Source organism: Enterococcus sp. DIV0712 (assembly GCF_050554855.1).
GTDB lineage: Bacteria > Bacillota > Bacilli > Lactobacillales > Enterococcaceae > Enterococcus > Enterococcus faecalis.
Map to the genome: position 1 here is coordinate 618,281 of NZ_CP187333.1, position 57,671 is coordinate 675,951.

A 57,671-nucleotide genomic window follows, 5' to 3' on the forward strand; every position below is an offset into this window, starting at 1 on the left:
AAAGAGAAGCAATTAAGCAGCAACTGTCTGAAAGCCTAGGAAAACAACATGAAAATATCCAACAGCTGATTCAACTGTTTACGCAAATACAAGAAGCCACAGGTAACACTGATTTACAAGACACAATAAATAGATTGAATACGATTGATGGTATTGTAGTTAGATTAAAAACTGATGTTGATAACATTGATGTGAATGCGGTAACTGATGCAGATTTAAATGCTATTCAAGCAGAAGCTCAACAAGTAGAAGCAACCGTCAATAGTATTAACCCTGATGCAATTGAAAACACAGTAAAAACGATTTTAGACAAATTAATTGCTACCATCCAAAACGCTCAAGGTCAACTAAACAAAGCGCAACAAATTGACTTTGAAGGATTATTGAGCTCAACAAGTCAAACGGTCACTAATGCGATTTCTTTATTAGAAAAATATCAAGCCGAAATGCCGGCAATTAAACAAGAAATTCATGATGCGAATACGATGTTGAATGGCAATATGGAAACCATTGTCAATGGCATTAATCGTGGTGCTGATTTGTATAAAAACGATTTACCAGTCATTCAAGACAAAGTCAGCAAAGCGGCAGCCTTTATGCAAAATGACTATCCAGGTATCCGAAAAGATTTAACGAATACCTTGAAAACAGTCAATGAGAAAATGCCAGATGTTGAAGCGGCCTTGGACAAAGCCAACGAGCTGATTATTAATGATTGGCCAAATATCAAAACAGGATTACACAAAGCAGCGAATGCAATCCGTAAAGGTGAAAAAGAAGTTGATTTAGGTGAAATTCTTAAATTACTAAAATTAGATGCCAATAAAGAAAGTGACTTCTTTACACAACCAGTTGAAGTCAAAGAACATGCTGTTTATCCGATTGCTAATAATGGTTCGGCAAGTACGCCATTCTATACAGCTTTGTGTTTATGGGTTGGCGCTGTGTTATTCTCAAGTGTTGCGACAACAGATGTTTATCTTGAAGGAAAAGATAAAAAACGCTTTTCTAAACGGGAACAATTTTCAGCACGGATGTTTACCTTCATTGTCATGGGGATTGGTCAAGCGCTGATTGTAACGCTAGGTAATTACTTTGCGTTAGGCGTAGATGTCCGTAATCCAGCGTATAGTGTCTGGTTTGCCGTATTGATTGCCATTACGTTTATGATAATGGTTTATGTGCTCGTTGCTCTCTTTGGCAATGTAGGGAAAGGAATTGCGATAATAATCTTGGTACTATCCATCTCTGGTGGGGGCGGGAACTACCCAATTCAAGTCTCAGGTAAATTCTTCCAAATGATTAATCCGTTCTTGCCGTTTACGCATGCCGTGAACTTGCTAAGGGAATCAGCAGGAGGCATTTACTGGCCAAATGCTTGGTTTGCAATTTGGATTATGGTGGGGATTTCAGTCGTCTTTAGTATTGGCGGTGCAATTCTTTATCCACATCTGGAACACAGATCGAAAAAATTTGCGGCTTTAGCACAAAAGAGCCATTTATTCCATTAAAAAACAAAAAGCTGAAAACGTCTCTAGCGTTTTCGGCTTTTTGTTTTTTTTTATTTTCAAGGCAACCCTAACAAAGAAGTTTTGGGGGCTCTTGCTTTTGACTTTTTGGCAATGCTAAATAATAAAATCTCCCTCAGAAAGTGAGGTTTTTTGTGTACAAATGTATAAAAAGGTTTTATAGTATTTTTTTAAGAAATAAAAAGTGGGTAGGGGTTGTAAAATGATTCAAGCATTGCTTCAACGATATGAGAAAAAAATTGAACGTCGTAAATTGGAAAAACGAACAGCATTCGGTGCTTTTGCCGGGCGGATTGGGCTTGTTTCTAATTTATTTTTATTCGTTAGTAAATTTATGATTGGCTTGCTTTCAGGTAGTGTTTCAATCATGGCAGATGCCATTAATAGCTTGTCCGATACTATTTCTTCAGTTTTAACATTAGTCGGTTTTTATATTGCTGGTAAGCCAGCGGATAAAGAACATCCCTATGGCCATGAACGTTTTGAATATATTAGTGGAATGCTTGTATCATTAGTGATTACGTTTATTGGGTTTGAGTTTCTAACGACCTCCGTTGATCGTATCCTGCATCCAGAATCAATCAAGGTGACACCCATTTTATTTGCTGTTTTAGCTTTGTCAATTGGGATTAAAATTTGGCAAGGGCTGTTTTACAAAAAAGTATCAGCAAAAATTGATTCTCAAGCATTAGTTGCTTCTGCTAAGGACAGCTTCAATGATGTTTATACTACATTAGCTGTTTTGGTTTCTGCATTTATTGAAGGCGTCACTGGTTTGCGAATTGATGGATATATTGGTTTTTTAATTGCTGCATATATTATTTATAGTGGCTTGCAGTTAATTCGCGAATTTATTAATGAGTTGATGGGTATGCGTCCGAGCCAAACAGAAATTGATGAAATGAAAAATGTCTTATCAAAAATGGAAACAATTGTAGGGTATCACGATTTACTGATTCATAATTATGGTCCTAGCCAAACGTTTGCGTCTGTTCACATTGAAATTGATGATCGCTGGGATTTAAATAAAGCCCATCAGACAATCGATGCGATTGAAGCGAAGTTTAAAGAAGAATTAGATGTTAATCTTGTTTGTCATATTGATCCAGTGAATTTGTATGACCCAACACAACAATTTGTTCATCAAACAATCAAAAAGATTATTCGTTCTTTTGATGCGTCTTTAAAAGTCCATGATATCCGCTTAGTTACCCATGGCGAAGAGCCAAAGATTTTGTTCGACTTGGTTTTGCCTACAGAATCAAAATTATCTGAATTTGAACTGGGTGTGGAAATTCAACGGCAAGTTTATGAAAAAATTGGTCGTTATAAAGTGGAAATTACCTTCGATCATACGTACTTGTTACAATAAAAGGGAATAATTAACTAAGTTTTTAAGCGAGAGCCAAAAGGTCAAATAGACTTTTAGCTCTCGCTTTTTTGTTTAGAGAATGCAAATCCTTTTGTTATCTGGATTCTCTTGATAAGATAAAGGAAGCGGGGAACTGTAAATGAGTGTCTGATTAAAAAAAGATGGTGATTTTTTTATCTTTTTCAGTAACAAAAATCAATTGACTTTTCATTGTGAGAAGCGTAGCATATGGATTTGTTTGATAAAAAATAATGAAAAAAGTGAGCGGGTCACTCTAGAGAAAAGGAGTAGAAAAAAATGGCGGATTTAAAACGACTGTTCATTGGGAAACCATTGAAATCAGCCGAAAATGATGAACATAAATTAAGCAGATTTGCAGCGCTTGCGTTGTTATCTTCTGATGCACTTTCATCCATTGCGTATGGTACAGAACAAATAGTGGTGGTTCTGGTTACTTTGTCGGCGGCTGCGATTTGGTATTCATTGCCAATTGCTGCATTTGTTATTATTTTACTTATTTCTTTAACATTGTCGTACCGACAAATTATTCATGCGTATCCGCATGGCGGCGGCGCATACGTTGTTAGTAGTGAAAACCTCGGCAGAAATGCAGGTTTATTGGCTGGTGGTTCGTTGTTAGTCGATTATATGCTAACAGTAGCCGTTTCAGTTTCAGCGGGTGCAGAGGCGATTATATCGGCGATTCCAGCGTTATATGGTCATCAAGTAGCAATTTCTATTGGGATTGTGATATTGATTACCTTAATGAACTTGAGGGGCCTGAGAGAATCAGCTTCGTTCTTAATGTTGCCAGTGTATAGTTTTATCGCAATTATTACCTTACTGATTGTTGTTGGGCTATTTAAAATTGTGACTGGCGCACAGCCATTGAATGCGACAGCTTTACCAGGAGCCGTGGTTCCAGGAATTTCTATTGCCTTAGTTTTACGGGCTTTTTCATCTGGTTCTTCTTCCTTAACAGGGGTTGAAGCAATCAGTAATGCAGTGCCATTCTTTAAGAAACCACGAGCAAAAAATGCTGCTGGGACGTTAGCGTTAATGGCAACGATTTTAGGGTTCTTCTTCGTGGGGATTACGTTTATTAACTATTGGTATGGGATTGTGCCCAAAGAAGAAGTGACAGTTCTTTCACAAATTGGGAAAGCGGTCTTTGGTCAAAATATTTTATATTATTTATTACAGTTTGCGACAGCCTTAATTTTAGCGGTTGCCGCTAACACAGGATTCTCAGCCTTTCCAGTTTTGGCTTATAACTTAGCCAAAGATAAGTTTATGCCACATATGTATATGGATCGTGGCGACCGTTTAGGCTATTCAAATGGTATTTTAACTTTAGCTGCTGGTTCCATTGTTTTATTATTGATTTTCCAAGGTTCCACAGAACGTTTAATCCCATTGTATTCAATTGGTGTGTTTATTCCGTTTGCTTTGTCTCAATCGGGGATGGTTGTAAAATGGCGAAAAGAAACTAAAAATTGGTTGCCAAAATCAATTGCTAACATTGTCGGCGCCTTTATCTCTTTCGCGATTATCGCCATTTTGTTTATTTATCGATTAGGGGACATCTGGCCATTCTTTATTATTATGCCGGTGTTGATTTATGCATTTTATCGGGTCAACACTCACTATAAAAATGTGGCGGAACAGCTACGTTTAGAAGATGGGGCACAGTTGCATGAGTTTGATGGGAATACAGTTATTGTTCTAGTAGGGAACGTAACCAAGGCAAATGTCGGCGCCTTGAATTATGCGCGTTCCATTGGCGATTATGTCGTTGCCATGCATGTCTCAATGGATGAAAATGTTGAGAAGGAAAAAGAAATTCAGGAAGAGTTTAAAAAACACTTCCCGGACGTTCGTCTATCAATTGTCCATTCTTCGTATCGTTCACTGCAAAATCCTATCTTACGTTATGTTGATTTGGTTAGTAAAAATGCCACGAAGCATAACTACAGTACAACGGTTTTAGTACCACAATTTGTACCGAATAAACGTTGGCAAAATATTTTGCATAACCAAACAAGTTTACGCTTGCGGATTCGTTTAGCGTGGCGGGAAAATATTATTGTGGCTACCTATAGTTATCACTTGAAAAAATAAATAAAAGTCTGCTATCTTTTGATGGCAGATTTTTTTATTGACGTAATTGTTTTTGATAAATTCTAGCGCAAGACTGCTCTTCGGTGGTTACCATTGTCAAAAATTCCCAGTCATATCTTTCATAAAAAGTAGTATGGTCTGTGAGCAAATAAAGCTTTTTAAATCCAGAATTAGCAAGAAAATCACCAACTGTTGTTAAAAGAATTCCTGCTAAGCCTTGGTGACGAAATGTTGGTTCGACATACAATGCACAAAGGTTTGGCGTAAGGTCTGCACGATTGTGGAAGTCATTATCAATTACGCCCACGCCTGCAACGATGTCCTGCTGTTTATTCAAGCAGACCCACCAATGTGGTACGTGGTTTTCGCTAGTTAGCATTTCCTGCATACTTCCTTGATACGCTTCAGCGGGGATTTGCCACTTTTGGCTAAACCATTGAGCAGCTGACGGAATTAAGTGTGGTTGTTGGTTTAAATCGATAATAGTATAGTTAGACATTATTAATCTCCTAGATAAAAGAACAGATCCCATTGAAAAGAAACAATGTTGGATCTGCTCTGCATTTTTTATTAATTGGAATGTTTGCTAGCTGGGTCTAAACGACGTTCAATAATCCCTAGAACCCAATCTGTGATAATCGCCATAAAGGCCGTTGGTAAGGCACCGACTAAAATGATAGAAGCACCATCTGTGGCATTGGTTCCACGAATAATAATATCCCCTAAACCACCAGCACCAACGAAAGCACCAATCGCAGTAATCCCGATTGCGACGACTAACGCATTTCGAATACCTGCCATGATTACTGAAACAGATAAAGGTAACTCGACCATATAAAGAAGTTGTACTTTTGTCATACCCATTCCTTTACCAACATCTAAAATATTGCGATCCACTTGAATCATGCCAGTGTACGTATTCTTGATAATTGGTAGGAGAGAATAAAGGAAGACCGTTACAACCACCGTGTTGACGCCTAAGCCCATTCCCAACATTAAAATCGAAAGCATTGCCAAAGCTGGTACTGTTTGGATAATGTTCGCTAAACGGATAATCCAGTTGGCTAAGCTATGTTTACGTGAAATCATAATCCCGATAGGAATCCCGACAATTGCAGCAAAGATTACGCCATAAATCGAAATTAAAAAGTGACGTAAAAATTGTTGAAAGACGTAGCCGCCATTTTGTTGGAAATAGTAGATAAATTGTTGGAATAAATTCATATTATTCATCTGTTACTCCCCCTCAAAATAGTTATTTTCTTTTAAGAAACGTTCGGCTACGACCGCAGGTTCAATTAAATCATTATCTGCTTGATAGTTCAATTCTTGCATTTTTTTGGTAGAAATTTTACCATCTAAGCGATTTAATACATCTTTGATTTCCGGCGTTTCTTTTAATAATTTGTCACTAACCACAGGAGCGGCATCATAAGGCGGGAAGAAGCGCTTGTCATCTTTTAACATGACTAAATCGTAACTACCAATCCGGCCGTCTGTTGAGTAACCTAAGATAACGTCCATTTTTCCAGCGTTGACTGCATCGTACACCAAGCCAATTTGCATTGGTAAAATAGATTTAAATTGGAAGTTGTATTCCTTTTTAAAGCCTTCATAACCGTCGCCTTCACGTGTGATCCACGCAGTATCGACACCAGCAACTAATTTGTCTGCGACTTTCCCTAAATCACTGACTGTTTTTAAATTGTATTTCTCAGCCGTTTCTTTTGTAACTAAGAATACATAAGTATTTTCAAATCCATATGAAGGGAACCAAGTTTGTTGATAACGTTTTTCAAATTCTGATTGAACTAGGTTAAACGCTTTTTTAGGGTCTTTTTCCGCTGGTAAGCCCAGCGTAGTAGTCACGTCAGTACCAGTATAACGAGCTGCAGAAATTGAGGCATCTCCGTTTAACATTGCTTGGTGATTGATGGTAGTAGTGGCTAAGTTGTTAATCACATTTGTTTTTTTATCTGTGTAATGCTCAACCATATCCGCTACAATGCTCCCTAAAATCTGCGCTTCTGAAGTAATCCCACCTGTAATGGCGACAGTGTTATCATCAGAAGTTGAAGCGAGACCAGGTAAAGAACAACCTGCCAATAAAAGTAAACTGCTTAAGAAGAGTAAGCTTAACTTGAGTTTCTTTTTCATCATTATTCGCCCTCCCTTAAAGCTTTTGGCGTTAAACGATTTTCTAATAATCCAAGAAGAACATCTGCTAAAAGCGCTAAAATAGTTACCGGAATAGTCCCGCCAAAGATTAATTCTGGCTGATAGTTATTTAATCCACTGAAAATCATATCACCAAGACCACCTGCACCAATATAAGAAGCCAGTGTAGCCCAAGCAATGACATAGACAGCAGCTAAACGAATGCCGGCCATAATTGTTGGCATGGCAATGGGTAATTCAACACTAAAAATAGACTGTAAATTGGTCATGCCCATGCCTTTAGCAACATCTCGGTAATTTTCATCGACATTTTTCATTCCGATATACGTGTTTCTTAAAATAGGTAGAAGGGAATAGATGAATAGCGCGATAATAGCGGGTGTTTTGCCGACACCAAAAATTGGAATCATCAAAGCTAATAAAGCCAACGAAGGAACCGTTTGTAAGGCACTTGTTAAACCAATGACAATATTGGCTACTTTGGGCAAACGTGTTAACCAAACGCCAACGGGCACAGCGATAGCGACCCCTAATAAAAGTGCAAAGAATGAAATATAAATATGTTCAATACTTTTTGAAATCATTTCTGATCCATATTCTTGAAAGAAGCTACTCATTGCTTACGCCTCCTCTTTATCAGTTTCGGACTCGCTTTGTTTTGCTTCTACAGCTTCACTAATCGTTGTTTCATCGCCCCAGATAACATCATAAACAATGTCAACAAGGGAAGCACGTGTTAAGATGCCCACCACTCGTTTTTGTTCATCAACGACTGGCACATATTTTAAGCCGCGTTTTAAGATTCTTTGTAAAGCATCACGTAAAAGAGCGGTTTTTTGAACAAAGAAGACATCTTTATTCAAGATATCACCAACACTAGAAGCTTTGCCACGTTGCTGATCTAATGTTTCAACATCGATAAAGCCTTTAAGCACATGGGAATTATCAACAACTAATAAGGTATCAACCCGTTTTTCACGCATCAATTTAATCGCTTCTTGTAAAGATTTTTCCGGCGTGATAGTAATAGCTGAATTTAACATGACTTCATCAACAGTGGTGAAATCAGGTTTGGCTTGTAATAAGCGATCTTCTCCGATGAGTTCTTCTACAAATTCATTGGCTGGATGACGTAAAATATTATCTGGTGTGTCAAATTGAATTACTTTGCCTTCGCTCATAATGGCAATTTTATTTGCTAATTTCAACGCTTCATCCATATCATGGGTAACAAAGACAATAGTTTTTCCTAAACGTTCTTGCAAATCTTTCACTAAATCTTGTAATGAATCACGGGTGATAGGATCTAAAGCACCAAAAGGTTCATCCATTAGAATAATATCTTGATTGGCAGCTAAAGCCCGCACAACGCCGATTCTTTGTTGTTGTCCCCCAGAAAGTTCATTGGGATAGCGGTCCAACATTTCTCGTGGTAACTCAACCAAATCAATCATTTTTTCGGCTATCTTATTGCGTTCTTCCACAGGTACTTTTAATAATTTAGGCACTAAAACGATATTTTCACGAATGGTCATGTGAGGCATCAAGCCGATATTTTGAATGACATAGCCAATTTGGCGACGTAGCTCTACAGGATTGATTTTTTGAATATCTTGGCCATCAATTAAAATTTTTCCTTTTGAAGGGTCGGTCATGCGGTTAAGCATCCGCATTGATGTTGTTTTTCCACTACCACTTGTTCCGATGAAGCAGATAAATTCACCTTTATCGAAAGACAAATTAATGTCATCAACGGCGACTTTTCCGCCTTTATAAAATTTTGATACATGCTGAAATTCTATCAACTTACTCACCTCAACTAAATATTTTGAAAATGTATCTTATTACTAGTATGCTATAAAAATGCGATTTCGACAAATGTAATCTATTTTTAATGGGAAAAAGAAGGCGGTAAAATTTTTTTAATTCGTTCTAAAAAAAAGAAAAGATAACTATTGTTTAGTAAAAGTTATCTGAACGAAACAAGATGTTAAAAAGAGTATTCTGAGAAGGGGGAAAAGCCGCTATAACAAAGAAAAGTGTCCTTTATAGCAAGTTGACGGGAGCTGAGTTTTTCATTAGAATGGAAAGAGAACAAGGGAATAAAATAAAAAAAGGCGCTTCATGATTTAGCGGCAACTAAATCACGAAGCCTTGAATAGTCACCTGTGCAAGTGGACCATCAAGTTGCCCGTTCAATCAATGGAAACCATTGATCACTTTTATTTTACTGAATTTTTGAAAAAATTACCAGTTTTTTTAAGAAGTAAGAAGTGGAAGAACGAAGGATGCTTTTTATGGAATGTGCAATGACGTTCAGAAAAATCTGAAGGTCATTTTTTATTCTCTTGTTCAAACATTCAAACATAGGGGAAGAGAGACGGACGTAATTTTGTCACCGATTATTACGTCCGTCTTCCGTTGTTTTCTAAAGTGTTGGTTACATGTCTTTGTAGAGGTTGGCTTCAATTGCAGTCCGTTTTGGTTCTAAAAAAGGCGGTAAAGCCAACGTTTCCCCTAAATGTTCCAGAGGCTCATCCAATGTAAAGCCAGGAGTCAAAGTAGCAAATTCAACCCGATTCCCGCCTGGTTCACGAATGTATAAACTTTTAAAATATCCACGACTTACATACATTTCAATTTCCCAGCCTTGTGCTAAAGCGCGCGTGTGTAGTTCTTGTAATGCTTCATCATCAGCCACAGAAAAAGCAATATGATCCATACTGCCACGCCCCATTCGACTTGTTTTATCCGACGTTGTTTGATGAACAGAAAAGCTTTCCGTCTCACTTAAAATAATCGTATTGCCAACTGCTTGCCAACCAAGAAATGTTTCAAAAAAGGCCAAGGTTTTTTCAGAATCTGGTACATGAAATTCAGTAGAGGCCAAACCGATAATTTGAACCGCTGCTGGAATGTCGTTAGAAACAACGAGTGTTTCTTTTAATGGATTTTCAGGAACTTCTGTCAGGATAATATGCGTATCATCTGGATCACTGAAATGTAGGCTCTTTTCTTTTTTGTTAAATGGAATTTTGTTTTCTGTTAAACGTTGTTCCCAAAAGGAAAGGCTGTTTTGGGGAATTTTTAAGCCAATCGTGGCTAAATAATTTTTTTCTTCATAGCGGTTGCCTAATAAGGGCACGATAAAAAAAGTTACTAAGCTTCCCGGCGTGCCTTGATAATCGCCATAAAAATAATGAGGCATGCGATTGTTGTCTTGATTGACGGTATTTTTGACAAAGCGTAAGCCTAACAATTTTGTATAGAATGATTGGTTTTCTTGACCATGACGCGCTAATAGTGAAACATGATGAAATTGAGCATGCATTTTGAGTTCCTCCTCTAAATAACTATGTATACTTACTTAAAGTAAGTATAGTGCTTCTGACATTTTTTGACAACTATTTAGTTTGATTTAGAAGGCTGACATAGCCAGAAACAAGAAAAAGTGTTAGAATAACCAAGATAAAAACTAGTAGAAAGAGTGACGGAAATGCTAAGTACAGAAGATTTTGATTTTGATTTACCAGAAGAATTAATTGCTCAAACCCCACTAAAAGATCGCGCTAGTTCACGATTATTAGTTGTAAATAAAGAAACAGGGGACATGGAGGATAAACATTTCCATGATATCCTTGATGAATTACAGCCTGGGGATGCATTAGTCATGAATAATACACGGGTACTGCCGGCCCGTTTATATGGAGAAAAACCTGAAACAGGCGGTCATTTGGAAGTTTTACTTTTAACAAATACAGAAGGCGATACATGGGAAACCTTGATTAAACCCGCGAAACGTGCAAAAGTCGGCACGGAAATTCAATTTGGCGATGGTCGCCTAAAAGCGGTGGTTAAAGAAGAGTTGGAACATGGTGGTCGAATCATTGAATTTAAATATGATGGTATTTTCTTAGAAATTTTAGAATCGTTAGGAGAAATGCCATTGCCGCCATATATCAAAGAACGTCTAGATGACCCAGATCGTTATCAAACGGTTTATGCTGAAGAAAATGGTTCAGCTGCAGCACCAACAGCGGGTTTGCATTTTACAAAAGAACTATTAGAAGAGATCAAAGCAAAAGGTGTTCATCTCGTTTATTTAACTTTACATGTCGGTTTAGGAACATTCCGTCCCGTGAGCGTTGATAATATAGAAGAACATCATATGCATAGCGAATTCTATCGTTTAACTGAAGAAGCGGCTAAGCAATTAAATGAAGTGCGCCAAGCAGGCGGTCGGATTGTTGCGGTTGGAACAACTTCTATTCGTACGTTGGAAACAATTGGCACAAAATTTAATGGTGAAATCCAGGCTGACAGTGGTTGGACCGATATTTTTATCACACCAGGGTATCAATTTAAAGTCGTAGAGGCTTTTTCAACGAACTTCCATTTACCAAAATCTACGTTAGTGATGCTTGTGAGTGCCTTTGCAGGAAAAGACTTAACATTGGCTGCTTACCAACATGCAATTGAGGAAAAATATCGTTTCTTTAGTTTTGGCGATGCAATGTTTATTAAATAAGCGACACTTTGTGAGCAGAATACTTGGGATTGAAACAAAAATATATTATGATAAACACGTGATTTTTGGAATCACAGTAAAGGTGTGCTTTATTTTTTCTTCCCCTGTAAATAATAAAGTTAGAAACCAAAACGCTACTAGGACAAAAATGCTTAGTAGACAATCTTAGAATAAAAAGAACGGCGCAACCACGGTTGCGCCGTTCTTTTTTTATGTAAGCAAAGATTAATTATTGAAACAACAATACGAAGAAGTGCTTTCTTCGTATTGCCGGTACTAAGTTGTACCTCGGCAACTCCAAGTACAATCAGAAAAATTGTCTTGTTAAGTACAGCTTATACTGTTTAGGCTTCTTGTTCTACATCGTCATTCAGTGTTTCTTTGAAGGTGAACACATCATCAATGGTTACGCCAAAGACGTTCGCGATGTCATGCGCAAGAAGTAATGAAGGATTGTACTTGTTTCGTTCCAGTTGAATAATTGTTTGTCGAGAGACACCGACTCGATTGGCCAAATCTTGCTGGGTCATACGAGCCATAGCACGATAAACATGAATTGAACTTTCAAACGAAGATTTTTTCTTTTTTCGCATAGCATTCCCTCCTTTAAAAGAAGATAAAATAGAATGTGCACCTTGAATATAACACATATGATTATTTGATACAAATATATTTTATTGCCTAAAAGAAAAAACCGAGCTTAAATTTAAGCTCGGCCTTGTTAACGGGAAGACATCAATTGGTTGAATAAGTGTTTACATTTCGCGATACATGTAAAGCAAAAGGTGAACGTGATGTGGTGAAACTAAAACCTTGTTTTCATACAGTTTCGACGCTTGGATGGTGGATAACTTGCGTTAGGTGATAACAGATAGGGTAAATGCTTTATAGAAACTCCATCCTTCTATAACCTTTCCCTATTTTCCGATACGAGTTATCACTAACAATTACTCTACACGTATTGTTTACAGGTGAATCTTGCAATTCTAACAACTTTGAGTTTACCGATTTTTATCTACTGAGAAAATCTTCAACCAATTGATTAGCATGTCCTCCTTACACTTAAAGAATAGCACTTTTTGAAAGCGTTTGCAAGTTATAACACTTATTAATAAGATTAAATATAATATTTTTCTGGTTATTTTATAACATGTAAAATAAATAATCGTGCGAACCAAATAACATTGTATTTTTTTGTTGTTTTGTTTTGAATATATAGAAATAAACTATTTTTTTATCAGACAAAATGAAAAAAATGTCCATTGCTTTTTGGCTGAATTCGTTTCTTTTTTCATAAAATTCCCATAATCAAATAGAAACATTGCTGTAGCAACAACGAAAATACCAGTTTTTTCTGGACATATGAGAGAACGCTAAGCCAAAGATGAAAAAAGTTGCGTGTTCAAAAAAAATCATGTTATATTTAATAGAGACACTATTATATAGGAAGAAAAAATTAGAGGGGGAATAGGATGGAAGCTTACAAGCAATCTGTCGATACTGTCACAAAAGAAGTTTCAGTCAATACTGAAACTGGTTTAACACAACAAGAGGCCCAACAACGGCTGAAAGAAAATGGCCGCAATCAATTTGAAGAGGCTAAGAAGGATTCTGTGTTAAAGAAATTTATTCACAGTTTATCTGATTTTACAACGATTATTTTATTAGTTGCTGCGGCAATTTCGTTTTATACAGCAATCGTAACAGAACATGGCGAATATTTTGAAGGAATCTTAATTATTGCAATTGTGATTATCAATGCTGTTTTGGCCATTGTTCAAGAAGGAAATGCTGAAAAATCTCTGGCGGCTTTACAAGACATGAACAAGCAAAGTAGTGCAGTCTTACGAGATGGCAAGGTAATCGAAGTCGATGCTGAAGAACTAGTAGTAGGAGATGTTCTAGTTCTTGAAGCTGGTTCAATGATTACAGCCGATGCACGACTTATTCAAGCTTCTCAAATGCGCGTAGAAGAGTCAGCACTAACAGGTGAAAGTGAACCTGTTGAAAAAGATCCTACATACGTGGGGCATGACGATGATGGCTTAGGAGATCAAATAAATATGATTTTCAAAGGCTGTACCGTTGTGAATGGCCGCGGACGAGCAGTAGTAACTGCAACAGGAATGAATACAGAAATGGGTAAAATTGCTGGGTTACTGAATAACAGCGATCAACAAAAAACACCATTACAAAAACGCTTGAATCAATTAGGCAAACGTATTAGTTTGTTAGCCTTAGGGGCTGCAGCAATTGTTTTCATTATTGGTGAACTGCAAGGAGAACCGCTTCTTGAAATGTTTATGACAGCCGTTTCCTTAGCGGTGGCAGCTGTACCAGAAACACTAACCGTGATTGTAACGTTAACCTTAGCATATGGTGTTCAAAAAATGGCTAAGAAACATGCGATTATTCGTCGATTGCCAGCAGTAGAAACGCTAGGAACTGCGAATGTTATCTGTTCTGATAAGACAGGAACACTGACACAAAATAAAATGCGTGTCCGCCGAGTATGGCATCGTGGTGATGAAGTAACGGATACGGAAGATGCCATGACCGATGAAGCCATGGAAGTATTGAAAATGGCTGCTTTATGTACAGATGTCATTGTGGAAAAAGAAGGCGATGAACTAACTGTTACAGGGAATCCGACAGAAGCGGCAATTGTTCGTGCTGTCGAAGAAAATTATCATACTAAAGAAGAACTTGAAGAAAAATATCCTCGTATTGGTGAAATTCCCTTTGATTCAGAACGAAAAATGATGACTACGGTCCATCAATGGGGGAAAAAGTACATCTCAATTACTAAAGGAGCCTTTGATGTGTTACTACCTCGTTTTGGTTTCGGAGATGTCGATCAAGCGGCTATTGTTAATGATCGTTTCGGAAAACGAGCGTTACGAGTTATTGCTGTCGGTTATGCCGTATATGATGAACCACCCAAGGAAATTACATCAGAGGCTTTAGAAAAAAATCTTCGCTTGTTAGGCTTAATTGGCATGATTGATCCACCACGTCCAGAAAGTAAGGGCGCCATTGCTCGTGCGAAAAAAGCTGGAATTAAAACAGTCATGATTACTGGTGATCACGTGGTAACAGCCAGTGCAATTGCTAAAGAATTAGGAATTTTAAAAGATAAAAGTGAAGCCTTATCTGGTTCAGAACTGAAAAAAATGAGTGATGAAGAATTAGATAAACGGGTTAAAGATTTATCCGTTTATGCGCGTGTAACCCCTGAAGATAAAATTCGAATTGTTCAATCATGGCAACGTTCTGGCGCTGTTGTAGCAATGACCGGAGATGGCGTGAATGATGCGCCAGCCTTGAAAGCTAGTGATGTCGGTTGCGCAATGGGGATTACTGGAACAGATGTGGCCCAAGGCGCTTCAGATATGATTTTGACGGACGATAACTTTGCAACTATTGTTGATGCAGTGGCGCAAGGACGTGCCGTGTACCGAAATATTCGTAAAGCCATTAACTTCTTATTAAGCTGTAATATTTCTGAGATTTTTATTGTTTTAATTGCCATGTTACTTGGTTGGGGTGCGCCATTTACTGCAGTTCAACTGTTGTTTGTTAACGTGGTCGCAGATGGGTTACCTGGTTTTGCATTAGGAAAAGAACCAGCGGAAAAAGGAATTATGGATGAGGCACCAATCCCTAAAAACGAAGGGATTTTTGCACGAGGCTTATGGCAAAAGATTGGGATTAATGCAGCAGTGTTCACAGTCATTACTTTGTTTGGTTTTTACCTAGGTGCCTTTGTACCAGGTGTTTCAGCCTATGTTTCAAACAGCTATGAAGTTGGACAAACAGTGGCATTTTTAATCTTAGCTTATTCCTCTATCTTACATGTCTTTAATGTTCGTAGTGCGAACTCTGTTTTCCGTGTAAAATTATCAAGCAACAAGTCGCTCTTTGAAATGGTCGTTTTAGCATTACTAATTACCACAACCATTGCTTTATTACCATTCACACAAGAACTATTTGGATTAGTGCATATTAGTTTAAATCATTGGATGTTAGCAATTTTCCTATCCTTTGTGCCAATTTTCGTCAATGAAATGATTAAGTTCCATTTCTCTGAAGTCGAAGAGGAAGAAGAAGTGATTTAAATTTAACAGGAATAAAAGGAGCTACCTTTGTTCAGAAAATTATCTTAATAGTTAGCAAGTGGGGCAGCAGTCGTTTCGACTGCTGCCCCACTTATTTTTGATTTTCCTTTTTTCAAAATAGGTGGGTTTCTTATCTAAGATGAACATTCTCTAATAAAAAGACTTGCTAAACGATTTAAAACGTATTATAGTGAGTAGCATCGTTAGTCAAAAAGCGCTTTTTGACTAATGAAAAAGATATATAAAACGTTATATAATAAAGAGTTTTAAAAGTTTTTATGGAGCTGTTGGTTAAACTAAACGAAGTCATTTCTTTTGTAGGAGGAAAGTATTGTGTTACACAAAGCAGAGGGGTTTGATCGTCGGAAATTTACGATGGCAGGGATCTTAGTTGCCATGGGCGTTGTCTATGGAGATATTGGAACGAGCCCTTTATATGTAATGAAAGCCATTGTAGGAGATAATGGTGGCTTGGCACGGGTCTCTGAATCGTTTATTTTAGGTTCGGTCTCATTAATTTTTTGGACATTGACTATCTTAACCACGATTAAATATGTTGTTATTGCTTTAAATGCTGATAACCATGGAGAAGGTGGGATTTTCTCTCTTTATACATTGGTTCGTAAAAAAAGTAAGTATTTGATTATTCCCGCAATGATTGGCGGCGCCGCTTTACTGGCTGATGGCGTTTTGACCCCAGCTGTGACAGTGACGACAGCGATTGAAGGCTTACGGGGGATTCCGGCATTTTTTGAACGTTTTGGCAATGACCAAACGATTATAGTGGTTATTACGTTGACGATTATTTTAATTCTTTTTTCTGTTCAACGATTTGGAACAGAATTGGTCGGGAAAGCTTTTGGGCCGATTATGTTCTTGTGGTTCACTTTTTTAGGCATCATTGGTTTAATGAATTTTAGCCAAGATTGGACAGTTATTCGTGCATTAAATCCATATTATGCTTTGCAATTACTAGTCAGTCCAGAAAATAAATTAGGTCTATTTATTTTAGGGAATATTTTCTTGGCTACAACTGGTGCTGAAGCTTTATATTCTGATTTAGGGCATGTAGGAAAAATGAATATCCGCATTAGCTGGCCGTATATTAAGATTTGTTTGATTCTTAATTATTTAGGGCAAGCTGCGTGGTTGTTAACGGTCAAAGAAAACCCTGAAATGCAGGCATTAGCTGAAATTAACCCATTTTTCCAAATGATTCCACGAGGTATTCTCGTATTTGGCGTTGTTTTTGCAACAATCGCCGCAGTGATTGCTTCGCAAGCATTAATATCAGGTTCGTATACTTTAGTTTCTGAAGCGATTAAATTGAAGTTATTACCAAGACTTAAAATTATTTATCCTGGGAGCAATATCGGTCAAATGTATATTCCAGCGGTAAATTTAATTTTGTGGTTAGCTTGTTCAGCAATCGTGCTGGCTTTTAGAACATCGACACACATGGAAGCTGCGTATGGTCTATCGATTACGATTACGATGTTAATGACAACCATTTTATTGTTGTTTTATCTTTTGGATAAAATTCCAGCTTGGTCTGCGTATCTAATTTCCTTGTTCTTTGCTGCCATTGAAGTTGTCTTTTTCTTTTCAAGTGCTGCGAAGTTTTTCCATGGTGGATATGTTGCTGTGGGAATGGCAGTCTTCTTGTTATGCATCATGATTATTTGGGAACGCGGCAACGAGATTAAGGAAGCAACGGCGGAACAAGTGTCGCTGGAAAAATATGTACCACAACTTAAAGCTTTGAAAGAAGATACATCTGTACCTATGTATCAAACCAACGTGGTCTTTTTAACCTCCGATCGAGTGGACGGCGAAATTAATCGTAATATTATTTATTCGATTTTGGACAAACAACCAAAACGAGCGAACGTTTATTGGTTTGTTAATGTTCAGGTAACAGATGAACCCTTTACTCAAGAGTATTCTGTTGACATGCTAGGAACTGATTTTATTGTGCAAGTTCAGCTATATTTAGGCTTCCATATTTCTCAAGAAGTGAATGTATATTTAAGACAAATTGTTCATGACTTGATGAAAACAGGCCGCTTGCCAAAACAGCCACAACGTTATTCATTAACGCCAGGGAGAGAAGTTGGCGATTTCCAATTTGTATTAATTCAAGAAGAATTATCTAACGTTTCTGAACTGAAAAAATGGGATCGACAAATTATGCAGGCAAAATTAGCTATTAAAAACTTAACTACCTCTCCTGAAAGTTGGTTTGGCTTGGAATACAGTGAAGTCAAATATGAATCCGTTCCTTTAATCATTGGCCCACAACGGAAAACGCACTTAGTCGAACGAAAGAATCGTTCATAAATAGAAGAAATTTAACTAAAAGATTGAGCCTAGGTCCTTGAGATACATGGCTCAATCTTTTTTGTAGAATCAGAGTAAATACTGTAATTCCACAAAGAATTCATTTAAAAGTGTTTGGTCTTTAAAGGAATTCATTCGCTTAAAGATGGCCAGTAAGACTTCTTTTTGTGGTTCAGTTAATTGATCTACTTTTAACAAAGGAAGAAAAGCGATAATCAGAGAATAATCCAATTCTGGATTTTGAGAATGTGTAAATAATTCATGTAGTTCCGACAAAATAAACGGATGATAATAAGATTGGTCAGACTGTTCTTCTGCAGTTGTTGGTTCATAAATAGAAATACTCTCTTGGGAATGAGAGGGGGCTTCTACTGTTAAAGGAAAAGCATAAAAGGACTGCTGTAACTTTTGCGCTTGAATCATGATTTTTAAGGAATCGTGATAGGATAGCTGTTCTTCAGATAAACGTCCCATCAACTGAGTAAAAAAAGGTGGTTTTAGCAGTTGTTTATTTTGAAAATTTTCTTTTAATAGCTGGCGCACAAATCGATCGAAATCACCATAAAGTAGCCAATCTACTGTTGTATCGCAGGCTTTAGCGATTTTTTTTAAGTATCGTTTATTGGGTAAATTCAAACCTAATTCCCAGTTACTAATTGTACTTCCACTAGATAAACCAATTTTATTGGCTAAATAACGTAAAGTGTACTTCTTCTTTTTTCGAGCTTCACGCATGCGCGCCCCGACTTGCTTTGTAGTAATTTTCATTGAAACACTCCTTTTGTAATAAATATGAGGATAAGGTGTTCTTAAAATATACATACGCAAAATTCGGCTCTTTTTTTTTTCTAAACTAAAAAAAGTAATTATTTCTAACAATTTTCATCTTGTGCTATGCTTAAGATGAAAATACTTAAGAAGAGAAGGGATCATATGTCAGCAAAACATAATCATGAACAACACCAGGAAAAACAGCCAACAATGTCCCACGATAAAATGAATCACATGAATCATGACATGGCGCATGAACAAATGGCTATGTCACACCAACATGAAGGAATGAAGGGAATGGATCATTCAATGCATATGGGGAATTTTAAACAAAAATTCTGGCTGTCATTGATTTTAGCTATTCCGATTATTGTTCTTTCACCAATGATGGGTTTTCAATTACCTTTTCAATTTACTTTTCCAGGTTCTGATTGGTTGGTCTTAATTTTAGCAACTGTGCTATTTTTTTATGGTGGACAACCATTTTTAAGTGGCGCTAGAATGGAATTACAGCAAAAGAGTCCAGCAATGATGACGTTAATTGCGATGGGGATTTCGGTATCATATTTTTACAGCTTATATGCGTTTTACATGAATCATTTTACGAATCAGGCCCACGTGATGGACTTTTTCTGGGAATTAGCCACTCTGATTGTTATTATGCTTTTAGGCCATTGGATTGAAATGAATGCTATTTCTAATGCTGGTGATGCCTTGAAAAAAATGGCTGAACTGTTGCCTGACACAGTCAAGCGAATGACTGAACATGGGGAAGAAGAAATTCCTTTGCAAGATGTCCAAGAAGGCGATCGCTTGATTGTCCGTTCGGGAGATAAAATTCCGACAGATGGTAAAATTTTGAAAGGAAGCACAACAGTCGACGAATCGATGGTTACAGGGGAATCAAAAACAGTAGAAAAAAACATTGGTGACTCCGTGATTGGTGGAGCTGTCAATGGCAACGGAATGATTGAAATTTCGGTAACTGGCACGGGTGAAAATAGTTACCTGTCAAAAGTTATGGAGATGGTTAAACAAGCGCAATCGGAAAAATCAAAACTAGAATCCATTTCAGACCGTGTAGCCAAGTGGTTATTCTATATTGCCTTATTCGTAGGTGTGTTAGCATTTATCGGTTGGTTACTCGTAACGAAAGATTTGTCTCTAGCATTTGAACGAATGGTTACAGTTTTTATTATTGCCTGTCCCCATGCGTTAGGCTTAGCAATTCCTTTAGTGATTGCTAGAAGTACCTCCATTGCTGCTAAAAATGGCTTACTTTTAAAAAATCGGAATGCATTAGAACAAGCCAATAAGGTTGAATATGTGTTGCTGGATAAAACTGGTACTTTAACAGAAGGACAATTTACAGTTACTGGCTTAGAATTAATGAGTAAGCAGTTTACTAGAGAAGAAGCACTTAAATATATTGGGGCATTGGAAAAAAATGCAAATCATCCGTTGGCAATTGGGATCATGAACTATTTAAATAAACAAGCCGTTCAACCTTATGAAGCCCATAATCTGCAAGCTTTATCAGGCGTAGGACTGGTTGCTACTGTTCAAAACCAAGAAGTCAAAATAGTCAATGAAAAAGAAGTTGCACGGTTACAGTTAACCTTCGATGAAACAATTAAAACAAACTATCAAGAGCAAGGAAATACCTTGAGTTATTTAATCATCGCTGGTCAATTAGTCGCACTGCTTGCTTTAGGAGATAAAGTCAAACCAGAAGCTAAAACATTTATTGCAGAGTTACAAGCGCAAGGCATTACGCCAGTCATGTTAACGGGGGATAATCAAACAGCTGCCAGTGCAGTTGCTAATTATTTAGGAATGAAGGAATACTACGCAGAGCTCTTACCAGAAGATAAAGAAAAAATTGTGCAACAATATCTTACTGAGGGACATCAGGTCATGATGGTAGGAGACGGTATTAATGATGCGCCAAGTTTAGCCCGTGCTTCAATCGGCATTGCGATAGGCGCTGGTACAGATGTAGCGATTGATTCGGCAGATGTTGTACTGACGGATAGTGATCCTAAAGATATTTTAAGGTTCTTAGATTTAGCCAAACAAACACGACGTAAAATGATCCAAAATCTTTGGTGGGGAGCTGGGTACAATATTGTCGCTATTCCTTTAGCGGCTGGGGTTCTTGCACCAATTGGGATTGTTTTAAATCCAGCTGTAGGTGCTGTCTTGATGTCATTAAGTACAATTATTGTAGCAGCAAATGCTATGACACTGCATATTTCAAAAAAATAATTCGATATAATTGTAGAGAATGGAAAGTAATCAATACTTTTTGTTCTCTATTTTTTTCTTCTTAAAAAAATTTTTGCCTTATTTGACGTATTCTTATAACAAGGGAGTGAAAGGGGACGATATATGGATTTCAAGGAATTATTGTCTTTTGAACATAAAAATATGTTGGAATTGTTGGATTTACTGCAACAAGAGCAGACATTTTCTGTTTTGATGGCTGCAGAAAAACTAAAGGTGAGCGACAAAACCATCCATTGTTACATTCAACGTTTTGAAAAAAAGCAGGAAACGTTTAAGATAGAAGGGCTTTGTAAGATTTATACAACGACCAAAGGAATTGTAAAATATCGTGAATTATGCGTTTGTGGCTTGGCTCGATTTAGACAAAAATTTTGTTATTTTATTCCCGAATTTTATATTTTACGTTGTCTAATTGAAGAGCGAATCAATTATGCGCAATTGACCCAGGTATTGGGATTACAGGAATCAACTCTTCGGAAGAAACTTTCTAATATTCGACGTTGGCTAGTTAATTTTGATATTATTGTACGTCAAAAACATTACGATTTAACTGGCAATGAATGGCAAATTCGACAGTTAATCCTTTGTTTTTATTTGTTTTTTCAAGAAAGCTGTCTAGAAGAAAACAGAGAAATGACTCGGAAAATCATTACCTTTTTTGAGTTGGATTTAAATGTAGCACAACAGAACCATCTTAGTTGGCTAATTTATATTTGGGAGAAACGATATAGAGGCGGGCATGAAATTTCAGTGCCAAATGCTAATTTATTTCAACAAACAAGTGCTTTTTTTTATTTATTTCGTGTGGAAGTGTTGAGCACTTCTTTTATGTCTCTTAAAGAACAAAAAGCGTTATTTGTGATTCTTGAAGCACATTTTGGTGGTTGTTTTGGCAAGAGAGCGCGAAAGTATTTTATTCATGAGCAAATGAAAATAGAAAGTTTATGCTTAAAAACAGCTATTTTTATTATGAAAGAAATTAGGAGAAATTTTACACAACATCATTTTAATTATCAAGAAATTCATTTATGTCGATTTTTAAGTACGCATATGAATAGTTTATTAGACGGACAAGCATGGTTGCCAGCTCATAAACAGGAACAAACACTCGCTGCTCGTTATCAACAAACCTGGCACAGATTACAAAAACTTATTAGGCTTTTAAAACGCCTATATCCAGTCTTTACTTCAGTAAAAGAACGGGAATTGACGAGTTGCTATTTTTATCACATCCTAGATTTATTTAACCCGATTTTATATGAAAAAAAATATATTATTTGCCTATTGACGGACTTTCCTCCAGAAAAGGAACAAGCGTTGGGGCAATCTATAAAAAGCTATTTCAGTGAAAAAAAGAATATTACAATTATTCATGGAAAACCAACGTATCAACTTCACCAAGTACACCTCTTAATTGTCAATCATTTGTTTCAGATGAACGTAGCGCTTTCTTCTAAGACAGTGGTTTATTTGCCAGAGGAATTATCTCCTGCTTTTTTTGAAAAAGTCGAAGCGAATCTACCGTAAGAAGTCCAATTTTGTCTAAATAGTGTTAAAATGAAGAAGTAAGAGGAATGGATGAGGAGGATATTAAAATGAAACAACTGCAATTTGGTACAAGTGACGAAACAGTTTCTTCGGTTATCTTAGGATGTATGCGCTTAAATGGTGCTGAAAATCCTCAACAGGTAATTGAAACTGCTTATGATCATGGCATTACATTTTTTGATCACGCCGACATTTATGGTGGCGGCGACTGCGAAACCATTTTTGGTAAGGCTTTAAAAGAAAGTACCATTCGTCGTGAAGATATTTTTATACAAACGAAATGTGGGATTCGTCAAGGCTTTTTTGACTTTTCAAAAGCACATATTTTAGAAGCGGTCGAAGGGAGTTTACAGCGTTTAGGTGTAGATTCAGTCGATGCATTATTGTTGCATCGTCCAGATACTTTAGTGGAACCAGAAGAAGTAGCTGAAGCTTTTCATTTATTAGAAAAACAAGGAAAAGTTCGCTATTTTGGTGTAAGTAACCAAACGCCAGGACAAATTGAACTTTTAAAAACAGCTGTTAAACAACCGTTATTAGCCAATCAATTACAATTTGGCATCAAGCATACTGGCATGGTGGATCAAGGCTTACAAACAAATATGGAAATATCAGGAAGCATTGATTATGATCATGGTATTTTAGATTATTCACGGTTGAAACAAATGACTATTCAAGCATGGTCACCGTACCAATATGGTTATTTTGAAGGTGTCTTTATTGGAAATGAAAAATTCCCTGAGTTAAATCAAAAATTAAGCGAATTGGCTGAAAAATATCAAACAACGCCAACTGGTTTAGCCAGCAGCTGGATTCTGCGCCACCCTGCTAATATGCAAGTCATCGCAGGAAGTATGAATCTTGGTAGAATTGAAGAAATTGCTAAAGCAGCAGACATTGTGATTAGTCGCGAAGATTGGTACGATATTTATCGTGCAGCGGGAAATGTTTTGCCGTAAAAAGATTCTCATACTTGTGAAGATCCAGCGTGTATTGCTGATTGATTTTGGTATTTGATATAGTTGTCACTAAGGAACTATGTCAAATACCTTTTTCTTTCATTCTGCAATCGCCGTCTACTGCAAATTCTGTAGTTTTTTGTTAAAATAGAAAGGAAACTAGTTTGCTAAAGATGAGGGGAAAAAAATGACCAAAAAAAAATTATTACTCGTTGATGGAAACAGTGTAGCCTTTCGTGCATTTTTTGCGCTACATAACTCATTAGAACGATTCAAAAATAAGAACGGCTTGCATACAAATGCTATTTATGCGTTTAACAATATGTTTGAAAATGTAATGCAAAAAGAAATGCCTACTCATGTTTTAGTCGCTTTTGATGCAGGGAAAACCACATTCAGAACAGAATTTTATTCAGAATATAAAGCCGGACGTTCAAAAACACCGGGGGAATTTAAAGAACAAATGCCGTATATTCGTGAACTTTTAGAAGGTTTAGGCGTAAAATATTATGAACTACCTAACTATGAAGCAGATGATATTATTGGTACATTAGCCAACAAAGTTGATAAAGATGAATTTGATGTTGTCGTGTTATCAGGGGACCGAGATTTGACACAATTAGCGACGGACACTGTCAAAGTAGATATCACTGTTAAAGGAGTTAGCGATATTGAATCATATACGCCTGAGCATATTGCTGAAAAATATGATGGATTAACGCCTAAGCAAATTATTGATATGAAAGGGTTGGCTGGCGACACGTCGGATAACATTCCAGGTGTAACGAAAATCGGTGAGAAAACCGCGATTAAGCTGTTAAAACAATATGGCTCAGTTGAAGGGGTTTATGAGAATATCGATGAAATGAAAAAAAGCAAAATGAAAGAAAACTTGATTAATGATAAAGAGCAAGCATTTCTTTCTAAACGTTTAGCGACAATTGAAGTCAATGCACCAGTCGAAGTCAATGTAGAAGACTTGGCATATGAAGGGAAAAACTTAGAAAAATTGGTTCCTTTTTATAAAGAAATGGACTTTAAACAATTTTTAGCTAAGTTGGACATTACAGAAGAACCTGTTGAAATGGAAGATATTTTATTTGAAGTAGTCGAAGATCAGTTAACCAATGAAATGTTTACAGACGATATGGCTCTTTATGTTGAGATGATGGAAGATAACTATCACACGTCACCGATTGTCGGCCTTGCTTGGGGCAACGACAAGAAGATTTATACCACGAATAATTTAGCTGTTTTTGAAAGTCAGCCATTTATCGATTGGTTGATGGATGAGACACGTAAAAAAAATGTCTATGATGCAAAACGGACGTACGTTGCACTAAATCGCTATGTAGGAAAAATGACAGGGATTGCCTTTGATGTTTTATTGGCTGCTTATTTACTTGATACCAATGACAATAACGCTGATATTGAAGGTGTAGCACAACATTACGGATATGATGCGATTCAATCTGATGAAGCTATTTATGGAAAAGGGGCCAAAAAAGGCTTGCCAGAGGACGAAGAAGTTTTCTTTGGTCATTTAGCACGTAAGATTAAAGCAATTCAATTTTTAACAAGCAAATTAGATAGCGAATTAACAGAAAAAAATCAAGCTGATTTATTCTATAAAATGGAATTACCACTTTCTCGTATTTTAGGCGATATGGAAATAACTGGTATCCGTGTTGATGCCACGCGCTTAAGAGAAATGCAAGTAGAATTTTCAGAACGCTTGAAAGAAATCGAAGAAAAAATCTATGCAGAAGCTGGCGAAGAATTTAATTTGAATTCACCTAAACAATTAGGCGTTATTTTATTTGAAAAAATGGGCTTACCTGTGATCAAAAAGACGAAAACTGGCTATTCAACAGCGGTAGATGTTTTAGAACAACTAAAAGAACAAGCACCAATTGTGGCAGATATTTTAACTTATCGTCAAATTGCCAAAATTCAATCGACCTATGTTGAAGGACTTTTAAAAGTAATTCAGCCAGATAATAAAATTCATACTCGGTATGTACAAACACTGACACAAACAGGACGGTTAAGCTCAGTAGATCCCAATTTACAAAACATTCCTATCCGTTTAGAAGAAGGCCGAAAAATTAGAGAAGCCTTCGTACCAAGAGAGGATAATTGGTTGATTTTCTCTTCTGATTACTCTCAAATCGAGTTACGTGTGCTCGCGCATATTTCTAATGATGAGCATTTAAAAGAAGCGTTTGTGGAAGGGCAAGATATCCATGCCAGCACTGCAATGCGAGTTTTCGGTGTTGAAAAAGCAGAAGATGTCACACCTAACATGCGTCGTCAAGCTAAAGCGGTGAATTTTGGAATTGTCTATGGTATCAGTGATTATGGCTTGTCCCAAAACTTAGGCATTACTAGGAAGCAAGCACAACAATATATTGACACCTATTTTGAAAAATATCCAGGCGTGAAGCAGTATATGGAAGAGATAGTCCGCGATGCCAAAGACAAAGGCTATGTGGAAACATTGTATCATCGTCGTCGTTATTTAAGTGATATTAATTCAAGAAACTTTAATCTACGTTCGTTCGCTGAACGTACAGCGATTAATACACCGATTCAGGGAAGTGCCGCAGATATTTTAAAAATTGCGATGATTGAAATGGCGCGTCGTTTAAAAGAAGAAAAATTACAAGCGACAATGTTATTACAAGTGCACGATGAATTAGTTTTTGAAGTACCAGAATCAGAATTAGAACAATTAAATCAACTCGTCAAAGAAGTGATGGAGCACGCAGTTTCCTTACATGTGCCACTTATCACCGATAGCAGTTGGGGAAAAACATGGTATGAAGCAAAATAATAGCTTACCCATTAAGAACGATGAATAAAATAAGGATAAGTAGGATCTGGACGTTGATATCTAAGCGTTCAGACCTCTTTATATAAAGGAGCAAAAATAATGCCAGAATTACCAGAAGTAGAAACAGTGCGAAAAGGACTTGAAAAACTTGTTGTAGGAAAAACCATTCAAGAAGTCATTGTTTTTTGGCCAAGAATTATTGAATCACCAGAAGTTGATGTATTTCAAGGTCAATTAGCTGGTCAAACGATTGAAGGGATTGAGCGAAGAGGAAAATTTCTGATTTTTAAATTGTCTGATAATGATATGATTTCTCACTTACGGATGGAAGGAAAATATGAGTTTCATCAGGCTGATGATGAAATTGCCAAACATACCCATGTAATGTTTACTTTTACAGATGGCACGCAATTACGTTATTTAGATGTACGGAAATTTGGCCGTATGACATTGGTTCCTAAGAATGAAGGTCATCAATATAAAGGGATTTTAGCTTTGGGCCCAGAGCCAACACCAGACGTTTTCCAATTAGCTTCTTTTCAACAAGGCTTGAAAAAGCATCATAAAGCAATTAAGCCATTGCTGTTAGATCAAAAGCTAGTGACGGGCTTGGGGAATATTTATGTAGATGAAGCACTTTGGCACGCGCAAATCCATCCAGAACAACCAGCAGATTCCTTAAAACCTGCGGAAGTTGCTACGTTGTATCAAGCAATTATTGACGTCTTGGCACGCGCTGTTGAAGCAGGTGGAACCACCATCCGCACCTATCTAAACGCGTTAGGAGAAGCAGGGACTTTTCAAGTAGCGTTGAATGTCTACGGGCAAACAGGCTTACCTTGCAATCGTTGTGGTACGCCAATTGTTAAAACAAAAGTGGCACAACGTGGTACGCATTATTGTCCACAATGCCAACAATTGAAAGGTCGTCGATTGAAATGACAAAAGTTTTAGGCATTACAGGAGGGATTGCGACAGGTAAAAGTACGGTTGTTGCTCTTTTTAAAAAAGCAGGTTATCCAATTGTTGACGGCGACATTATCGCCCGCGAAATTGTTGCAAAAGGGCAACCAGCCTTAGCCGCAATCGTTGAAACTTTCGGACCAGAAATAGTATTAACAACTGGTGAATTGGATCGGAAAAAATTAGGACAATTAATTTTTGCTAGTCCTCAAAAAAGAGAGCTATTAAATGAAACGTTGAAACCTTTTTTAAGAAAAGAAATTTTACGTCAAATTGAAGAAGCTAAAAAGAAAGCCGCCCTTGTTATTGTTGATATTCCTCTGCTTTATGAAGCTCATTATGAGGCGATCATGGATCAAGTTGCTGTGGTATATGTACCAGAAAAGATTCAAAAAGAGCGTCTGATGGCCCGAAACCAATTAACAGAAGAAGAAGCGCAACAACGAATTGCTAGCCAATGGCCGATTGAAATGAAAAAAGAACGAGCAGATATCGTGTTTTATAATCAAGGAACTAGAGAAGAAACGGAACAACAAGTGAAGAAGTGGCTAGAGGAACAAACTGGAAAGAAGTGAATATTTTTTTTATGGCGTAAAATGTTTTGAAAATTTCAGAAAAAACAGTGAAAGTCTTTGTTTTTATTAAAGAATGGCAAAGATTCAACTAAGAACCAGTTCTAAAGACCTAGTAATAGCGCAATTTCATGTTATAATATAGGCAACAAAAATTATACAGAATAGAAGAGGTGAACGTTATGCGTTGTCCAAGATGTCATCATAATAATTCCCGTGTTATTGATAGCCGTCAAGCAGATGATGGACGTGCAATTCGCCGTCGTCGTGAATGTGAAAATTGCAGTTATCGGTTCACTACATTTGAAAGAATTGAAGCGGCGCCATTACTTGTAATCAAGAAAAATGGGGATCGTGAAGAATTTAATCGTGATAAAATTTTGCGTGGGCTCATTCGCTCTGCGGAAAAAAGACCCGTTGCTATGGAACAAATGGTTCAAATTGTCGATAATGTTGAAAATCGAGTGCGTAGTTTAGGGGAAAATGAAGTCTCTACAACGCTTATCGGTGAATATGTGATGGAAGATTTAGTCAATCTAGATGAAATTGCCTACATCCGCTTTGCGAGTGTTTATCGACAATTCAAAGATATGAGCGTGTTTTTGAAAGAGTTACAGGACATTGTCGACAAAGCAAAATCTTCTTCTCCTGACTCAGAAAATTAAAAAGGAGGTCTTTCTTTGAAAGGAAATCGGCAAAGAATCCAACCAAAAAATATTTTTCAAGCGGTTATTGATTCACCGCTTTCTGATCAAGAGAAAGAGGTTTTAACCTTTTTATATCAACCAATTGTCGGCGCCAATGCGTTTAGTTTATATTGGCTTTTGTTATCTGAAACAACAGACTCAGAGGAGGATGGCTCGCTGTTTCATGCAGATTTAATTAGTTTGCTGGACTTGAGTTGCCAACAATTAGAAGAAGCTTGCTACAAATTAGAAGGCATTGGGTTGCTAGAAACGTATAAAAAAACAGATCGGGAATTAGGAGATTGTTATTTATATTATTTAAAAGCACCTGAAACAGCCACTCGTTTTTTTAAAGATGAAGTGTTAGCTTTAGTGTTATTTAATCGGGTTGGACAACGGAAATTTGATCAATTAGTGCAAAAGTTCCAACCGCATCCTACTAAAACAGAGGGCTATCAAAATGTTTCCGCTAGCTTTCAAGAGGTTTATGCCTTTAAAGAAGAACAAATTGTTTCCGAAGCGAACCGATTGACAACGATTCAAGAAACTTTTTCTCAAAAAGAAAAATCGAAGAAAATTTCTGTATCAACGGATTCTTTTGATTGGCACTATTTTGTGGAAGGTTTGCACCGTTTAGGTTTACAACTGCCTGAAGATGAGGCTAGTTTTCAAGAAGAAGTCTATGTTTTTCATCAATTATATGGCATCAATGAGTTAGATATGGTAGACTTTGCTTCGAAATCATTTGACTATTATACAAGTCGAATTTTGCCTAAGGAATTAGTGCGAACGATTCATCAAGCGTTTGATCCTGATAAAAAACCACAATCAACAAACGTAGTGACAAACAAGCAAGCACAATTGACGGTGGAAGAGCAACAAACGTATCGATATAACGCATTAAAAATGAATGGTTTTTCTGAACTGGATATTCAAATGATTATGGATAGTGAAAAGAATCCGCCTATTCAATATTTAGAAGCTTTAAAAAATAGTCGAGGCGGCTATACGACACCACAAGAACGTTCATTAGTGAAATATTTGGTTGCCAAATCAGGCTTACCGACTAGTGTGATTAATATTTTGATTAACTATGTTTACAATATTCAACAACAACCGACTTTAAAAGCGGAGTATGTGAATCGAATTGCGAATGAATGGGGACAAAGTGGCATTCATTCACCAGAAAAAGCAATTGAACATGTCAGAGAATTGGCAAAACAAAGCCAAACCAAACAAAAACAGCGACAACAAAATTATTCAGGGAAACGCCAAACTGTTCGACAAGAGCGATTGCCAGAATGGGCAGATCAGCCAAACGATGAAACAAAACTTTCCCCAGAAGAACAAGCCGAGTTAGATCGACAAATTCAAGAATTTTTAAACCAAGGAGGTGACCAATGATGGAAGACGTAGGAAAAGAAATGTCAAAAATTATCCAGAAGCGTGACATCAATGAACGATATGAAGAGCTGGTTAACGAAGTATTGAAAGATCAAGATGTTCAAGCCTTTATACAAGCAAACCGAGAGCGTTTAAGCGATGAAGATATTCGTAAAAGTTATGCTAAGCTGTATGAATTTGTTCAAGAAAAAAAGAAATTTCAATTAAACGATCCGGCAATGATTGCTCCAGGATATGAGCCAAGATTAATGTTGAATTTTCATTACATTGATGTAACGTATGTCCCAACGGCTGATTTAATCGCCCGTCAGAAGGAAGAAGAAATTCGTAATCGAGTAAGGGCAATGGACATGCCAAAAGATGTCCGAGAAGCAAATTTACGAGATTTCGATCCATCTTCTCAAGGTAGAGCCAAAGCGTTAGCAGAAGCAATGCAATTTTTAAGAGAATATCCTGCGACACCAAAAGAATTTCATAAAGGGCTCTATTTACAAGGCCCCTTCGGTGTAGGAAAATCTTTCTTATTAGGTGCGATGGCTAATGCTTTAGCAGAACGTGGATTTACTACGACAATTGTTCATTTTCCAACATTTACAGTAGAAATGAAGCAAGCCATTGGTCGCGACCAAGTTGGTGAAAAGCTCGATGCAGTAAAAAAATCCCCTATATTAATGATTGATGACATTGGTGCGGAATCCATGACTAGTTGGATTCGTGACGACGTTTTAAGCGTAATCTTGCAATACCGAATGCAAGAACAATTAGTTACTTTTTTCTCTTCCAATCTAGATTTAAAAGCTTTAGAAGAGCATTTAACCGTGACGCAACGAGGAGAACAAGAGCCGCTAAAAGCCAGACGAATTATGGAACGTGTGCGTTATCTGTCAAAAGAGATTACGATGACAGGAAATGATCGACGAAACGGTTAAAGCAATCCTTTTATTTTTATGGATTGCTTTTTTTCTTGCGCTTGAAGAGGTAGCGTAAGTTTCGCAAAAACAAGTACTTTTGTGTACACTGACAATAAAGAAGTGAGGAAAAGAGGCGTAACAATGAAGAGAAAACTTTGGATTTTTATTGGGGTATTCGTGGTGCTTCTGGGAGGATATTTTCTTTTGTTTAGAGAAAAATCCTATAAAGTAGAGGTGGAAAAAGTGAATCCAAAAATTCAACGCTTAATGTCGACAGACAAACAACATTTTTTAACAAAACATGAATTTCACACAAAAGAAACCGCTGAACGCAAAGATTTGTTGAAGTTTTTTATTGAAACCCGGCTCAAAACAGACGGCGGTTTTTTAACCAATTATTTACCAGATGCTGAACGCAAAGATGTCGCCACAGGACATGAGTTGCTAAGTGAGTCTTCGGGTCTATATTTGCGTAATTTAGCTTTTGATACGCAGGGACGTTTTGATAATTTTTACAAGCAGACGAAAGACACCTTTTACGACGGTGTCCAATTTAGTTACCGAATTGACGAACAAGGCAATAAATACAATGTCAATGCCTCGATTGATGATTTACGGATCATTCGTTCATTAATTGAAGCAGGGGGGCATTTTAAAACAGATCAGTACGATCAAGAAATTAAAAAATTAGGCAAGAGTTTTATGAAAACCTCTATGAAAGATAATATTCTAATTGATTTTTACGATAGTAAATCAAAACAACAGTCTTCAGAAACTTCTTTGTTTTATATTGACTTAATTACGCTGGGTTATCTATACAAAGAATTTGGGATTTCAGCAGACTACTTGCAGTATCATTACCAATTAATAGATGATGGCTATATTTCTGATGATTTACCTCTTTATCAAACGAAGTTTAATCATCAAACAAATAAATACGAAAACAACGGAACACTTAATATTATTGAATCTTTATTAACGATTGTCCATTTAAGTGAAGTGGGTATGGCGAAGCAGACTAGTATTGATTTTGTGCGAAAACAAGTTCAGCAAGGAACGCTTTTTAACTCGTATGATTTAAATGGATCACCTGTGGATAAAAATCAATCTGCAGCCAGTTATGCGATAGCGGCTTTAATTGGTGTTGCCGAAAATGACAAAGAGTTGTATCGTGCGGCAATTACAGTACTTAATAATTTTCAAATTATGGATTCAAGCAGTCCGATTTATGGAGGATTTGGTGATAAAGTTACGAAACAAGTCTATTCCTATAATAACTTAATGGCTCTTTTGGCCTATGATTTCTAGATGAGGTGAAAGCATGGAAAAGATCAAAAAATACATGAACTCGGCTTTTGAATGGTTGAGTCGTTATATTTCTCCAAGTCTTTTGGCTGTTTTAGGGATTGGGTTAGTGACAAGCATTTTGTTATTTGTTTATCCGATTAATGGCTTGGGAGATAATGGCGAGTATTTTCGTGTGTTAAATTCAAATAGTCTTTATCGTGTCAATGGTGATAGCTACGACAATGTGGCCTATTTTGTTAAGGACTTTTCAATTATGCGTTATTTTAATGAAACAACGACGCACTTTGTTTCCACTCAACAATTTTTCATCACCATTGCCATTTGGCTTAATAAACTTTTTTATAGTCAAACACTTTTCGATATTCGTTTCTTAGGTTTCGTTTATCTTAGTTGTTTTTTAGTGTCAATTTATATTCTGGTACGAGGCTTAACCGAAGGCGTGTCTTTGAAAAAAAGTTATCTTATCTCTTTGTTGGTTATTTTCATCTTGGGAGATACCTCCTATACGATTTATTTTAATTCCTTTTATACAGAAGCGACGAGTTTTTTACTTTCTGTGAGTGTCTTAGCATTTTCAGTCTATTTTTATCGGGTGACGAAACCACGAACTTGGCTCAGAAGAATAGTTTTGGTTATCTTGGCACAAGCAGTAGTACTTTTAATAGGGACAACACGCCAAGAATATTTGCTGATTATTGGCGTAATTATTGCTGGATTAGGATTTTTTGTCTACTTGTCACAACGTTACCAACGATTGTCAATGACGGCCTTTTTAATTGCGTTGATTGGTTTTACAACGTTAGCAGCTTTTATCGTTCCTAACGATATCTATGAACGTGATGTCTACCACAGCATGACGCGCGGTGTAATGAAGGATAGTAAGGTTCCAGATAAACGGATGTCAGAGGGCGGAATCAACCCGCAATATGGGTTGCAAAAGGGACGTTCCTACTTTGAAGAATACAGTCCTGTATCACCAACTTCTGAACAAATGAAAAAAGATTTTTTTGATAAAACGAGTTTTGGATGGGTGTTATTGAATTATTTAAATTATCCATCTGAATTATGGCAAGGACTGAATTCAGCGGTCCCAAATGTTTACTTAGTAAAGCCTAATAATGTGGGGAATTTTGAGAAAACGACGGGGCGTGCACCGCTGGAACAATCTAAATTTTTTATGGTGTATAACCGTATTAAAGCCAGTTTTTTCCCTAAAAACTTTGCTTTCTATCTATTATTAGGCGTGATTCTGTTTGGTTTATATGGCGTTGGTTTATACAGAGGAATCAAGAGAAACGAACCCAGATTAGTTTTTCGCTTCTTTTTAATGACAGGAATTTATCTAAATTTATTAGTTGTTTTCATTTCAACAATTATTATTGATGGGGATAGTGACTTAGTACGTCATTTGTTTTTAGTCTCAGTATTTTTAGATTTTCTCTTGTTACAAATTGTTTCTGATGTTATTGGTAAACGAATGTGGCAAGATACAACACCACAAGTCATTGGGGAGGTAGAGGGAATTGAAAAATAAACAATATCTTATTGGCTGGGTGTGTTTCTTACTCTTTTTCGTTTTTTGTGGCTTTGCCAAACCGGCGCTGGCTGCACCAAGTAAACATGTCTTACTTGTCTATGACAGCTTGAATATTGCTGAGAAAAAAGAAAATGATGTGGATGCTTTACAACGAGTGTTGACGAGTTTTGGGGTAGAAGTTCAGAGTGTGGCGGTGTCAGACTATGTGCCTGGCGAATTGCTAAATGATGGCTATGACAGTTTGATTTCTATGGTGAATTGGCCTGAACAAGCCGGCGTTATTGCCTCTGATTTTCTAGCAGATCGAGTTCATTTTAAAGGTAAACAATTACACATTGGTCGAAACATGCGTGACGATGAAAAACAATATTTTAGCGGTACGTGGAAAGAATTAAGTCATCGTCAATATCGGTTAGAAGATGAAAAAAACCGCTTTTCTCAAGTATTGCCTTTTCAAGATCAATCAGTTGTGCTGGAAAATACGCAAGGTCAGACGGTTGGCCGATTAAAAACACAAGAATTAGCACCAGAAGAATATCCATTTGGTGTAATTGAGAATGGGCATGCTTTTCTCCCAATGTTTGAACGCAAAGGCGCTGTTTTTTTAGAAAGCTTAGACGTAATTAGTCAATGGCTGGAAAGTGAAAAAATGTCACGGCCGTTTTTGACGATTTCTGATTTTAACCCGTTAAGAGATATGTCTGTGGCAACCTATTTGCAAGAAGAATTAGTTAAAACCACGTATCCTTATATTTTATCCAGTACGAGCGTTTCACAAAACAATACGATTTTACCTTATAAACTATTTACGAATGCGTTACGTGCGTTTGCTTCGACGGGGGTTATTTTCTTAGAAACACCGGTCGTTAACAATGTTGATTTAAATGACCAACGTGCTTTGAAACAATTGATGGAGCAGCAGATTAGTTTATTGGTCGACAGACATGTCTATCCAGTAGGCATTTCTGCTCCAGGATACTGGAATCAAGACCTTCAATACCAAGAGGATGGTCTAGCAATTAGTGATACAGTGATTCTAAGAGAAAATCCGCCGATTGAACGCGTTTTTTATCGGAACCAAACGGGAGAATCAATCACTTATAAGAATGCTTTGTTTGATTTACCGTATGATTATTTATCGGGGATTGAATGGACGGATAAAGATAATCCGAATGACTATCGATTTCCAATGCCGACCACCATTAGTTTTTCATTTCCAAATTCTAAAAAAGAAGTGGATCATCTAATTCAAGAAGTCAAGGAAGCACCAATAGTGTTTAGTGTTTCAGAAGCGGATCAACATTTCACTGTTCAAACACAAACGCAGAAAATCGAATTTCGGAATAATCGGTTCTTCTTAAACAATCAAATTGTCAATGGTTTGGCTGATACAGGGGCCTCAACAGTTGAAAAACAACGATTTACAGGGTTATTTTCATTCTTTTTCAGCATCACAAATAATATTTTAGTTGGCGTTGTTACACTGACTTTAATCATCCTGATTATTTTGTTTATGATTGGACGAAAGAATTATCGGTCGAAATATATTAATAAGGAGGAAGACAAATGACCATTGCTGACATTGTAATGTTAACAGCAACTATCATTATTTGGAGTCTACTAATTGTAAATATTCTCTTAGTTATTTTTGGCTATGTTTATTATTTAAAAACAGATCCTGTCGCACCACCACCTGTAGAGGACGAAGACGCGCCGTTTGTTTCAATTATGGTGCCGGCCCATAATGAAGGAATTGTCATTGTGCGAACAGTTGAAGCGTTATTGAATTTTAATTATCCGCAAGATCGCTATGAAATTATTGTGATTAATGACAACTCAAGTGATAATAGTGCTGAGCTTTTAGCGAATGTCCAAAAAAAGGCGGTTAATCGAAATTTGCAGATTATTAATACAGACAATATAACAGGTGGGAAAGGTAAGTCTAATGCCTTAAACATTGGTTTCAAGCAAGCCAAGGGGGACGTGATTGCCATTTATGATGCGGACAATACACCTGAACCGAATGCACTCCGTTATTTAGTTGGAGAGTTAATCGCTAGTGAGGAATACGGCGCGGTTATTGGTAAATTTAGAACGAGAAATCGCAATGCAAGCTTGTTGACACGCTTTATTAATATCGAGACACTGGCCTTTCAATGGATGGCACAAGCCGGTCGTTTTCAATTATTTAAGTTATGCACGATTCCTGGTACAAATTTCATTGTTCGTCGTAGTATTATTGAAGCCATTGGCGGCTGGGATGACAAAGCGTTAGCCGAAGATACAGAAATCAGTTTCCGCATCTATATGATGGGCTATAAAATTAAGTTTCAACCAAAAGCAGTGACGTGGGAGCAAGAGCCGCAAACTTTGTCAGTTTGGTTCCGGCAACGGACGCGATGGGTCAAAGGCAATATTTATGTCATTGTTAAAAATGCTAAATTATTGTTTAATCCTAAAGCGAGTCGGATCCGTTTTGATATTTTATATTTCTTGTCCATTTATTTTCTCTTAATGACATCGCTCGTTTTGTCAGACATCATGTTAGTTTTATCAATGTCTGGTTACTTAACAACGACCCTGCAAGGATTTAGCAATTCCTTGTGGTTGTTAGCGATTTTGTTATTTATTTTCAGTACTTTTGTCAGTATTACAACCGAAAAAGGCGAAATGACTTTAGAGAATATCTTAATTATTGCCTTGATGTATATTACATACAGTCAGATGTGGCTAGTAGTCGCCGCTTATGGCATGGTGATGTATATTAAAGAAAATGTTTTTCATAAACAAACACAAACAAAATGGTACAAAACTGAACGATTTAAATAAGGAGGAAACGTGCAATGAAACAAAAAACAGTCACTTTAATAGGGTTGTTCTTTCTGGCAATTCTGATTGGTATCGCAAGTCCGACCGTATACGCCGAAAACAAAGAACAAGACAACCATACCTTTACACAACCTTTTCAAAATAAAACAATCTCTTTAACAGGTACTTCTGTCCGTAGCACCATGTATTTTACAAAAATTGATTATTGGGACGTAAAAAAAGCATCATTCAATATGACCTACCAAATCACACAATTAAAAAATAATCAGACCTCAGATTTAACTGTGGCAGTTAATGGTGTGAAGTTTTATTCTTGGCGTCCTGAAAATACGACTGGTATTCAACAAAAGACGATTGAAATCCCTTTGGAACTGATTAAAGAGACAAATACATTGACTGTTGAAGGCCAAATTATTAATCAGGCAGGAAACGACATGTATAATTTAATTGAAACTCCAGCAAATTGGTTAACGATGTATGAAGGATCTAACGTAAACTTCCAATACGATTTACAATTACCAGAGAATACGATTCATTCTTTTTATAATCATTTTGTGGGAGCAGACACGATTGCGAATAAACACAGTGTTATTTTGACACCAGAAAATGCATCGGAAAAAGAATTAGCTGCAGCGACCCATGCGTTAGCTGGTGCTGCTCGTTTGATTACTACCTCAGAAGAATTGTTGCCAATGGCTTCTTTGAACAAAGAACAGTCTGCACCCTATCAGTTGATTATTGCCAGCTATGATAAATTACCAGATCAGTATAAAAGTCAAATTGATAGCAAACGCGTGGAAGACCAGGCTGTCTTAAAATTTTTCAATCAACCAGATAAGCATGTTTTAGTAGCTACTTCTAAAGATGAGGACTTACTTGTTCGTGCGGGACGTTATTTAGCCAATTATGAATTAATGACCCAAACAGATAAAGAAGAGACAACAGTTGATGAGAATACCGATACGTTTAGTTCAACTTTAGAATTTGATGGAAATTATCCATTAACCTCAACGGGGGACAAACTAGAAGGGGCTTATCACCAAGAACAAACGTACTTTGTCAATTTACCAGTGGATCGAAACAATGCCAATGGAAGTCGCGTGCATTTACATTTTAAATACGCTGAAAACTTAGATTTTGATTCTTCTTTAGTGACGGTTTACGCCAATGACAAACCAATTGGCAGCAAGAAATTAACCGCTGCTCGTGCGAACGGTGATGAATTAAATCTCGAATTTCCAAAGAACTTAGAAATTGCTGATAGTTTTGTTTTAAAAGTTGCTTTTGATTTGAATGTTAAATCACCAGAAGTTTTGCGAAATGGTCAGACTCCATGGGCCTTTATTGAAAATAATTCGAATGCGTTTATTCAAACAGAAGAACTGAATGACATATTATTTAATAACTATCCGAACATTTTTATCAGAAGCCGTTCTTTTGCTGATTTAGCGATTTTATTACCAGAAAAAATGGACGACAACTATTTTAAAGTGTTGACCAATTTATTTAACTTAATTGGTAATTATGCCGAAAGTAATGTCGGTGAGATTACGTATTATAAAAAAGCGCCTAAAAATGCGGCATTAGAAAATCATAACTTGATTATTTTTGGTACGCCTAAGGATAATCCGATGATTCGTAAGTTAAACGATCAGTTGTATTTCCATTATGATAAGGACTTCACACGTTTTGTTTCAAACGAGAAACTGAGCATTGAAAAAGATTATGGTAAACAAATCGGTACGGCGCAGTTAATGTTTTCTCCATATAATGCGAAAGCCGCGGCGTTAATCTTAACAGGAGCTAAATCACAAGGTGTCTTTTTAGCCTCTACACAAGTGAATACAGAGAAGAATACTTCTATGTACAAAGGAGATGCCATTGTGGTCGATCCGAACTATCGTCGCTATGATTATCGTTTCAAAAAACGTGTAAGCAACGTCAGCAACGAATCATTAGGTAAACGAATTGTCAATAATCATAAATTAATGATTTATCTATTTGTCTTCTTAATTGGTATGACTATTATTGGATTAAGTGCGTTCTTCATCGTGAAGAAGAATTTGAAAGGTGGGGAATAGAGTGAATCAAAAACGAGTGACCTTACTTTTGGATTTAACTTTGTTGGTAGGAATTGTTTTGGTTGTCGGCACAACCATCTTTATGGCCTTAGGAACGAATGATTTCTTTGTGGACTTAAGTTGTCTATTAATTTCAGTTATCTTAATTATTGTTACCTATTTTGTAGGAATTACAGCGGGGTTAACATTTTCGCTTATATTTATTTTTCTACAATTGACTTATGTTGTATATCAGTATGTCTATCATGATTTGTTTAGCTATGGCTCATTATTTTGGCTAATCATGCCGCCGCTCTACTGTTTAACAATCTATGCTGTGACTTATCAAATTCGTACGATTGAAGAAGAAAATATTCGCTTACGTAAAGAAACTTCTCAGTTAAATGCGTTAGATGCAGTAACTAATTTAAGAACAGCAAAAATGTACGAGGAAGGATTCGATTTATTTTCTGATATTTCTACACGTTATGAAGCGCCGTTATATTTAGTCGTGATCCGAGTGGCCTATTGGGAAAGTATTCGTAACTTATTAAGTCCTGAACAAAAAAATGAATTGCTACAAATCGTGACAGCGGCGATTAAAGAGACAACGGATGATCGCTTCTTACCATACTTTATCGACGGCACACCGCCAACTTGGGCGTTATTAATTTTCCGCGATGGGGATGACGGATACACTACTAGAAAAGAATTCAAACAACAAGCTCAAGAGAAATTTGCCCATTCTGAAACCTTAAGGAATATTACTTTGACATTACAAGTTTCCTATACCAAATATGATCCTGCCGAATTTAACAACGCTTCAGAATTTTTAGGGGATGGAATTAATTCTCTTCAATATGATGTTTAAAAAGGAGGCAAACAAATGACTGAAAAAATTGCTGTTTTTACAGGGAATTTAGCAGAGGCCAGTGTGTTAAATGAGACGCAGCCATTATCAATGCGATTACATTTAGAAAATATTCAAGCAGAAAGTGATCCAGAATCTATTGTGCCCTTATTTTCTCATGGGGTAATTTTAAACATACTTGTTGAACAGTTAGAGGAAAGTATCCCACTGTCTCACTTGAAAAAAGGGACCAAAGTCCGTTTCACAGTCGTGGGCTTGCCACCGATGACTATGTCGATTCCACCGCATGTTGGTGGGCAAGCGATTGAATTGATAGAAGAAATCTAAAAAGCTTCTGCATTAGCTATGATTATTAGCTAATGCAGAAGCTTTTTTATTCAAAGGTCATTCTTTCAATTCGATCGAACGCTTCCTTTAATAAATCTAAATTTTGTGTTGCGGCTAAACGAATGTACTCATCGCCCGTTGTTTCACCAAATGCTTTTCCAGGAATCACTAATACCTGTGTCTCTTTTAAAAGCTTTTCCACAAAAGGAACGGAAGTTAGTCCAGTTTTTTGAATATTAATGAAGGCGTAAATACTTCCTTTGACTGGATGAAGCGAAAGGAAAGGGATCTTTGCTACTCGTTGGGCCACATACTCTAAACGTGTTTGGAACACTTCAACGATTGGGTCTACAAATTCGTCAAAATGTTGTAACGCATAGATTCCTGCTTGCTGTGACAACGTAGGCGCAGAATACGTAACGCCTTCATTAATTAATTTGGCTACTTCGTTAATATAGTCTGGGGCAATCATATAACCAATACGCCAACCAGTCATTGCAAAGGCTTTTGAAAAGCTACCAAAAGTGATAGTATTTTCTGGAGCAAACGTAGCCATGGGAGTAAACGTTTCTTGGAAACAAAAGGCTTCATAAACTTCATCTGAAAGAATGTATAAGTTGTGTTCAATAGCTACCTGTGCAATTTCTCTGAAAGTTTCTTCAGAGAAAACAGCGCCTGTCGGGTTATTCGGTGAATTAAGAATAATCGCTTTGGTTTTAGGCGTGATTTTTTCTTTCAAAAGAGCTACATCAATTTGGAAACCATCTTCTTCATAGGTTGGTAAAAAGACCGGAACGCCATCTGCTAAAAGGACTTGGTCTTTATAAGGAGAGAAATAAGGTTCATGAATAATCACTTCATCTCCAGGATTTAGAATCACTTGTAAGGCAAGGTACATTCCGTGCAGAGCGCCAACTGTGGCCCGGACTTGATTCGGTTGAAAAGATAATTGATAATGTGACTGATAAAACTGAATGACCGCCTCAATGAATGCCTCGCTACCATCAGAAGCGGTATATTTTGTATGCCCATTTTTGGCATCGTTAGCTGCTTGTTCGATAATCCGCTCATCGGTAATTAAGTCAGGGTCACCAATCGATAAATCGATTAAATTTGGGGTCTTTTTCGCCAATGTTGCAATATCCATGAGTAAATTTTCAGTAGGTTGTTGGTAACGTGTTGCGATATTCTTGCGATCCATACCAGGTGCTCCTTTTTATAAAACTTTTCTTAGAAAATCTTGTGTTCTTGGGTTTTGTGGCGCATCAAAAATTTCTTCAGGTGTGCCTTCTTCTTGAATGATTCCTGCATCCATAAAAATGACACGGTCCGCAACTTCTTTTGCAAAGCCCATTTCGTGGGTAACCACCACCATTGTCATCCCTTCAATAGCTAAATTTTTCATAACGGATAGCACTTCGCCCACCATTTCAGGGTCTAAGGCAGAAGTTGGTTCATCGAACAGCATCACGTCAGGGCGCATGGCTAAAGCACGAGCAATCGCTACCCGTTGTTGTTGCCCACCAGAAAGTTGAGAGGGATAATTTTCTTTTTTATCTGATAAACCAACTTGTTCCAGTAAAGAAAGAGCATGTTCTGTGGCTTCAGAAGCGGCTTCTTTTTTTACTTTAACAGGACTAATCGTTAAGTTTTCCAAGACATTTTTATGCGGGAAAAGATTAAAATTTTGGAATACCATTCCCATTTTTTGACGAAGTTGATCAATGTTGGTATTTTTATCTAATAAATTTTTTCCTTCAAATTCAACGCTGCCACCAGTTGGTGTTTCTAATAAGTTCAGGCAACGTAAAAAAGTACTTTTACCACTACCAGAAGGGCCAATAATTACGACAACTTCACCAGCTTCAATTTCTAAGTCAATTCCTTTAAGTACTTCATTTTTTCCGAATGTTTTCTGTAATTTTTTAATGTTAATCACTAGTACTCATTCTCCTTTCAGCAACACCTAATAGACGTGAGATAGTAAAGGTTAGGACGAAATAAATTAACGATACAATTAAGTAAGGTAAGAAGGGTTTAAAACTTGCTCCTTGAACGTTGCCAGCTTGGAAAATTAGTTCTGAAACACCAATGACTGAAACAACGGAAGATTCTTTAATTACTGTAACAAATTCATTGCCTAACGCTGGTAAAATATTTTTAATAGCTTGTGGGAAAATGATGTATCGCATTGCTTGGTTTTGATTCATTCCCAAAGAACGAGCAGCTTCCAATTGTCCTTTATTAACTGCCTGAATACCAGCACGAATAATTTCTGCTACATATGCACCACTGTTTAAAGAAAGGGCAATACAACCAGCTGCTACTTTTGATAAGTCTAAACCAAGAACGCCTGTCCCGAAATAGACAATAAAAATTTGAACAAGCAAAGGAGTGCCACGAACATATTCAATATAAGCAATGGCAATGCCACGTAAAATTTTGGAATTGGCTAACTTCATTAAGGCAAGTAATGCCCCTAAAATGGCACCAAACAAAACACCAATGAAAGCTAGGAAAATGGTATAGCCCGCACCGTTAAGGTAGAACTTTCCATACTTTTGTAAAAAGCTTTGATCTTTTTGGAACATTAATTGATTGGCTTCTTTTTTATAACCGTCCATTAATTTTTGATCATTAATTTGTTTAATAGAGGCATTTACTTTCTCCGTCAAAACGGGCGCATCTTTAGGAAAAGCAACGGCAGTATCTTTTGAGCCTTTTTCAAAGGTAACATCAGCAAAAGCTAAATCCTCATTTTGAGAAACATAGGCTTCGCCAACCGGTTCTTCCATAACGACTGCATCTAATTTATTATTTTTTAGATTCATAATTAAATCTGGAATTTTTTGAAGAGAAGTAGGGACAGCACCGGTTAATTCGGTTTTAATTAATTCTTCTTGTGTCGTTTGCTTTTGGGCACCTGCACGAACGCCTTCGAAATCTTTAGTGGAATGAAATTTATCTTTGTCTTCTTTCCGAACAATGACTCTTTGTTGAACGTTCATATATGGTTGAGAAAAAGCTACTTCTTTTAATCGTTCAGGCGTTGGCGACATGCCAGAGATGACCATGTCAATCTTGCCAGTTTTTAAGGCCCCTAACAGAGCATCAAAGCCTAGTTCTTCGATTTTTAATTTAACGCCTAAATCGTCGGCAATTTTTTGAGCAATAGAAATATCAAAACCGACAATTTTATCTTCACCATCTACTTTTGCATGAAATTCATAAGGGGCATAGTCTGCGGATAAGCCGACAACTAGTTCTCCCTTTTGGATGATTTTGTCATAGACTGGATCGTTTTCGGCTGCAAAAGTTTCTTTAATAGGTAATAATGAGAGCAACAAGAATAAAATTGGTAAAATCGTCTGTAGCCATTTTTTACATTTGGTCATTTGCGTAAACTCCTTTTTGTATTATTTTTATAAATATTCAAAAAAAGCGAATAAATGTATAAAAATTTATTGTGTTATGATGTGGTTTATCATATCATAGAATATGTAAAAGGAAAAGTAGTAGAGTTGAAAAAATACAACTTTTTCAAAAAAATTTTCAAAAGTCAAAAATGAAGGGGATTTTCAAGATGGAGCAATCATTAATTGTGAGAGGGACACCACAAGAGTATCTTTGCGAAATTGGTTCGTGGGAATTATTAGAAGGACAACTATTATGCAGAAATATTCATCGTGTATTCATTTTACACGGGACTGAGTCATGGCAAGCGGCAAAACCGTATTTTCCGACGTTTCAAAAAGTAACAGCTGTTTTTGAAAACTATGGAGGTGTTTGTACAGATCAACGTGTGCAAGAGTTAGAAGCACAAGTGCTGGACAATCATTTAGAGGCCATCGTCGCTGTTGGTGGAGGAAAAGTGGCCGACTTGGGCAAAGCCTTAGCACACAAAATGGCGTTACCGGTAATTATTTTGCCCACTTTAGCAGCTACTTGTGCGCCGTGCACGCCATTGAGTGTAATGTATCGAGAAGATGGAGCAATGGAACGGTATGACGTTTTTCCGCAAGCAAACGCTTTGGTGTTGGTAGAACCAAGAGTGTTATTGCATTCGCCTCGGTCCTTAATGGTGGCAGGTATTGGGGATACATTAGCTAAATGGTACGAAGCAGATGCGATTATTTCGCAGTTAGACGTCCAAGTGTTACCTATTCAAGTTTCTCATTTTGCCGCGGAAAAATGCCGCGATATTTTGTTAAATGAAAGTATCAATGCTTTAAAAGCGATGGAAGAGCAGCAATTAAATCAATCGTTTATTGATGTCATCGAAACGAATTTAATTATTGGTGGAATGGTGGGTGGCTTTGGCGATGATTATGGTCGGACAGCGGGTGCCCATTCCATTCATGATGCACTAACTTTGCTGCCAGCTAGCCATCGACAATTGCATGGAAACAAAGTGGCGTATGGTGTGTTTGTTCAATTAGCCATTGAAGAGAAATGGCAAGAAATCGCTGAATTGATTCCTTTCTATCACCAACTAGGTTTGCCTATTTCTTTAAAAGAAATGGACATGGACTTAACTGAAGCCGAGTATCAAGAAGTAGCAGAACGTGCTTGTATAGAAGGCGAAACGATTCATTATATGAAACAAAAAATTACCCCTGAAATTGTGAAAACAGCGATGCAAGATTTAGAAAAATATACAGCGACAAAATAAGTGCCAAACAGCAACTAGCTCATTTGAATTATTTGAACTAGTTGCTGTTTTTTAAGGATCCTTTTTTGAAGAAAGAAACCTTGAGAAATCCTTGCAAATTCAATAAAAAAAAAGTATGATGATGGGAGGACAAATTATAGTAGAAAGTAGGGAAATGAATGACGGAACCAGCCATTCGTTATCGTTTAATCAAAAAAGATAAACACACAGGTGCGCGTTTAGGTGAATTAATTACTCCTCACGGCACATTTCCAACACCAATGTTTATGCCGGTAGGTACACTTGCGACAGTTAAAACAATGTCACCAGAAGAATTAAAAGAAATGGGTGCCGGTGTTATTTTAAGTAATACTTACCATTTATGGTTACGCCCAGGTGAAGATTTAGTCGAAGAAGCAGGCGGTTTACACAAATTTATGAACTGGGATCAACCTATTTTAACTGATTCAGGTGGCTTCCAAGTCTTCTCATTAAGTGATATGCGGAAAATCGAAGAAGAAGGTGTGCATTTTAGAAATCATTTAAATGGTTCAAAAATGTTCCTTTCTCCAGAAAAAGCGATCAATATTCAAAATAAATTAGGATCAGATATTATGATGAGCTTTGATGAATGTCCACCATTTGATGAAAGCTATGAGTATGTCAAACGCTCGATTGAACGGACTTCTCGTTGGGCTGAGCGTGGCTTAAAAGCCCATGCGAATCCTGATAGACAGGGATTATTCGGTATTGTTCAAGGTGCGGGATTTGAAGATTTACGTCGTCAAAGTGCTAAAGATTTAGTGAGTATGGATTTTCCTGGCTATTCGATTGGTGGCTTATCTGTTGGTGAGTCTAAGGAAGAAATGAACCGAGTCTTAGACTTTACGACACCGTTAATTCCTGAAAATAAACCACGTTACTTAATGGGTGTGGGTGCCCCTGATTCATTAATTGATGGAGTGATTCGTGGGATTGACATGTTTGATTGTGTGCTACCAACACGTATTGCGCGCAATGGTACTTGTATGACTTCACAAGGTCGCTTGGTTGTTAAAAATGCCCAATATGCAAGAGATTTTCGTCCGCTTGATGAAAAATGTGATTGTTATGTTTGTCGTAATTATACGCGGGCCTATATTCGTCATTTGATTAAATGTGATGAAACATTCGGAATCCGTTTAACATCGTATCATAATTTATACTTCTTGTTAGACTTAATGAAAAACGTCCGTCAAGCAATTATGGACGACAATTTATTAGAATTCCGACAAGCGTTTTTTGAAGAATATGGCTTTAATAAAGCGAATGCAAAAAGTTTCTAAAAATTAGAGGAAAAAACTAGTTCTTCAAGCATTTTTTTGATACAGTTAGTAGTGTGAATAATGCAGAGTGAGGTGAAACAAATGGGTGGCGGATTTACAATGATTTTTACATTAGTCCTTTTAGGAGGAATGATGTTTTTCATGACACGTTCTCAAAAGAAACAACAGCAAGAACGTCAAAAACAACTAAACGCAATGAAAACTGGCGATAGTGTTGTCACAATTGGTGGTTTACATGGTGTTTTAAGTGAAATCAACGAAAAAACAGTTTTAATCGATTGCGAAGGTATTGTCTTAGAATTTGACCGTGCAGCAATTCGAACTGTAACACCTGGAACTGCTGTTACAAATGATTCAGCAGTAACTAGTGTACCAGTCACAGAAGTTGAAGAGACAGTCACAGAAGAAGTAACTGAAGTTCCTGAAACATCAGATCCTTCAAAAGAAAAGAAAGACTAAACGATTCAACTGATTCATTTAATGGTTAAAGAGAGCGGAACAGGCTTTTCAAAGGCGAAACTGTGACCAGTAGTCACACGAGAAAGCCAATAAGAAGAGATAATTCCTATTCCGCTCGTGTCGTTTATCTTAAAATGTAGGACTAGGAAGGTAGGTCATTTGGACTTACGTCCTAAGTCCTTTTTAACTATTAAGTTTACAAAAAAGGTTCCTTTTTATAGTGTTGGAAGATAGTTAAAAAGTGAGCAATCTTTCGCTTGGTTGGAAGGAGAAGAGCCCATGACAAAGGAAAAATTAAGTTGGTTACAACAAAAAATGCTCAATAAAAGTATTAAAAAGAAGTGCCAAAATTTTCGTGAACTAGGTTATTCTTCCATCAACGAAGAAGATTTATTGACTTATTTACTCACCTATCGTTGGAAAAAACAAACCCATTTATCTGTCAAAGACTGTCGCAAAGACATTCAGAAGGTTAAGCCGAATGAATTTTTTGACTATCAACAATTATTGGCACAGACATCAAAAAATCCTTTAAGGGACTGGCATGATATTGAAGACTTATTCTAGAAAAAAGAATAGGTCTTTTTTTTTGAGATAAAAAAATTATAAATAGTTGTGAAAAATATCACAAAAACTATTTACAAGATTCATTTTATGTTGTATGATGTGAATGTGAAATAGTTAACAAAGTTTTTTAAAATGAAACTCTTAGGAGGATGAACATGGTTAAAACAGTAAAAAAAGAAAAGACAGAAACAGTTGATGTTTCATCAATGATTGATGAATTAGCAACAAAAGCGAATGTCGCTTTAAAAGCAATGGAAGATTTTACACAAGAACAAGTAGATCACATTGTCCATCAAATGGCGATGGCGGCTTTAGACCAACATATGCCTTTAGCAAAAATGGCTGTCGAAGAAACTGGCCGTGGAATCTATGAAGATAAAGCAATCAAAAATATGTATGCATCTGAATACATTTGGAATAATATTAAACATGATAAAACAGTGGGTGTAATTAACAAAGACGAACAAACCGGTTTAATGGAAATTGCTGAGCCAGTTGGCGTGGTATGTGGGGTCACACCAACAACAAACCCAACGTCAACAACTATTTTTAAATCACTAATCGCCTTAAAAACAAGAAATCCAATTGTTTTTGCTTTCCATCCTAGCGCACAAAAATGTTCGGCAGAAGCGGCACGTATTGTACGGGATGCGGCGATTGCAGCAGGTGCACCAGAAAATTGTATTCAATGGATTGAACAACCATCGATTGATGCAACATCTGCTTTGATGAATCATCCAGGGATTGCCATTGTTTTAGCAACTGGTGGCGCAGGCATGGTAAAATCTGCGTACTCAACAGGTAAACCAGCACTAGGCGTTGGTCCTGGGAACGTACCAGCTTATATTGAAAAAACGGCTAAAGTAAAACGTGCGGTTAATGATTTAATTGTTTCAAAATCATTTGATAATGGAATGATTTGTGCTTCTGAGCAAGCGGTCATTGTGGATAAAGAAATTTATGCTTCTGTCAAAGCTGAGTTTGAAGCACACAATGTTTACTTCGTGAAACCGAATGAATTACAAAAACTAGAAGATGCAGTGATGAATGAAGGCAAATACGCAGTAAATCCAGCGATTGTCGGTAACTCTGCAGAAAAAATTGCTGAATTAGCAGGAATTAGCGTACCAAAAGGCACAAAAATTTTAGTCGCTGAATTAGAAGGTGCAGGTCCAGAATATCCATTATCAAGAGAAAAATTATCGCCAGTTTTAGCAATGATGAAATCAAACAATGCAGAGCATGCTTTTGAACTATGTGAAGCGATGTTAAACTTAGGTGGTTTAGGACATACAGCAGTAATTCATACAGAAGATGAAGAGTTACAAGTTGCTTTTGGTTTACGTATGAAAGCTTGTCGTATTTTAGTGAATACTCCATCAGCAGAAGGCGGTATCGGTAACATTTATAACGAAATGATTCCATCCTTAACACTTGGTTGTGGTTCATACGGGAAAAACTCTGTTTCTAAAAACGTATCAGCCATTAACTTAATTAATATTAAAACGGTAGCGAAACGGAGAAATAATATGCAATGGTTTAAATTACCTCCAAAAATTTTCTTTGAAAAAAATTCTTTACAATATCTACAAAAAATGGAAAATGTTGAACGTGTCATGTTAGTTTGTGACCCAGGTATGGTTCAATTTGGCTATGCAGATATCGTACGTAAAGAGCTACAAAAACGTAAAAATGATGTGAAAATCGAAGTATTTTCTGATGTTGAACCAAACCCATCAACAAATACTGTTTATGCAGGTACCAAAATGATGGTTGATTTCCAACCAGATACAGTGATTGCCTTGGGTGGCGGTTCTGCAATGGATGCGGCGAAAGGCATGTGGATGTTCTATGAACACCCAGATACAGAGTTCTTTGGTGCAAAACAAAAATTCTTAGATATCCGCAAACGGACATATAAAATTGCCAAACCAGAAAAAACACAATTTGTTTGTATCCCAACTACTTCAGGAACTGGTTCAGAAGTTACACCATTTGCCGTTATTACTGATAGTGAAACACACGTGAAATATCCGTTAGCAGACTATGCGTTAACACCAGATGTAGCGATTGTTGATCCACAGTTCGTAATGTCTGTGCCAGCTTCAGTCACTGCAGATACAGGTATGGATGTTTTAACACATGCTATTGAATCTTATGTTTCCGTGATGGCTTCAGATTACACACGTGGTTTAAGTTTACAAGCAATCAAGTTAGTTTTCGATCATTTAGAAAATTCAGTGAAACGTCCAGATATGGAATCTCGCGAAAAAATGCATAATGCATCAACCATGGCAGGGATGGCATTTGCTAATGCATTCTTAGGTATTTGTCACTCTATCGCTCATAAAATTGGTGGGGAATATGGCATTCCACATGGTCGTACAAATGCGATTTTATTACCACATATTATTCGTTACAATGCGAAAGATCCATCAAAACACGCAATGTTCCCTAAATATGATTACTTCCGCGCCGATACTGATTATGCAGACATTGCAAAATTCTTAGGCTTAAAAGGAAATACTACCGCAGAATTAGTAGAAGCTTTAGCAACAGCAGTAGCAGACTTAGGTAAATCAGTCGGAATTGACATGAACTTGAAAGCCCAAGGTGTCTCACAAGAAACATTAGACACAACAGTTGATCGTATGGCAGAACTTGCATATGAAGACCAATGTACAACTGCAAATCCGAAAGAACCATTAATTAGTGAACTAAAACAAATTATCTTAGATGCTTATGTAGGATAAAAGAACTCAAATAAAGAGACCAGAACATTAATGTTCTGGTCTCTTTAACGTTTTGCGAAAACAGTGCTGTCGATACCACGGTTATGACACCAATTAACTAAAACTGGATCGAGGATAAGTGCGGTACTCGTCAATTCTTCTGTCGTCTTTTTTCCTAAAAGAGTATAAAGCATTTTCACTTCTTCTTGCCATTGCTGTACAAGGGCTAAGGTATTTTCTAAACCATTTTTACTCATAAGGGAAGCTAAGATAGTCCCAGCAACTCCCATGCTTTTGGCACCTAAAGCGAGTCCTTTGACAATATCAAGAGAGTTACGCACACCGCCAGAGCCGAGAATAGTTAGTTTCTTTTGCCAATTTTGTGATTCCAGAAGAGAGATGACCGTTGATTGCCCCCAATCATCTAAGAAAGAAAGTTCTCGTTTCTTCCGCCGGGCATTTTCAATTTGTGTAAAACTCGTTCCGCCTTGGCCGCTCACATCCGCTGCTTGAACGCCGATAGAGGTGAGTTTTTCTAAGGTTTCTTGGCTCATGCCAAAGCCAACCTCTTTGACAATGACAGGCACTTCTACGACCTGTACGATAGCTTCAATCTTGGTTAGCCAATTAGTGAAATCACGATCTCCTTCAGGCATGACCAATTCTTGGGGCACATTTACATGGATTTGTAAGGCATTCGCTTGAAATAAATCAAGCGCTCGCTTTGCTTCTTCCACACCCAAGCCTGCACCAATATTGGCAAAAATGAGTCCATTTGGGTTTTCTTTTCGCATAATTTGATACGTATCCGCTAAACTAGCATCTTTTAACGCTGCCGAGACAGATCCTGTCGCAACTAAAAGGCCAGTTTCTTTGGCAATAATGCCTAATTGCTGATTAATTTCTTTTGCACGCTGACTACCACCTGTCATTGCATTGACATAAAAAGGTTGGGGAAGCTGGAAAGAAAGAAACGAAGTGGAAATATCTACTTCGTTAACAGCGGATTCAGCAAACGATTGGTGAACAAAACGCACACGATCAAAGTCATTACTTTTTTCTTTGTGGAACGCTTTAGCTAATGATAGATGTTCATCTTTTCGATTCATGCTTCTCCTTACACTCCTTTTGACCATAGGTATAGACGTGAAGTGGCAGTGGGGTAATTCCGTCTTTTTCCCAAGCAGTCATTAATGGTAAAATCCCGGATTTTTGGCGGAAAATTACAATCCCACAATCGCCCCCGCCAGCGCCAGAAGATTTCGCAGCTCCTGTATAAGATTCAGCCAAATCACAAAGATTTTTCAAGGCTTCTGTTTCGATTACCACACCAGTCAGTGAAGATAATTCGGCGAGCAATTGGCGATTTTTAGTAATTTGTTTTTGAATAACAGAAATTTTTCCTGTGTTAAAGCCATTAATCATTGTTTCGACACAAAGCCGACTTTTCATTAAGAACTGCTCATAAGCCGCTTGTTTTTCTTCTTTTGATTGATGGACTCGATCAACTAAGTCTGAAGTGGACGCAGGACTACCTGTCCAACCAATTAGTAAACGTAGTTGTTTCGGTACTTTTAACGGAAAAATCATTAATTCAGGCCAGTCCATTGCTAACAAATCAGTTAATGTTTCAGTGGCTACTTTTTGATTGACCCAATCATGATCGAAGGTTGAAAAGGCAATCCAGCCCCCGTAACAGCTGGCGGCGATATCTCCGCAAGAACCATTTCCTTGAACGGCTAAGTGAGCTAATGCTGATAATTTGAAAATTTCCTCATTTTCCAAACCTAAGTCATAAAAAATATTCAAGGCTTTGACAGTTCCAACGGTTACTGCACCGCTTGAACCAAGACCATATTTTCGTCCATTTGAACTATCTAATTCACTCGTCACTTTTAAATGATAAAATGACAATTCTTTGTTTTGCTCTTGCGCATATTTTTCAGTTAGATGAATCGCCGCTAGAACATAATGAAAGGGATTTTCGCGAATATCTAATACAAGCTCACCATTTCGGCGTGTCCAGCGAATAGGTAACGAGCTGTATTGTGCAGATTGAATACTGCCTTCATCTGTTGTTTCTTCGACAGTTACAGTTACGAATTGATCCACAGCAACGATAATGGCAGGGTGGCCAGGTTCAACAACGGCATATTCTCCTGCAATAAATAACTTTCCTGGCGTAGTAACTTCAATCATGCTTATTTATCCATTCCTTTCGTTTCAAACAATTCAATTCCGGGACCAGCAAAAGCTGGGACTAACTGCTCTTTTGAAAAATGTTCACTTAAAAATGTTTTTAATGCTTCTAAGTTTTTCTTTTCGACTAAGACCTTGACATTCGGACCTGCATCCATTGTAAAGTAACAAGGAATTCCTTTGGCCCGTGCTTGGCGAACTAAAGCCATCGCTTGTAAACTGCCTGGGGACCAGTAAGTAAATGGAGGGACAGCGCCTAAGGTTGTTCCATGCATCCTTAACCCATTGGCTTCAATGATTTCTCCTAAACGAGGGAAGTCTTTTGTTTTAATTGCTTCATGAACTTGGGATAAATCTTTTTCCACATTGTCCAACCAACCTTGATAAAAGCTAGAAGTTTCTACTGTTCGTTTCATTCCATCACGGCTGGAAACATCTTTTTCGCCATCATTAATTAAGATAAAGAGCATGGCCAATTCGTTTTCCCAATTATTGGCTGGAATATTTTCAGCAAACGACGTTTCATCAGAGTGGCCTTTGTTCCATTGAGCAAAACCACCAAAAATGCTGCGACAAGCAGAACCTGAACCACGTCGCGCTAAACGTGATAAGTCTTTTGCTGAAAGATTTAATCCTAAGGCTACGTTACAGGCCCCAGCTAAAGCAGCTAGACCACTCGCTGAAGAAGCCAAACCAGCTGCAGTAGGCACAAAATTTTGACTTTCCACTTTTGCAAACCAAGTACAATCGGCTTGTTGACGAACAAGGTTCAAAAATTCTTTGACTTTTTTTGTTTGTTTTTCGTTTTGCAAGATACCATCTAAAATAAATACATCTTCTGAATAATGGGCATCAAATGTCACAGTTGTTTCTGTGTAAAAGGCATCTAATGTTAATGATAAACTACTATTCATTGGTAAAATGTATTCTTCATTGGCTTTTCCCCAATATTTAATCAGAGCAATATTTGTATGCGCTCGTGCTTTTCCTGAAAGCATTACTTTTTCACCTCTAATGATTGAATCCATGTAGCAACAGCTCCATTTTCTTCTAAAGTCTGTGCAATGGTTTGTGCGGTCTTTTTATTATCTGTTAAGGCAATCATACAGCCACCGCGACCGCCGCCGGTTAATTTTGCTCCTAGAGCGCCATGTTCTAGAGAGAGAGCCACTAGTCGATCCAGCATATCGTTGCTGACGGTTAATTGCTGGAGTTGCTCTTGCGCTAACGTCATTAGCTGACCTAATTTTTGTTTATCATCTTGTAAAATTGCCTGCTTTGCTTCTTTAGTAAAAGAACCTAATTGTTTCATTGTTTCAGCGATTGCTGTGGGATTATTTTGAGCTAGCTGCGCAATGTCTTTCACTGCTTCACGTGTTTGACCTTTAATTCCCGTATCAGCTACTACTAAGTAGGCATTAGATAAATTCATCGAGAAATGTGTGGGCGGAAATCCTCTAGTAAAAAATAAGGGATCAGTGCCGCTTGTTGCTGCGGTATCGATACCACTAGGATTGCCATGAGCAATTTTCTCACTTAAGGAAACAAGCTCAAACAATTCTTGATATGTATAAGCGTAATCAAAATAATCAAAAAGGCTTCGAACGATGGCCACAGCGGTTGCTGCGCTTGAGCCCATTCCTCGTTCAGCGGGAATCGTACTTGTTAAGGTCAAAGTGCCTTTAAATGTATCTTCCTTTAAAAAATGTAAGGTTTGCTGAACAACTTCCTTGATATTTGCTAGCTCTTGGGGCACGTCTTCAAGCAATCCTGTAAAATATGAACAATCAATCTGCATAGTTTTTGCTGGGGTAAAGACGGCTGTGATTTCTGTCGCTTGAAAAGGAAAGGCGATTGCTGGTTCGCCGTAAACAACGGCGTGTTCCCCCATTAAAATGATTTTTCCCGTCGCTTGACCGAGGCCTTGTTTTTTTATATTCATTCACTGACATTCCTTTTGAGTAGAATCGAGTATAGGACAAAAGACGTTCTTGGATTAGAAGAACGTTTGTCATAATCTCTTCATGATTTATAGGAAATGATTCCAAAAGTTTCTCTTGTTCCAAAAAAGAGATTGCTTAACCTAAGATAGTTTACCTAAAAATAAGGCACAAGTAAAATGGTTCCGTTGGTTTTTCCAAAAAATTAATAACAATTTAATAAGAAAGAACCGACAGAACCAGTTATTCGGCTATTTTTTTAAAATTTTCTTAGGTAATCACCAAACCAAGGGCACTTGCCAAATAAATGGCTTGTTCAGGGGTGACTTTAAGACCTGATAAATAGTTTGGTGAGAAAGTCAAGCGTTCAAAGGTGTTTTGGGAAAAATCCAATCCTTTTAAAGAAGTATTTAACCAATTACTTTCGGTTAAATCGCAAGCTTCTAGAAGGAGTTTCTTCCAGGTGACCTCGAAAAATTCACTTTCGACTAAACGTGTCTGATTAAAGTGAACAAGATTAAAATTTGCAAAACGAAAAGAAGCATAATCGGCTTTGCAATCCTCAAATAGACAATCTTTTAAATAGCTATCTGCAAAATTCGTTCCTGTCAAATTGCAACGAAGGAAAGTCACTCGATGAAAACTGCCAGACAGCCATTCGACGTTAGAAAAATCGCAAGCTTCAAAACGCACATTACTACAATCAAAAGAAGCAAACTGGCCATTTGCTAATGAAAGATGATCGAAAACAGCATCCCGAAAGACTAAGTTACGAACTTCTTGATTCGGTAAATCAATCTGCTGATACAAATGATTTTCTAAGATTGCCTCATCTTCTAATTGACAGTTCGTTAATAGAGGAAGTTGTTCTGGTAGATTTGGTGGCAAGGGATAAGTTATTTTCATAAAACGCCTCTTTCTTCTTGTTGATTTTCAAAGGTTTCATCAATTGAGTAGGCCCGATTATAGAAACGTAGCGCAGTTGTGAAAACATAAGCGCCGGCAAAACCAAGTAAACTACCTAACACAATCCCGACTAATCGATAGTTTAAAAGATTACTAATGACTTGCTGTCGTGCAAGATTTGATAATAATAAGGACATCGGGGTAATAAAAAAGCTGGCAATCGCATAGTTTCTGTTAATGAATCCTTCAAAAGCTGCATATAGAATACTAATGATACCGATTGTTTGTAAAGGTGTAAAGGGAATCATTAATAAAATTGCAGAAAGCAACAAACCGAGACTCGTACCTAGAATCCGTTGCACATTTCGCTGCATCACAGAATGTAAATTTTCCCCTTGTAAAATGGCTGCGCAAGTAAACGTCATCCAATAAGCGTTGACTAAATGAAGCGATTGACTTAAATAAGCCGCTAAAAATAAAATGGCCGCATAATGCAAAGCATCTAATAAAGAAGCGGGATCAATATAAAGTCGTTCTTGAAGAGACATCCGTTTTTGAAAAACGTAGGGGCGCTTGTCGATGAAATGAAGCACAATGCCCATGATAATGCCGGTCACTACTCCTAAAAGAACAAAACTGGCCATGATGGGAATCTTATGTAAAGGAAAATTGTTGCTTGTTCCCATTGCGGTTGACATGATAACTAACAAAGCACCAGGCTTCTCAATGCCATACAATCTAAAAAGTAAGCGTGCAAGAAAAGCGACGATGGCAATTGTAATGGGAATCAACCAAGGTACATGGTGACTTAGCATTCCTAAGCTGTTGCCCAGAACAATAAAAAAGCCAACAATATTCAGTCTGCGCAATAATTGAGGCAAAGGAAGCGGCTGATAATAAATAAACGTATAAATGCCCATCGAGCCAAAGGTCCCAATGAGTAAATTATTGGAAAAATAACCAATTAATAATGGAATTGCCATACAAATTGCGACACCAACTAACCGAAATAATTCGTCATTTGCTTTATCAATAGCAAACAAATCCTTTAAAAACGTAGAATTTTTCATATTTTGTCACTCCTTTACTTCCTAATTTACCATAATGTTTAGAAAACTGACAAAAGAATTGCAATAAAAGACAGGAAGAAAAAGAGGGGTTTCTGATAGGAAGAGAAGAAAAATTAAAAAAAGTTAACATTTTGACTTGCAATTTTAATATGAAAAATGTAAGATATATTCCATAGCAATAAATAATTATTAAATTCTGATTTTTCAGAAAATACAGATTGTATTATTTTAGGAGGCAACACTATGAAATTGAAAAAGTCATTAACATTCGGTGTGATTACATTATTTAGCGTAACAACTTTAGCGGCTTGTGGAGGCGGCGGAACGTCAGATAGCTCAAGTGCGTCTGGTGGCGGTAAGGCAAGTGGCGAACAAGTTTTACGTGTCACAGAACAACAAGAAATGCCAACAGCTGATTTATCACTAGCAACAGACAGAATTAGTTTTATTGCATTAAATAATGTATATGAAGGAATTTATCGTTTAGACAAAGATAACAAAGTCCAACCTGCAGGTGCAGCGGAAAAAGCAGAAGTTTCTGAAGATGGACTAACATACAAAATTAAATTAAATAAAGATGCAAAATGGTCAGACGGTAAACCAGTGACTGCTAATGACTATGTTTACGGATGGCAACGAACAGTTGATCCAGCGACAGCTTCTGAATATGCTTATCTGTATGCCTCTGTAAAAAATGGTGATGCCATTGCTAAAGGGGAAAAAGATAAATCAGAATTAGGAATTAAAGCAGTCAGTGATACAGAATTAGAAATCACTTTAGAAAAAGCAACACCATACTTTGATTACTTATTAGCTTTCCCATCGTTCTTCCCACAACGTCAAGATATTGTGGAAAAATATGGTAAAAATTATGCATCAAACAGCGAAAGTGCTGTCTACAATGGTCCATTCGTCTTAGACGGCTTTGATGGTCCTGGTACAGATACAAAATGGTCATTCAAGAAAAACGATCAATATTGGGATAAAGACACAGTGAAACTGGACTCAGTAGATGTGAATGTCGTGAAAGAATCACCAACCGCGTTGAACTTGTTCCAAGATGGACAAACAGACGATGTCGTTCTTTCTGGTGAATTAGCCCAACAAATGGCCAATGACCCAGCTTTTGTTAGTCAAAAAGAAGCATCAACACAATATATGGAACTAAATCAACGTGATGAAAAATCACCATTTAGAAATGCGAACTTACGTAAAGCAATTTCTTACTCAATCGACCGTAAAGCGTTAGTTGAATCAATCTTAGGGGATGGTTCTATCGAGCCAAACGGTTTAGTACCAGCAGATATGGCAAAAGACCCAAGTGGCGGTAAAGACTTTGCTAAAGAAGCAGGTAGTCAAATTGAATATGATACGAAAAAAGCTAAAGAATACTGGGAAAAAGCGAAAAAAGAATTGGGGATTTCAACTTTAACAATGGATATTCTTTCTTCAGATGCAGATTCTTCTAAGAAAACAGTTGAATTTGTTCAAGGGTCAATTCAAGATGCTTTAGATGGTGTGAAGGTAACGGTTAGTCCGGTTCCATTCTCTGTTCGTTTAGATCGTTCAAACAAAGGCGACTTTGATGCAGTAATCGGTGGTTGGAGTGCTGACTATGCTGATCCAAGTAGTTTCTTAGACTTATTTGCTTCAGATAACTCATATAACCGTGGACGTTATAACAATCCAGAGTTTGACAAGTTCGTGAAAGCTGCAAGTAGTGCAGATGCGACAGATCCTGAAAAACGTTGGGATGATATGTTAA

The 57,671-nt window shown here is 37.1% G+C and carries 45 protein-coding genes (2 of these 45 running past the window's edge); 28 read left to right on the top strand and 17 right to left on the bottom strand.

Annotated features, from left to right (window positions below; all coding sequences use genetic code 11):
* The 3 genes from IGL42_RS03005 to IGL42_RS03015 all read left to right on the top strand — a co-directional run.
* Nucleotides 1–1,511 carry the 3' portion of a YhgE/Pip domain-containing protein gene (locus IGL42_RS03005; RefSeq protein ID WP_002379165.1) on the top strand. Its footprint begins 1,156 nt before the window's first position, so only the last 1,511 of its 2,667 coding nucleotides appear in the window; the start codon falls outside the window, past its left edge; it ends in the stop codon at nt 1,509–1,511.
* A gap of 220 nt (nt 1,512–1,731) precedes the next feature.
* Nucleotides 1,732–2,901 carry a cation diffusion facilitator family transporter gene (locus IGL42_RS03010; protein ID WP_002391646.1) on the top strand — a complete coding sequence of 390 codons (1,170 nt, stop codon included), beginning with the start codon at nt 1,732–1,734 and terminating at the stop codon, nt 2,899–2,901.
* Between the two features lie 297 nt (nt 2,902–3,198).
* Nucleotides 3,199–5,022 carry an APC family permease gene (locus IGL42_RS03015; RefSeq protein WP_002379167.1) on the top strand — a complete coding sequence of 608 codons (1,824 nt, stop codon included), beginning with the start codon at nt 3,199–3,201 and terminating at the stop codon, nt 5,020–5,022.
* A 34-nt stretch (nt 5,023–5,056) separates the two neighbouring features.
* Here the strand turns inward: IGL42_RS03015 and IGL42_RS03020 are convergent, their stop codons facing one another.
* From IGL42_RS03020 to IGL42_RS03045, 6 genes are all read right to left on the bottom strand, one after another.
* A complete protein-coding gene (locus IGL42_RS03020; RefSeq protein ID WP_002355741.1) occupies nt 5,057–5,521 on the bottom strand; it encodes a GNAT family N-acetyltransferase in 465 nt (154 codons plus the stop codon).
* Nucleotides 5,522–5,592: 71 nt separating this feature from the next.
* Complete coding sequence (locus IGL42_RS03025) at nt 5,593–6,255, bottom strand: ABC transporter permease (protein WP_010710766.1); 663 nt, start codon at nt 6,253–6,255, stop codon at nt 5,593–5,595.
* Between the two features lie 3 nt (nt 6,256–6,258).
* A complete protein-coding gene (locus IGL42_RS03030; protein WP_002355743.1) occupies nt 6,259–7,179 on the bottom strand; it encodes an osmoprotectant ABC transporter substrate-binding protein in 921 nt (306 codons plus the stop codon).
* 2 nt (nt 7,180–7,181) lie between these two features.
* Entirely contained in the window at nt 7,182–7,817 is a 636-nt protein-coding gene (locus IGL42_RS03035) for an ABC transporter permease (protein WP_002355744.1), read from the bottom strand.
* 3 nt (nt 7,818–7,820) lie between these two features.
* Nucleotides 7,821–9,014 carry a betaine/proline/choline family ABC transporter ATP-binding protein gene (locus IGL42_RS03040; RefSeq protein WP_002355745.1) on the bottom strand — a complete coding sequence of 398 codons (1,194 nt, stop codon included), beginning with the start codon at nt 9,012–9,014 and terminating at the stop codon, nt 7,821–7,823.
* Nucleotides 9,015–9,640: 626 nt separating this feature from the next.
* Nucleotides 9,641–10,531, bottom strand: a complete 891-nt coding sequence (locus IGL42_RS03045) for a ring-cleaving dioxygenase (RefSeq protein ID WP_002355746.1) — start codon at nt 10,529–10,531, stop codon at nt 9,641–9,643.
* A 165-nt stretch (nt 10,532–10,696) separates the two neighbouring features.
* On the opposite strand from IGL42_RS03045, the gene queA reads away from it, so the two are divergent.
* A complete protein-coding gene (queA, locus tag IGL42_RS03050; RefSeq protein ID WP_002355747.1) occupies nt 10,697–11,728 on the top strand; it encodes a tRNA preQ1(34) S-adenosylmethionine ribosyltransferase-isomerase QueA in 1,032 nt (343 codons plus the stop codon).
* Between the two features lie 344 nt (nt 11,729–12,072).
* On the opposite strand, the gene IGL42_RS03055 is transcribed toward queA, so the two are convergent.
* A complete protein-coding gene (locus IGL42_RS03055) occupies nt 12,073–12,378 on the bottom strand; it encodes a helix-turn-helix transcriptional regulator (protein WP_002355748.1) in 306 nt (101 codons plus the stop codon).
* A gap of 822 nt (nt 12,379–13,200) precedes the next feature.
* Between IGL42_RS03055 and IGL42_RS03060 the strand changes: the two genes are divergently transcribed.
* Nucleotides 13,201–15,846 (top strand): calcium-translocating P-type ATPase, PMCA-type, encoded by a 2,646-nt coding sequence (locus tag IGL42_RS03060; RefSeq protein ID WP_002355749.1) that lies wholly within the window; start codon nt 13,201–13,203, stop codon nt 15,844–15,846.
* Between the two features lie 333 nt (nt 15,847–16,179).
* Nucleotides 16,180–18,186: a KUP/HAK/KT family potassium transporter gene (locus tag IGL42_RS03065; RefSeq protein WP_002381294.1), complete on the top strand. Its 2,007-nt coding sequence runs from the start codon at nt 16,180–16,182 to the stop codon at nt 18,184–18,186.
* A gap of 69 nt (nt 18,187–18,255) precedes the next feature.
* Here the strand turns inward: IGL42_RS03065 and IGL42_RS03070 are convergent, their stop codons facing one another.
* The gene (locus IGL42_RS03070) at nt 18,256–18,954 is read right to left on the bottom strand and encodes a helix-turn-helix domain-containing protein (protein ID WP_002381295.1); all 699 of its coding nucleotides are present in this window, start codon (nt 18,952–18,954) and stop codon (nt 18,256–18,258) included.
* A gap of 126 nt (nt 18,955–19,080) precedes the next feature.
* Between IGL42_RS03070 and IGL42_RS03075 the strand changes: the two genes are divergently transcribed.
* From IGL42_RS03075 to IGL42_RS03150, 16 genes are all read left to right on the top strand, one after another.
* Complete coding sequence (locus tag IGL42_RS03075; protein ID WP_002355752.1) at nt 19,081–21,225, top strand: heavy metal translocating P-type ATPase; 2,145 nt, start codon at nt 19,081–19,083, stop codon at nt 21,223–21,225.
* Nucleotides 21,226–21,348: 123 nt separating this feature from the next.
* Entirely contained in the window at nt 21,349–22,773 is a 1,425-nt protein-coding gene (locus IGL42_RS03080) for a helix-turn-helix domain-containing protein (protein WP_002378082.1), read from the top strand.
* Nucleotides 22,774–22,841: 68 nt separating this feature from the next.
* Complete coding sequence (locus IGL42_RS03085) at nt 22,842–23,753, top strand: aldo/keto reductase (protein ID WP_002355754.1); 912 nt, start codon at nt 22,842–22,844, stop codon at nt 23,751–23,753.
* A gap of 187 nt (nt 23,754–23,940) precedes the next feature.
* Nucleotides 23,941–26,589 (top strand): DNA polymerase I, encoded by a 2,649-nt coding sequence (gene polA / locus IGL42_RS03090; protein ID WP_010710764.1) that lies wholly within the window; start codon nt 23,941–23,943, stop codon nt 26,587–26,589.
* A gap of 99 nt (nt 26,590–26,688) precedes the next feature.
* Entirely contained in the window at nt 26,689–27,531 is an 843-nt protein-coding gene (gene mutM / locus IGL42_RS03095; RefSeq protein ID WP_010710763.1) for a DNA-formamidopyrimidine glycosylase, read from the top strand.
* Nucleotides 27,528–28,127, top strand: a complete 600-nt coding sequence (gene coaE, locus IGL42_RS03100) for a dephospho-CoA kinase (RefSeq protein WP_010710762.1) — start codon at nt 27,528–27,530, stop codon at nt 28,125–28,127. Before mutM ends, coaE begins: the two co-directional genes overlap by 4 nt.
* Nucleotides 28,128–28,306: 179 nt before the next feature.
* A complete protein-coding gene (nrdR, locus tag IGL42_RS03105) occupies nt 28,307–28,789 on the top strand; it encodes a transcriptional regulator NrdR (protein ID WP_002381296.1) in 483 nt (160 codons plus the stop codon).
* Nucleotides 28,790–28,804: 15 nt separating this feature from the next.
* On the top strand, nt 28,805–30,214 hold the full coding sequence (locus tag IGL42_RS03110) for a replication initiation and membrane attachment family protein (protein WP_010710761.1): 1,410 nt from the start codon (nt 28,805–28,807) through the stop codon (nt 30,212–30,214).
* Complete coding sequence (gene dnaI / locus IGL42_RS03115; protein WP_002364725.1) at nt 30,214–31,143, top strand: primosomal protein DnaI; 930 nt, start codon at nt 30,214–30,216, stop codon at nt 31,141–31,143. Before IGL42_RS03110 ends, dnaI begins: the two co-directional genes overlap by 1 nt.
* Nucleotides 31,144–31,224: 81 nt before the next feature.
* Entirely contained in the window at nt 31,225–32,433 is a 1,209-nt protein-coding gene (locus tag IGL42_RS03120; protein WP_002385036.1) for a hypothetical protein, read from the top strand.
* 13 nt (nt 32,434–32,446) lie between these two features.
* Nucleotides 32,447–33,967, top strand: a complete 1,521-nt coding sequence (locus tag IGL42_RS03125; protein WP_002391654.1) for a membrane protein — start codon at nt 32,447–32,449, stop codon at nt 33,965–33,967.
* Entirely contained in the window at nt 33,957–35,540 is a 1,584-nt protein-coding gene (locus IGL42_RS03130; protein WP_002370730.1) for a hypothetical protein, read from the top strand. Before IGL42_RS03125 ends, IGL42_RS03130 begins: the two co-directional genes overlap by 11 nt.
* The gene (locus IGL42_RS03135) at nt 35,537–36,799 is read left to right on the top strand and encodes a glycosyltransferase (protein ID WP_002355764.1); all 1,263 of its coding nucleotides are present in this window, start codon (nt 35,537–35,539) and stop codon (nt 36,797–36,799) included. The genes IGL42_RS03130 and IGL42_RS03135 overlap by 4 nt, the downstream gene beginning before the upstream one ends.
* 14 nt (nt 36,800–36,813) lie before the next feature.
* Complete coding sequence (locus IGL42_RS03140; protein ID WP_010710760.1) at nt 36,814–38,880, top strand: cellulose biosynthesis cyclic di-GMP-binding regulatory protein BcsB; 2,067 nt, start codon at nt 36,814–36,816, stop codon at nt 38,878–38,880.
* Complete coding sequence (locus IGL42_RS03145; RefSeq protein WP_002415921.1) at nt 38,870–39,730, top strand: hypothetical protein; 861 nt, start codon at nt 38,870–38,872, stop codon at nt 39,728–39,730. Before IGL42_RS03140 ends, IGL42_RS03145 begins: the two co-directional genes overlap by 11 nt.
* A 15-nt stretch (nt 39,731–39,745) precedes the next feature.
* Nucleotides 39,746–40,057: a hypothetical protein gene (locus tag IGL42_RS03150; protein ID WP_010710758.1), complete on the top strand. Its 312-nt coding sequence runs from the start codon at nt 39,746–39,748 to the stop codon at nt 40,055–40,057.
* A gap of 46 nt (nt 40,058–40,103) precedes the next feature.
* On the opposite strand, the gene IGL42_RS03155 is transcribed toward IGL42_RS03150, so the two are convergent.
* The 3 genes from IGL42_RS03155 to IGL42_RS03165 are packed head-to-tail and all read right to left on the bottom strand — an operon-like array spanning nt 40,104 to nt 43,452.
* Nucleotides 40,104–41,258 (bottom strand): pyridoxal phosphate-dependent aminotransferase, encoded by a 1,155-nt coding sequence (locus IGL42_RS03155; RefSeq protein ID WP_002355768.1) that lies wholly within the window; start codon nt 41,256–41,258, stop codon nt 40,104–40,106.
* Nucleotides 41,259–41,273: 15 nt separating this feature from the next.
* Complete coding sequence (locus tag IGL42_RS03160; protein WP_010710757.1) at nt 41,274–41,996, bottom strand: amino acid ABC transporter ATP-binding protein; 723 nt, start codon at nt 41,994–41,996, stop codon at nt 41,274–41,276.
* Nucleotides 41,989–43,452, bottom strand: a complete 1,464-nt coding sequence (locus IGL42_RS03165; RefSeq protein ID WP_002355770.1) for an ABC transporter permease subunit — start codon at nt 43,450–43,452, stop codon at nt 41,989–41,991. Before IGL42_RS03165 ends, IGL42_RS03160 begins: the two co-directional genes overlap by 8 nt.
* 170 nt (nt 43,453–43,622) lie before the next feature.
* Between IGL42_RS03165 and IGL42_RS03170 the strand changes: the two genes are divergently transcribed.
* From IGL42_RS03170 to adhE, 5 genes are all read left to right on the top strand, one after another.
* A complete protein-coding gene (locus tag IGL42_RS03170; RefSeq protein WP_002379176.1) occupies nt 43,623–44,729 on the top strand; it encodes an iron-containing alcohol dehydrogenase family protein in 1,107 nt (368 codons plus the stop codon).
* Nucleotides 44,730–44,887: 158 nt separating this feature from the next.
* Nucleotides 44,888–46,033: a tRNA guanosine(34) transglycosylase Tgt gene (gene tgt / locus IGL42_RS03175; protein ID WP_002355772.1), complete on the top strand. Its 1,146-nt coding sequence runs from the start codon at nt 44,888–44,890 to the stop codon at nt 46,031–46,033.
* Nucleotides 46,034–46,093: 60 nt separating this feature from the next.
* Nucleotides 46,094–46,492 (top strand): preprotein translocase subunit YajC, encoded by a 399-nt coding sequence (gene yajC, locus IGL42_RS03180; protein ID WP_002383336.1) that lies wholly within the window; start codon nt 46,094–46,096, stop codon nt 46,490–46,492.
* A gap of 261 nt (nt 46,493–46,753) precedes the next feature.
* Nucleotides 46,754–47,059 carry a post-transcriptional regulator gene (locus tag IGL42_RS03185; RefSeq protein ID WP_002355774.1) on the top strand — a complete coding sequence of 102 codons (306 nt, stop codon included), beginning with the start codon at nt 46,754–46,756 and terminating at the stop codon, nt 47,057–47,059.
* A gap of 155 nt (nt 47,060–47,214) precedes the next feature.
* Nucleotides 47,215–49,812, top strand: a complete 2,598-nt coding sequence (gene adhE / locus IGL42_RS03190; RefSeq protein ID WP_002388933.1) for a bifunctional acetaldehyde-CoA/alcohol dehydrogenase — start codon at nt 47,215–47,217, stop codon at nt 49,810–49,812.
* 44 nt (nt 49,813–49,856) lie between these two features.
* Here the strand turns inward: adhE and fni are convergent, their stop codons facing one another.
* The 6 genes from fni to IGL42_RS03220 all read right to left on the bottom strand — a co-directional run bounded on the left by fni (nt 49,857) and on the right by IGL42_RS03220 (nt 55,906).
* Entirely contained in the window at nt 49,857–50,900 is a 1,044-nt protein-coding gene (gene fni / locus IGL42_RS03195) for a type 2 isopentenyl-diphosphate Delta-isomerase (protein WP_010710756.1), read from the bottom strand.
* On the bottom strand, nt 50,884–51,990 hold the full coding sequence (locus IGL42_RS03200) for a phosphomevalonate kinase (protein ID WP_002355777.1): 1,107 nt from the start codon (nt 51,988–51,990) through the stop codon (nt 50,884–50,886). The genes fni and IGL42_RS03200 overlap by 17 nt, the downstream gene beginning before the upstream one ends.
* 2 nt (nt 51,991–51,992) lie before the next feature.
* Entirely contained in the window at nt 51,993–52,988 is a 996-nt protein-coding gene (gene mvaD, locus IGL42_RS03205) for a diphosphomevalonate decarboxylase (RefSeq protein ID WP_002355778.1), read from the bottom strand.
* Nucleotides 52,988–53,932: a mevalonate kinase gene (mvk, locus tag IGL42_RS03210; protein WP_185776384.1), complete on the bottom strand. Its 945-nt coding sequence runs from the start codon at nt 53,930–53,932 to the stop codon at nt 52,988–52,990. Before mvk ends, mvaD begins: the two co-directional genes overlap by 1 nt.
* A 268-nt stretch (nt 53,933–54,200) precedes the next feature.
* A complete protein-coding gene (locus tag IGL42_RS03215) occupies nt 54,201–54,836 on the bottom strand; it encodes a pentapeptide repeat-containing protein (RefSeq protein WP_002355781.1) in 636 nt (211 codons plus the stop codon).
* Complete coding sequence (locus tag IGL42_RS03220; protein WP_002355782.1) at nt 54,833–55,906, bottom strand: FUSC family protein; 1,074 nt, start codon at nt 55,904–55,906, stop codon at nt 54,833–54,835. The genes IGL42_RS03215 and IGL42_RS03220 overlap by 4 nt, the downstream gene beginning before the upstream one ends.
* A 243-nt stretch (nt 55,907–56,149) precedes the next feature.
* On the opposite strand from IGL42_RS03220, the gene opp1A reads away from it, so the two are divergent.
* Nucleotides 56,150–57,671 carry the 5' portion of an oligopeptide ABC transporter substrate-binding protein Opp1A gene (opp1A, locus tag IGL42_RS03225; RefSeq protein ID WP_002381303.1) on the top strand. The gene runs 149 nt beyond the window's last position, so the window shows 1,522 of its 1,671 coding nt (coding positions 1–1,522); the start codon lies at nt 56,150–56,152; its stop codon lies beyond the right edge, outside the window.

Bases quoted from the DNA above. Each gene is read 5' to 3' on its own strand.
- tgt (WP_002355772.1), top strand. From the start codon at position 44,888: ATGACGGAACCAGCCATTCGTTATCGTTTAATCAAAAAAGATAAACAC.
- yajC (WP_002383336.1), top strand. From the start codon at position 46,094: ATGCAGAGTGAGGTGAAACAAATGGGTGGCGGATTTACAATGATTTTT.
- IGL42_RS03070 (WP_002381295.1), bottom strand. From the start codon at position 18,954: ATGAAAATTACTACAAAGCAAGTCGGGGCGCGCATGCGTGAAGCTCGA.
- IGL42_RS03055 (WP_002355748.1), bottom strand. From the start codon at position 12,378: ATGTGTTATATTCAAGGTGCACATTCTATTTTATCTTCTTTTAAAGGA.
- IGL42_RS03045 (WP_002355746.1), bottom strand. From the start codon at position 10,531: ATGCATGCTCAATTTCATCATGTTTCACTATTAGCGCGTCATGGTCAA.
- IGL42_RS03035 (WP_002355744.1), bottom strand. From the start codon at position 7,817: ATGAGTAGCTTCTTTCAAGAATATGGATCAGAAATGATTTCAAAAAGT.
- nrdR (WP_002381296.1), top strand. From the start codon at position 28,307: ATGCGTTGTCCAAGATGTCATCATAATAATTCCCGTGTTATTGATAGC.
- IGL42_RS03025 (WP_010710766.1), bottom strand. From the start codon at position 6,255: ATGAATAATATGAATTTATTCCAACAATTTATCTACTATTTCCAACAA.
- mutM (WP_010710763.1), top strand. From the start codon at position 26,689: ATGCCAGAATTACCAGAAGTAGAAACAGTGCGAAAAGGACTTGAAAAA.
- IGL42_RS03150 (WP_010710758.1), top strand. From the start codon at position 39,746: ATGACTGAAAAAATTGCTGTTTTTACAGGGAATTTAGCAGAGGCCAGT.
- IGL42_RS03010 (WP_002391646.1), top strand. From the start codon at position 1,732: ATGATTCAAGCATTGCTTCAACGATATGAGAAAAAAATTGAACGTCGT.
- IGL42_RS03015 (WP_002379167.1), top strand. From the start codon at position 3,199: ATGGCGGATTTAAAACGACTGTTCATTGGGAAACCATTGAAATCAGCC.
- queA (WP_002355747.1), top strand. From the start codon at position 10,697: ATGCTAAGTACAGAAGATTTTGATTTTGATTTACCAGAAGAATTAATT.
- coaE (WP_010710762.1), top strand. From the start codon at position 27,528: ATGACAAAAGTTTTAGGCATTACAGGAGGGATTGCGACAGGTAAAAGT.
- IGL42_RS03075 (WP_002355752.1), top strand. From the start codon at position 19,081: ATGCTTAAGATGAAAATACTTAAGAAGAGAAGGGATCATATGTCAGCA.
- IGL42_RS03165 (WP_002355770.1), bottom strand. From the start codon at position 43,452: ATGACCAAATGTAAAAAATGGCTACAGACGATTTTACCAATTTTATTC.
- dnaI (WP_002364725.1), top strand. From the start codon at position 30,214: ATGGAAGACGTAGGAAAAGAAATGTCAAAAATTATCCAGAAGCGTGAC.
- IGL42_RS03085 (WP_002355754.1), top strand. From the start codon at position 22,842: ATGAAACAACTGCAATTTGGTACAAGTGACGAAACAGTTTCTTCGGTT.
- mvk (WP_185776384.1), bottom strand. From the start codon at position 53,932: ATGAATATAAAAAAACAAGGCCTCGGTCAAGCGACGGGAAAAATCATT.
- IGL42_RS03020 (WP_002355741.1), bottom strand. From the start codon at position 5,521: ATGTCTAACTATACTATTATCGATTTAAACCAACAACCACACTTAATT.
- polA (WP_010710764.1), top strand. From the start codon at position 23,941: ATGACCAAAAAAAAATTATTACTCGTTGATGGAAACAGTGTAGCCTTT.
- IGL42_RS03220 (WP_002355782.1), bottom strand. From the start codon at position 55,906: ATGAAAAATTCTACGTTTTTAAAGGATTTGTTTGCTATTGATAAAGCA.
- IGL42_RS03060 (WP_002355749.1), top strand. From the start codon at position 13,201: ATGGAAGCTTACAAGCAATCTGTCGATACTGTCACAAAAGAAGTTTCA.
- IGL42_RS03030 (WP_002355743.1), bottom strand. From the start codon at position 7,179: ATGAAAAAGAAACTCAAGTTAAGCTTACTCTTCTTAAGCAGTTTACTT.
- IGL42_RS03155 (WP_002355768.1), bottom strand. From the start codon at position 41,258: ATGGATCGCAAGAATATCGCAACACGTTACCAACAACCTACTGAAAAT.
- IGL42_RS03135 (WP_002355764.1), top strand. From the start codon at position 35,537: ATGACCATTGCTGACATTGTAATGTTAACAGCAACTATCATTATTTGG.
- IGL42_RS03125 (WP_002391654.1), top strand. From the start codon at position 32,447: ATGGAAAAGATCAAAAAATACATGAACTCGGCTTTTGAATGGTTGAGT.
- IGL42_RS03140 (WP_010710760.1), top strand. From the start codon at position 36,814: ATGAAACAAAAAACAGTCACTTTAATAGGGTTGTTCTTTCTGGCAATT.
- fni (WP_010710756.1), bottom strand. From the start codon at position 50,900: ATGAATCGAAAAGATGAACATCTATCATTAGCTAAAGCGTTCCACAAA.
- IGL42_RS03080 (WP_002378082.1), top strand. From the start codon at position 21,349: ATGGATTTCAAGGAATTATTGTCTTTTGAACATAAAAATATGTTGGAA.
- adhE (WP_002388933.1), top strand. From the start codon at position 47,215: ATGGTTAAAACAGTAAAAAAAGAAAAGACAGAAACAGTTGATGTTTCA.
- mvaD (WP_002355778.1), bottom strand. From the start codon at position 52,988: ATGCTTTCAGGAAAAGCACGAGCGCATACAAATATTGCTCTGATTAAA.
- IGL42_RS03215 (WP_002355781.1), bottom strand. From the start codon at position 54,836: ATGAAAATAACTTATCCCTTGCCACCAAATCTACCAGAACAACTTCCT.
- IGL42_RS03170 (WP_002379176.1), top strand. From the start codon at position 43,623: ATGAAGGGGATTTTCAAGATGGAGCAATCATTAATTGTGAGAGGGACA.
- IGL42_RS03200 (WP_002355777.1), bottom strand. From the start codon at position 51,990: ATGATTGAAGTTACTACGCCAGGAAAGTTATTTATTGCAGGAGAATAT.